The organism is Lacisediminihabitans changchengi (genome assembly GCF_016634425.1).
Lineage (GTDB): Bacteria > Actinomycetota > Actinomycetes > Actinomycetales > Microbacteriaceae > Lacisediminihabitans > Lacisediminihabitans changchengi.
Map to the genome: position 1 here is coordinate 457334 of NZ_JAEPES010000002.1, position 57671 is coordinate 515004.

A 57671-nucleotide genomic window follows, 5' to 3' on the forward strand; every position below is an offset into this window, starting at 1 on the left:
CCGTGACCGAAGTAGGCCGCAGCAGCGCGGAACTCGCGCTGACACTTCCAGGTCGCGATGGGCCAGGGGTCCGATTGGCGTGGGCCGCCGCAACGGATGTCGGCCTCAGACGCAAACTCAATGAAGACAGTTACATCGCCGAATCGCCTATCTTCGCGGTCGCGGACGGCATGGGCGGGCATTCCGCCGGGGACGTCGCCAGCGCCGCGGTGGTCAATCGGCTCGCTCTGGCTCTCGGCGCAGACTTCATCGAGCCCGCCGCGATAGAGCTCGCCCTTCACGACGCGACCGAAGACATCGCCCGCGCGGCGGAAGACCTGCCGCTCGGCGTCGGAACTACGGTGACCGGGGCTGCGTTGACCCTGCACGAGGGGGAGCCGTACTGGGTGGTGTTCAACGTCGGTGACTCGCGGGTCTACGCCATCGAGCTCGACAGCGGCGAGCGACCCGGCACCCTCGGCGCCCTGGTGCAGGTCACCGTCGATCACTCGGTGGTGCAGGAGCTCGTCGCCGCGGGCCTGATCCGCCCGGAGGACGCCGAGTCGCACCCGGAGAGCAACGTCATCACGCGTGCCGTCGGGTTCAATGCCGAACCGAGGATCGATTTCTGGGCGGTCCCGGCGCGCACCGGACTGCGCCTGCTGCTCTGCTCCGACGGGCTGAGTAAAGAGCTCGACGATCCGCAGATCTCCGGCCTGCTCACGCATGGTCTCAACCCGGCAGATACCGCTGCCGCGCTGGTCGCCGCCGCACTCGACAGTGGCGGCCGCGACAACGTGACCGCCGTGGTCGTCGACGTGGTCGCGAGCGATGGCGACTTCGAACTCGACGACACGACTCCACGCGCCGGTAGACGTCGCAGCGAGTAACCGCCCGAATACCCCCCCCCCAAACGGGGGATGCGAAACGGCGCGCTCATCAGCACTTTGGTCGCGGGCTCCTGGCGGTGGCGTGCCTACAATAGACAACGGGCGGGGCGCCGTCCGTGCTGGGCGCAACCGTGCCGGAGCGACAGTGCCCCGATGGCACGCCCTTCGCGGGGAGCTCGCAGCTGAACGCAGGGAAGGGGAGAGCCGTGGCCCGCCGTCTTCCCTCGCAACCGCCCATCCTTCCCGGCTTCGCGCACATCCACGTTCTCGGCTCGGGCGGTTTCGCCGACGTCTTCCTGTACGAGCAGAACATGCCGCGTCGTCAGGTCGCCGTCAAGGTGATGCTGAGCGAGGTGGTCAACGACCAGGTGCGCCAGATGTTTCAGGCCGAGGCCAACCTGATGGCCCAGCTGAGCTCGCATCCGTCGATCCTCACGGTCTACCAGGCGAGTGTTTCTGCCGACGGCCGACCGTACCTGGTGATGGAGCTCTGCTCCTCGGCGTTGAGCGAGCGATACCGCCGAGAGCGCATTCCGGTGCCGGAGGTGCTGCAGATCGCCGTGAAGATCGGCAGCGCGATCGAGACCGCTCACCGCGCCGGGGTGCTGCACCGTGACATCAAGCCGTCGAACATCCTGCTGACGGCGTACGGACACCCGGTGCTCTCCGACTTCGGTATCGCGTCGACGCTGACCGAGTTCGAGGCGACCGAGTCGGTGGGAATGTCGATCCCGTGGTCGGCGCCCGAAGTGCTCATGGATGAAACTCCAGGCAGCATCGGGTCGGAGGTCTGGGCCTTCGCCGCCACGGTGTACTCGCTGCTGGCCGGACGCTCGCCGTTCGAGGTACCGGGGGAGTCGAACAAGTCAGCCGATCTCATCGGTCGGATCAATCGGGCCAAGGCGCAGCCGATCGGGCGTTCCGATGTGCCACGCAGCCTCGAACAGCTGCTGCAGCGGGGGATGTCGCGCAAGCCGGACGCGCGCCCCACGAGCGTGATCGAAATGGTGCGCGAGTTGCAGGCGATCGAGACCGAACTCGGCGTGCCGCAGACCGCCATCGAGGTCGAAATGGACGATTGGGCACTTGCCACCGTCTCCGACGTCGAGGACCGTACCCGCGTTCGCGCGCTGGCGGGCGTCGAGCCGCCGCGTGCCGGCCGCCGCCGCCGCCGAGCACCCGTCGCGGTGGGCTACTCCGGGGTGGGCACTATCCTCAAGCAGTCGAACCGCCAGAACACCGGACGTGGCCAGAGCGCTGCGGCTTCCGGTAGTGCGAGACAGAACAGCCAGCGCGGCAGTTCCGTTACCGAAGCGGCGACCACGAGCAGGAGAGTGCGCGCGTTCGTCTGGAGCCTGATCGCTGCCGCCGTGCTGGTGCTCGGGCTTGGCACGATCGCCACCGTCGTGCTGGTGCAGGCTAATTCGACCGACATCCCGAAGGTGGCGGACATCTCCGATCGGTCCAACTCCGACTCGGTGCAGTTCACCTGGGTCGATCCTGGAGTCAAGTCTGGGGACCAGTACGAGGTGTCGACCCGCGACGGCCAATCGAGCCTGCAGACCACGCGCACCTATTCGGTAGACGCGTCACAGGGCCAGCGGGTCTGCATCACCGTCGCGGTCAATCGCGAGGGCAAGACCGGTCCGGCGAGCACCGAGAAGTGCGTGGATTTCTCCGGGTGACGAACTCGTGACTCGTAAGCTGAGGCTCTCATGCTGAAGAAGTGGCTCGCAGCCCACCGTCCCCTGGTGATCAGTGCGGTGAGCGGAGCGGCGATCGCCAGCCTGGTGATCACGCTGGCGGTGGTCTCCAGCGGCTACGCCGCACAGAAGGTCACTCTCGACGACGGTTCGGTCTGGGTATCGAACGGCACGTCCCAGGTGATCGGACGTGCCAACCCGCAGGTGCTCGCGCTCAACACCGTGGTCACCAGCACCGGAACGGACATCCAGGTGGTCCAGCACGGCGCGACCGTTCTGCTGTTCGACCGCACCGACGCCAAGGTCGACATCGTCGATGCCGCGACCTCGAGCGTGCTCGACAGCGCCCCGCTGCCTCCCCAACAGCCCGAACTGTTCATCGCCGGAGACAACGTCGTCGTCGGCTCGGCAACAACCGGCCAGTTCTGGATCGTGGCGCTCGCCGACCTCGCGCACTTCGACGCACAGTCGCAACCGACCTTGAGCCTCGGTGCAGACTCCGTAGCCAGTGTGAGTCCCGACGGCGTGCTCTGGGTCTACTCGCACGCGGCTCACCAGGTCTATCGGGTCGATGCGGCGAACTCCGCCACCGTCGACCGCACCTCCGGCGTCCGCTTCGGCGGTGATGTGGCGGATGTCTCCATCAGCTCGGTCGGCGAGAGCTGGGTGCTGCTCGATCGGGCCTCTCGCACACTGCGCACCGCGGGCGGCACCATCGATCTCGGCTCGCGAATCCCCGCCGACGGCGCCCCGGTACTGCAGCAGGCGAGTGCCGCGGGGGACACGGTGCTCGTGGGGTACTCGGGCGGTCTGCTCTCGGTGCCGATCGCCGGTGGCACCTCGACCGTGCTCGCGAGCGGTCACTCCGGCACCGCCGTCGCGCCGGCGATCGTGAACGGCTGCAGCTACGCGGCGTGGTCTGACGGCACGGCGGACCGGCGCTGTGGCAGCAGCGGAAGCGTGCAACTGCACCTTCCCTCGCTGCCGGGCGGGGCATCCCGACTCGCCTTCGTCGTCAACGGTGACACGGTCGTGCTCAACGATCCGCGCGGCGGCGGAACCTGGGCGGTGCAGCAGAACGGCCAGTACATCGGCAACTGGTCAGAGCTGATCACCGTGCGCCAAGACCAGCAGCAGGTGCAGGATGACAGCGAAGACACCCCGCCGGAATACGACAAGACCCAGACCCCTCCGGTGGCGGTCGATGATTCACTCGGCGCCCGCCCGGGTCGGTCGAGCGTGCTGCCGGTGCTACTCAACGACTACGACCCCAACGGCGACGTGCTTGTCATCACCGACTTCACCCCGATCGAGGAGAGCATCGGTCATCTCGACCTGATCAACAACGCCCAACAGCTGCAGCTCACCCTGCTCCCCACCGCGAGCGGTTCGGTCGGCTTCGACTACACCATCAGCGACGGGCGGGGCGGCACGGCGAGCGCCCACGTCACGGTGGGCGTGCGGCAGCCCTCCGAGGATTCTCCGCCGGTGCAGGTGCGGCTGAGCAAGGCCCTGGTGGTCGAGGGCGGGAGGGTGACGACATCCGTTCTCGGGGACTGGGTCGACCCGGATGGCGACGCCTTCTATCTCGCCGGCGCATCGACCGCGGAACCCGACGGCGTCAGCTATAAGCCCGAGGGGAGTCTCGCCTTCGCCGAGGGGGGAGCAACGGGTGGCCTGCGATCGGTCACCCTGATCGTCTCGGATGGTCGAGCGGATGGCACCGGCACGCTGAGCGTGACGGTCAAGGCCCCCGGGCAGCTGCCGATCATCACGGATCCGTTCCCGGTCTCGACCTACGCCGACCAGGAGATCACCATCTCGCCGCTCGAGCACGTGCGCGGCGGGACGGGTGTGCTCCATCTCTCGAGCGTTCCGGCCAAGAGCGGATCGACGATCGTGGCGAGCCTGGAGGCGGGGACATTCCGGTTCAGCAGCAGCCAGGTCGGCACGCACTACCTCGAATACGTGGTCAACGACGGCGATCAGACGGTCACCGGCGAGATCCGGGTGGATGTCGCGGCCCCGCCGGACGCGAACACCAAGCCGATCACGATCCCCAAGACGATCTTCGTGCAGACGCTGAGCAGCCAGACGGTCGATGTCGCCTCGACCGATATCGACCCGGCCGGGGGCGTGCTGCTGGTCACTGGCGTCTACAACGTGGCGCAGAACTCCGGCGTCCGTGCCGACGTCATCGAGCAGCGGGCGATCCGGGTCACGCTCACCGCGCCGCTCGACGATGGGCCGGTCGGCTTCAACTACCGCATCACCAACGGGCTTTCCGAAGCCGAGGGCGTGGTGACGGTGGTGCAGATCCCGGTACCGGCGAGGCTCCAGCCGCCAGTGGCGAACGACGATTCGGTGACCGTGCGTGTCGGTGACGCCATCGATATCCCCGTTCTCGCCAACGACGTGCAGCCTGATGGCGAGGAGCTCACCCTCAATCCGCTGCTCTCGATCGGTTTGAAAGGTGATTCGGGCCTGTTGTTCGCCTCCGGCGACAAGCTCCGCTATCTCGCCCCGCAGAAGACCGGCGACTTCTCCGCCGTCTACGAGATCTCCGGCCCCGACGGTCAGGTCGCTCAGGCTCAGGTCAAGATCGCTGTGCGAGAACCGGTCGCGTCGACGAACAACCCGCCGGTTCCGGCGACGGTGGTCGGCCGTGTGCTGGCGGGGCAGAAGGTGCGCGTCTCGATCCCGCTGACCGGGATCGACCCCGACGGCGACTCGGTGCAGCTGCTCGGGCAGGAGACGAACCCCGACAAGGGCTCGGTCACCCTCACCGGTCCCGACTTCTTCGACTACCAGGCGGGTGACTATTCCGCCGGAACCGACACCTTCACCTACACCGTCATCGACGCGCTCGGCGCGCGCGCGACCGGCACCGTGCGCATCGGAATCAGTCCGAAATCGGAGGGTGCGCGCAATCCGGTCGCCGTCGAGGACGAGGTGACGGCGCGGCCGGGCGCCACCGTCTCGGTTCAGGTGCTCGCCAACGATTCCGATCCGGATGGCGGCACGCTGAAGATCGTCAAGGTCGAGCCGAACAGCAAAGACATCAAGACCAAAGTGGTCGGCGACATCGTCCAGATCACCCCGCCCAAGAAGACCGGCACCTACGGCGTGATCTATACGATCGAGAACGATTTCGGCGGCCAGAGCAAGAATTTCGTGACGGTGGCGGTGACACCGAATGCCCCGCGCGCGTATCCGGTGGTCGACGACACGGTGCTCAGCCTCACCGACATCCTGAATCGTGACTCGATCAACGTGAACGTGTTGCGCAACACCTTCTTCGCCGATGGTCCGGCGAGCAGGCTGAAGGTGTCGTTGCTCCCGGGGTACTCCAAGGAGACGACGGTGACGCCCGGAAAGCGCATCCACGTCACCGTGCAGAACAAGAGCCAGATCATCCCCTTCGTCGTCGCGAACCCGGATGACCCCAAGATCGTGTCGTACGCCTTCGTCTGGGTACCGGGGCTCGACGACGCCCTGCCGCAGCTCAATCGCAAGGCTCCGGTGCTCACGGTGGCCAGCGAGGCGGAGCTGCGGATCGACCTCAACGACTACGTGCTCGCCATCGGCGGCAAGAAGGTGCAGCTGACCGGCACGGCAACGGTGCAGGCGACGCATGCCAACGGCGACAGTCTGGTGGTGAACGACCACACCCTGCGCTTCACCTCGGCCGACCGCTATTTCGGGCCGGCATCCATCTCGTTCGAGGTGACCGATGGCAGCTCGGCCACCGATCCGGTCGGTCACGTGGCCACGCTGGTGCTGCCGATCACCGTCACCCCGCGGCAGAACCAGCCGCCGGTCTTCATCGGCGGCATGATCGACTTCGAGCCGGGCTCATCGCGCGACATCGATCTGTCGAAGCTGACCAACTACCCCCACCCGAAGGATGCCCCGGAGCTCGCCTACACGGTGCTCAGCCCGTTGCCGTCCGGCTTCAGCTACACGCTGACCGGCCAGACGCTGTCGCTGAAGGCGAACGAGGGAACGCCAAAGGGCAGTTCCACCGCAATCCTCCTGGCCGTGCGGGATGCCCTGGCCACCGGCCAATCTGGCCGCATCCAACTTAACGTGGTCGCCTCCAGTCGCCCGCTCCCGGTGCCCGTGCCCGACTCCGTCGCGGTCGCGCGCGGGCAGACCACCTCGGTCGACGTGCTCGGCAATGACGCCGCGACCAACCCGTTTCCGGGCAAGCCGCTGAAGGTGGTCGCTATCCGTGGCCTCGAGGGCAATGCGCTGCCGGCCGGAGTGTCGATCACCCCCAACGCCGACAATTCGCGGCTGAGCATCACGGTCTCGAACTCCGCCCAACCGGGGAATACGACCCTGCAGTACGAGGTGGCCGATGCGACCGGCGACCCGGACCGCATGGTGTGGGGAACGGTGACGATCTCCGTTCAAGACAAGCCGGATGCGGTGACCGGGCTCACGGCGACCTCATTCGGCGACCGGCGCATCACCCTCAAGTGGGCCCCGGGCTCCGACAACAATTCGCCGATCACCGGCTACGAGGTGACGATGTCGGCCGGAACAGACGATTCCGGCGTCACGACGGCCTGCGCGATCACCGTGTGCGACATCACCACGCCGGGCAACGGTCCGAGCAACGCGGTACGACTCCGGGTGGTGGCGAAGAACGCCCTCGGCGCATCGGCCGCGGTCGCCCTCGGCTCGCCCATCTGGTCGGACATCGTGCCGCCGGCCCCGTCGGTGGTGAACACCAGCCCGCTCGACGGCGGTCTGCGCATCAGCTGGCCTGTCGTCGCCGCCCCCGCGGGCGGCAGTGCGGTGACGAAGTATGTCGTCAACGCCGGCGGCGTCTCCGCCGACATCACCGCCTCGGCCTGCGGCAACTCCACCTGCGAGACCGACGCATACGGCCTCAGCAATGGGCAGCAGGTGACCGTGACGGTGAGCCCGCGCAACGGTTCATTCTCGAGTCTGACGAGTTGGAACACCGCCACCGGGGCGGGGGTGCCGGCCGGCAAGCCCCTGGCCACCGGAACCCCGGGTGCGGCCGTGAACGACAACACGATCACCGTGAACTGGGCCGGGGTGTTCTCCGGCAACGGCCGCGACATCACCGGCTACACGGCCGTCGCCTATACCGGAAACGCGCCGACCTGCGGCACGATGCAGCCGAGCGGAGCCCAGGCGCAGTCTGTCGGACTCGCCACCACCGCGGCATTCGGCGGCCTGTCCAGCGAGCAGCGCTACTCGGTGGTGGTGTTCGCCACCAACGAGATCGGCTGCACCGCGACCTCGCCGGTCGCCGCCCGCATCGGCCCGGGCGTGATCACCGGCGCGAGCTTCGGAGGCCCGAGCCGCAATGGCACGGCCTGGGATGACGTGCTCAGCTCGGCGCAGATCGGCGGCGCGAATCTCACCGGCGATTACCAGCTCTACTACCGGGTCAACGGCGGGAATCGGCAGGGACCGATCTCGGTCGGAGACTTCATCAACGGTGCGACATATGGCACGGACGGCAACACGGTGGCGTTGCGTGCCTGCCGCAGCTTCGACGGGGGCGCGGCCCTCTGCCAGAACGCCTGGTCGCAGCCGTTCAGCATGAGCCCGGTCCCGGTCGATCCCAGCATCGGTCGGCCCACCTTCACATCCAATGGCGTGTTGGACGACAGCGGGGGGGTGTTCTCCTGGTTGAGTCGACCCAGCGGAGCGAACTATGACGCCGTGGAATACTCCTGCGGTGCCGACGTCGAGTTTCACGCCATGGACCAGACCGGCGGGAACTGTGACACGGGCACCATTGGTGTCGGACCGGCAGAGCTCCGCATCCGGGTCACCGCCAACGACCAGACCTATCAACTCACGTATGACAGCAACGGCACTGCGCACTGACCTCAGCACCGCTTTCTGTTGCACCAACTGTTTCGGCACGAATGAAAGGCACGAACCATGACGATGACCCAAGAGCAGGCCACGTGGTTCTCCGACATCTTCAACCGGCTGGTGGCGAATGTCGATCAGGTTCTGCTCGGCAAGACCTTCGTCGTTCGGCTCTCCTTCACCGCGCTGCTCAGTGACGGGCATCTGCTGCTCGAAGACTTCCCCGGTACCGGCAAGACCTCGCTGGCGCGAGCAATGGCCCAGAGTGTGAAGGGGTCGACCAACCGCATCCAGTTCACCCCCGACCTGCTGCCCGGCGACATCACCGGCGTCAGTATCTACGACCAGGGTTCGGGCGACTTCGAGTTCCACCGTGGACCGATCTTCGCCAACATCGTGCTGGCGGATGAAATCAACCGAGCGAGCCCGAAGACTCAGGCAGCACTGCTCGAGGTGATGGAAGAGAACCAGGTCACCGTGGACGGCGTGACGCACGCGGTCGGCGCTCCCTTCATGGTGATCGCCACGCAGAACCCGATCGAGCAAGCAGGCACCTATCGTCTGCCCGAGGCCCAGCTCGACCGCTTCATCATGAAGACGTCGATCGGCTACCCCGACCACGCCTCCACCGTGCGCATCCTCGAGGGTGCTGGGGTGCGCGCGCACGACACGATCGTCCCCTCGATCGCCAGCGATGAGGTCATCGTCGAGATGGCCAAGCTCGCCCGCACCGTGCACGTCGACTCGTCGATCAACGACTACGTCTCTCGCCTGGTCGAAGCCACCCGGGCCACTCCGGAGGTGCGCCTCGGGGCCAGCGTCCGCGGCGCACTCGCCCTGATCCGCACCGCCAAGACCCTGGCCGCCGCGAACGGCCGGCACTATGTCATCCCCGACGACGTGAAGGCGCTCGCGGAACCGGTACTCGCCCACCGTCTGGTGCTCGACCCCGAAGCGGAATTCGACGGGGTCACCACCTCCAGTATTGTCAGTCAGCTGCTCATCGAGACTCCGCCCCCGAGCGATCGGCAAGCGGTGTGACGCCCAGACGCAACGCGGCCTCTGCCCGCACGGCATCGCCGGGCTCCGCGCGCGACCGGTCGGCAGCCAAGGGAACGACCGGCAAGATGACATCGGTCCGATCGTCCTCAGCGCGGTCGGGTACAGCGCGGTCGGGTACAGCGCGGTCGAGTACAGCGCGGTCGGCAAGCGGCTCCGCCACGATCACCTCTGCCGAGGGGCTCACCAACGCCCGTACCCGCATCGTCGGAAACCGCACCGGCCCGATCGCGGACTTCGTCATCACCCTGGTGCGCGTCGGACGGGCGCTCGGCCTCGCGATAGCGGGCGGGCTGCGTCGGGCATCCGCCGTCGTCACTCCGCTCGGCTGGGTGATGCTCGCGGCGGTGCCTCTCGCGCTGGGGTTCGGGTACGCCGTGGCCTGGATCGAGCTCGTCGTGGTCGGCTGGACCATCCTGGTGTTGCTCGCCGTGGCCAGCCTTTATCTGATTGGTCGCAGCGCCTTCCTGATCGCCCTCGACGTTCCGCACAGCCGGGTAGTCGTGGGGGAGCCGGCCACCGGACTCATCTCCGTCACCAACCCGACCCGACGTCGCCTGCTCGGTGTTAAGGTCGAGATTCCGGTCGGGCCGGGTCTCGCAGAGTTGGCGCTGCCGAGCCTCGCCAAGGGTGCCGCGTTCGACCACGAATTCGTGGTGCCCACCGCACGCCGCGGCGTGCTCGCCATCGGCCCGGTGCGCACCGTACGCGCCGACCCGATCGGGCTGGTGCGCCGGGAACTCGTCTGGACGGAGTCGACCGAGCTGTTCATCCACCCGCGCACCATCGGCATCCCGTCGACCAGCACCGGATTCATCCGGGATCTCGAGGGCAATCCGACCAGGGACCTCACCAACAGCGATGTCTCGTTTCACGCCCTGCGCGAGTACACCCCCGGTGACGAGCGCCGCTACATCCACTGGAAATCGACGGCGAAGACCGGCACGTACATGGTGCGTCAGTTCGAGGAGACGCGCCGCAGCCACCTCGTGATCGCCCTGAGCCTCGCGACCCCGAATTACGCCACCGAGGAGGAGTTCGAGATGGCGGTCAGCGTCGCGGGGAGCCTCGGCGCCCGCGCCATCCGCGACGCTCGCACCGTGTCGGTGGTCGTCAGCGAGCGCACGCCAGAGTTCGCCAAACAGAAGGTGCTGGCGGTGCGGCAGCTCAACACCCTCACGCGCACCCGCCTGCTCGACGACCTGGCCGTGGTCGAGAACTCGGCCTCGGCCATCGGCATCACGGATGTCGCGCGGGTCACCGCGGACGACATCAGCGGCATCTCCGTCGCGTTCCTGGTGTGCGGCTCGCTCACCACCAACGCGGAGTTGCGCGCCGCATCGACCAGCTTCCCCTCCGGCGTCGAGGTGGTCGCCGTGGTCTGCGACCCGGACACCGTGCCGGGACTCCGCCGCGTCGCCGGGTTGAGCGTGCTGACGATCGGGTATCTCGAAGACCTGCAGAAGTCTCTGGCGAAATCGGCTGCGGCATGACATCCGTTTCTTCCCGCACCTCCGTCGGCTCTGGACTGCGCCCGCGACGACGCGTGCTCTCCCTGGGATTCACCCTGGTCAATACCGCGATGCTCTGGGTTACGACGGGAATAGCCGCCACCGCCCTCTGGGCCACATATCGCAGCCCTCAGGTGGTGATCCTCATCGTGGTCGCCACGCTCGTGGGGTCGGCGATCGCCATCGGCGGTGCCCGTTTCCGTTGGTCGAGTCCGCTCGTGCTCGGCGCCACCGTTGGTGCCTACGCGGTGCTCGGCGTGCCGCTCGCGGTGCCGACACGTGCGCTCTACGGGGTGCTGCCGACGGGGCAGGGGCTTCTCGAACTGTTCCGCGGTACCGCGCTGAGCTGGAAGCAGTTGCTCACCATCACCCTGCCGGTCGGCAGCTATCAAACGCTCTTGATCCCCGCCCTTGTGCTGGTGCTCGGTACGGTGGTGATCGGCCTGACGGTCGCCCTGCGGTCTCGTTACGGCGAGCTCGGCGCCGTGGCTCCGGTCGTACTCTTCGTGGTCGCGACCATGTTCGGCCCCGGCTTCGCCAGCTGGCCGCTGGCGCAGGCGCTCGGGCTGCTCGCCGCAGTGCTGCTCTGGATGATCTGGTGGCGCTGGTACCGGCGCCGCGAGTCGATCCGCCGCCTGGCCCGCGCTCTCGACGCCGCGGGGCGCCCGCTCGAGACCGTGGCCGATCGTGGTTTCGTCGGGCCCCGCACCCTCCTCGGTGCCGCCTTGCTCATCGCCGTCGCCGCCGCGGCCGGTATCGGGGCGACCACCCTGCTGCCGCCGACCGGCCAACGCCAGGTGCTGCGCAGCGCGGTGGAGCAGCCGTTCAACCCGCGTGACTACGTCAGCCCGCTCAGTGGATTCCGACACTACGAGCTGCCCGCGACGGCAGACAGCACCGTTCTCACGGTGCGCGGTCTGCCCGCCGATGGTCGCATCCGCATCGCCACCCTCGACAGCTATGACGGAATCGTCTATGCCGTGGGCAGCGCGGCGGTCACCAGCGACTCCGGATCGTTCACGCGGGTGCCGTCGACATTCGACCAATCAACGATGTCGGGTACCGCCGTGCATCTCGACGTCACGATCGGCGACTACCGGGGCGTCTGGGTGCCCACGATCGGTAAGTTCGAGAGCATCGAGTTCACCGGACGAGGCGCCACCTCGCTGCGCGACGCTTTTTACTACAACAACACCAGCGGCACTGCGGCGGTGCTCACCCCGCTGCGGTCCGGCGACGCCTATTCGCTCGACGCTATCGAACCCGTGCAGCCCGCCGCCGACGACCTCGGCGCGCTGCGCCCCGGCACGGCGACAGTTCCCAAGATCGGCACCCTTCCCGACAACGTGGCGTCGACCCTGGATGACTGGGTACGCGGCACCACCGGTGCGGGAAATCAACTGGCTGAGATGATCAGTCAGTTGAAGAAGAACGGCTACGTCAGCCATGGCGTCGACCCTAATCAGCCCGGCAGCCGCTCCGGTCACGCCGCCGACCGCATCACCGAGCTGCTCACCGATCAGCGGATGATCGGCGACCAGGAGCAGTACGCGGTCACCGCGGCCCTGATGGCGCGCCAACTCGGATTCCCGGCGCGGGTGGTCTTCGGCTTCGCGCCGACGAACATCGACCCGGCCGGAGTCACCACGGTTCGGGGGTCGGATGTCTCCGCCTGGATCGAGGTGAACAGCGCGCGTTACGGCTGGGTCACCATCGATCCGACTCCCGCCATCCGTCCGATTCCGGAGGAATTGCCGCAGGAGCCGACGAGGATCGCCCGGCCGCAGTCGCCGGTTCAGCCGCCCCCAGACGATCAGCAGACTCGCAACACGCAGTCGCCGCCCGACACCACTCAGGATCAGACCGAGCCGCTCGAGCCCTGGCTGGTCATCCTGTTCGCGGTACTCACGGTGCTGGGCTGGGTAGTGCTGGGCGCGGCGATCGTGCTGGCCCCGTTCCTTGCCGTGATCGTCGCCAAGGTGCGTCGTCGCCGCAAGAGGAGGCGCGAGGGAACGCCGCTCGAGCGCATCAGCGGCGGCTGGCGCGAGTACGAGGACTCGGTCATCGACCGTGGCTTCGATCCGCCGATCGGGGCAACGCGCACCGAGGTCGCCTCGGCGATCGGGGGGATGCGCCCGCTGGTGCTCGCCGCCATCACCGATCGCGCGGTCTTCTCGCCGACCGAGCCGGACGATGACGATGCGGAGAACGTGTGGCGCTCCGTGCGCGAACTCGTTGCAACCCTCGACGACGACCGCACGCGCTGGCAACGGATCAGGGCGGCCGTCTCACTCAAATCGCTCGGTGGATATAGTGTCAAGAAGTTCTTCACGCGATAGGGGATCGCTCGTGCCGTGTACGTTTTGTGGATCAGCGCTGCCGGGGGGCGCTCTGTTCTGTGGCGAATGTGGTCGTGCAGTGGCCGCCGCTGAGAGCGTCGCTACGGCCGTCGTGGCGCCCATCGCCCAGCCGCCTGCACCGCCCGCTCTGGTTTCTCCGCCACCCGTCGCACAGCCCGAGCCGCACGAGCGCCCATGGAGCGAATCGACGGATGCGCGGTGCCAGCAGTGTGGAACGGCGATGGGCCCGCAAGAGATCTTCTGCAGCGAATGCGGAGCCGTCTCGCCGCTCGCCGCCCGCTCGTTCAGCCAGCCGCGCGACACTGTGGTGATCGAGAGGATCGCCGCCGCAACCACGCCGCCGGTCGCACGGTCGGCGACTCCCGTGCCGTCATCCGAGCGCCCGGCCGTCTCTCGTCCCCTCCCGCCCGCGCCGCTCACCCTGCCCGACCTGCCCGCCTTCCTCTCGGGCGTTGGGGAGCCTGACGTCGAGGAGCCGGTTGTCGAGAAGCCCGTGGCACCGGTGCGCCCGGCGGTCTCGGTCAGTCCCGCTCGCGACAGAGTGGCGCCGAGCGCCGACGAGGAGATCGCCGACCTCGAGGCGACCCGCATCGTGAAACCGAAGCGCGCCGGCGGGGAGCGATTCATCCTGCAGTTCAGCACGGGCGAAAGTTCGACCGTGCAGGGAACCGGACTGATCGGGCGTAACCCCATCCCCGAGCCAGGGGAGTACTTCGATCAGCTGGTGCGGGTGATCGACCCGAGCCGCTCGGTCTCCAAGACCCACCTCGAGTTCGGGCAAGATGCTGGCAGTTTCTGGATCCTCGACCGCTTCTCCGGCAACGGCACCATCGTGCGCGAGCCTGATACCGCGGCGGTACGGTGCCAGCCCGACAAGAGATACCGGCTCGTGCGGGGAACACGCGTGGAGATCGGCGAACAGTTCTTCATCGTGAGCTGACCGCGGTCACGTATCGCTGATTGAGTAGCGCCCGAGCGTCCGCGCGAGGACGCGTATCGAAATCCACTCCCACACACCCCTCGAAGCCGCCGCTCCGCCCACAGATCACCACAATCGCGCCGTTCCCGGGGTGCCGATCCTCATGATTGACGCATGACCTCACCGCCAGATACTCGCGCCGGTGACACCGTGCGGCTGCGCCTGCCACGGCCGCCTGACCCGCCGCCGCGGCATCCGTTTCCGCTTCTGGCGAGCCTCGCTCCCGTCGTCGGGTCGGTGGTCATCTGGGCGATTACCTCCTCGCCCTTCGCTCTCGTCTTTGCGCTATTGGGGCCGCTGATCGCCGTGGCGAGTTTTGCGGATGCTCGAGTGAACGGGCGTCGAACCGCGCGGCTCGAACGCGAGCGGTTCGCCGCCGACCTCGCCGACCTGTACGACGCGGTGCTGCGCGAACACGATCGGGAACGCGAGAGATTGCACCGGCGCAATCCGGGACCAATGGCGCTGCTCGACATCCCCGAACGCGACCCCGAACGGTGGCACGGCAACCTGCAGCAGCCGACCCCTGTCGTGATCGGCTATGGGGAAATCGCTTCCGGAATAGTGATCGACGGCGAGGACTCGACGAACGACGGGGATGTCTCCGCGGTGCGAGATCGGGCAGCCACCGTCGACGCTGCGCCGGTCGTCGTCGATGCTCGGCTCGGCATCGGAGTCTGCGGGCCGCCGGAGCTCGCGACCTCCGTGGCACGCGGCCTCATTCTGCAGCTGGCGAATGCCCTTGCGCCCGAGACCACGGTGGTCGGGGCGGAGTCGGCTGAGGAGTGGGTGACGATGTTGCCGCACGGCCTCCCGGGGGCGCGGGCCATCGCTCCAGGAGCGGCGAGCAGCACAGAGTCGACAGGCACGACGCTGATCACCTTCGCGGAGTTGCCAGATGAGACCTCACTGCGGCGCGCGACGCCCGTCGGAGAGGCAATGGTGGCCGTGGGGCGAACGCCCCGCGAGCTGCCACACCGCTGTCGGGTGGTTCTCCGGGTGGGAGGTGCTGGGCGCGCGGCGGTCGTCGGACACCCCGACTCGGCGATGCTCGGCCCTCTCGGTGTGGTGTACCTGTCGGCGGAACAGGCGGCGGAGAGCGCCGAGCTGTTGGCCCGCGCAGCGCGCACCCGGCGAGGCACGATCAACGAGTTGCCGAGCCGACTGCAGTTCTCGGCAATCCCGGGGGCGTTGCGCGGGCTTGAGAGTGATCTCGAGCGTGCACGGACCACTCTGTCGGCGACCTTCCTGAGCCTCGAAACGGGGCCGGTCGCGGTGGATCTGGTGCGTCACGGTCCGCACGCCGTCGTCGGCGGGATGACGGGAAGCGGCAAGAGCGAACTGCTGCTCAGCTGGCTGCTGGCTCTTGCTGCCGCGCATTCGCCGAGTCAGGTCACCTTCCTGCTCGTGGACTTCAAGGGCGGTTCCGCTTTCTCACCGATCACGGCGCTCCCGCATGTCGTGGGCCTGGTCACCGACCTGGACGAGCGCACCGCTCGCCGGGCGCTACACAGCCTGCGGGCGGAGGTTCGACACCGTGAGCAGGTGCTCGCCGACGCGCAGGCGCGGTCGATCGAGGACATGCCACCGACCATCGAGTTGGCGCGGCTGGTGATCGTGGTCGACGAGTTCGCCGCGCTGGTTGGTGACTTCGCCGAACTGCACACGCTGTTCGCCGATCTGGCCGCGCGCGGGCGTTCCCTCGGTATCCATCTCATCCTGTGCACGCAACGGCCGGCCGGGGTGGTGCGCGACTCGGTGCTCGCCAACGTACCGCTGCGGCTATCCCTCCGAGTGAACAACCGGGCGGATAGCAGCGCCGTGGTGGGAACGGATGCCGCGGCCAGGCTCCCGGTGAATCCCCCGGGTCGCGCCATACTGGCGCTCGCCGGGGCCGACCCCGCGGTCGTGCAGGTGGCGATCGTCGAACTGAGTGACATCGCGGCAGTGACCGAGCGCTGGAACGGATCCGCGCCGGGGCGCAGACCGTGGTGCCCGCAACTGGCAACCGTCATCTCGACCGAATCGATCACGCGCAGGCCGAGCGAGGGGAGATCCGGGATCGCCTTCGGGGTGGTCGACCTCCCCGATCTTCAGCGGCAGGAGCCCGCCGTCTGGAACCCGGCCGCCGACGGGTCCATCCTGGTGCTCGGGGGCGGCGGAGCGGGCAAGTCCGAGCTGGTGCGCACCCTCGCGGCGGCGTCCGGGGGCCGGGTGATTCCCCCGTTGCCGGAGGAAGCCTGGGATGCCGTGGCGGCCGTCGTCGATGACCTCCGGCGAGGGCGTTCACTCCCCGAAGTCCTGCTCATCGACGATCTCGACGTGCTCATGACCCGATTCGGGGATGAGCATCGCGATGCCTTCGCGGCGATGCTGCACGAGATCCTGCGCACCGGCGGCGGCGCGGAACTCTGGCTGGTGCTCGCCGCGCGGCGGCTGCCGGGCGGGCTGCAGTCCGTTGTGGCGGGATGCGAGAGCCGGGTCATCCTGCGACACTCCGACCGTCAGGAACATCTGATCGCTGGCGGAACGGCGGAGCTGTACAGTTCGGACGCACCGCCCGGGCGCGGGGAGTGGCGCGGAGCGGAGGTACAGGTCGCTCTCGAGGAGACGCCAGAGCAGAAGGTGCCAGATCGGACGGTGCCAGATCGGACAGTGCCAGATCGGACGGTGCCAGAGCCACCGGTGACCGCGACGGCGATCGACCCAGGCGAAACCGGGCTGATCGTGGTCACCGGCCGCCCGGCCGAACTCACCCGGCGATTCCCCCGAGCCGTTGACCTGACCAGTCCCGCCACCGGGCAGCTGACGCTCGATCCTGCCGAGCCGCGGGTCTGGGTCGCCGACCCGCAGACCTGGCAGGCCCGCTGGTCCCAGTTCGCGATTCTCCGCCACGCTGTGCTGGTGCTCATCGACCGGTGCACCCTCACCGAACTGCGGGCGATCACGGGGCAGCGCGTGCTCCCGCCTCCGCTCGACTCAGCTCGGGAGACCGCGTGGCTGCTGCATCCCGATGGAACGCTGGAAAGAGTGCTCGCATCACACCGGTGCGAGTGATTCCGTGCTCATAACGGCGAAATTGTGCTGATCTCGTGAAGATTGTGTTTCAAAATCGCCGATTTGCCCCTCGACCCCTCGCCCCGCGGGACACGCTGTGTCAGTATCGAGCCACGACGACGTACCAGTGCCCGTGCCGTCGGTTTCCGTCAAAGGAGTCGCTCATCATGACTAGGCCCACGCCAGAAGACCCGATGTTCCAGCGCCTGCTCGGTCAAGCGAAAAGGCTCGATCTCTCCCGCCGCTCCATGCTCACCGGTCTCGGCGTCAGCGCCGCGACCCTCGCGCTGGCCGCCTGCAGCACCGGCGGGGCATCCGCGCGGAAAGCAGCGACCGACGTGTCGTCGAAAGACAAGACGCTCACCTGGGCCAACTGGTCGTACTACCTCGATGAAGACGACAACGGGAAGTACCCCACCCTGATCGCGTTCGAGAAGAAGAGCGGCATTCAGGTCAAATACGACGTCGCGGTGGATGACAACAACACCTACTACGCCAAGGTGAAAGACCAGCTCGCCCTCGGCCAAGACATCGGTGCCGACACCGTCTGCCTCACCGACTGGATGGTGAGCCGCCTGATCGGCCTCGGCTACGTGCAGAAGCTCGACCATGGCAAGATCCCGAATATCTCCAACCTCGTATCGAACCTGCAGAACCCCGACTTCGACAAGGGTCGGGTGTATTCGCTGCCCTGGCAGAGCGGATTTGCGGGCCTGGCCTGGAACAAGGAGAAACTGCCGAACGGTCTCACCACCATCTCGGAGCTCTGGGACCCCTCGCTCAAGGGCAAGGTCGGAGTGCTCTCCGAGATGCGCGACACCATCGGGCTCATCATGATGGAGCAGGGAGTCGATATCGCCAGCAAGAGCTGGGGCGACGAGGAGTTCTCCAAGGCGGTCTCGGAATTCCGCAAGCAGGTCAAGTCGGGCCAGATCCGCAACATCAAGGGCAACTCGTACGCCGACGACCTGAAGAGCGGCGACACGCTCGCTGCCATCGTCTGGTCGGGCGACGTCACCTCCATCAACGCGGAGGTCGGCGGCGACAAGTTCGGCTTCGCCATCCCCGACTCCGGGGGCACGCTGTGGAGCGACAACTTCGTCGTTCCGATCGGTTCGCCGCGCAAGGGGAACGCCGAAAAGCTCATGAACTACTACTACGAGCCCGAGGTGGCCGCCACCGTCGCCGCGTACGTGAACTACATCACCCCGGTGCAGGGGGCGAAGGAGGCGATGGAGAAGATCGATCCGAGCTACGTCGACAACCAGCTGATCTTCCCCGACAAGGCAACCCTCGATAAGGTCAAGATCTTCCGCACCCTCACCCCGCAAGAACAGTCGAAATACACCGTGGAGTTCGAGTCCGTGGGGCTCGGCGCCTGATGGCCGCCTCCGCGTCTGCATCCGCGGCAGGGTCGTCCTCCGCATCATCCTTCGCGGATGCCGGAGCCGACCTTCAGCTGGTCGGCATCAGCAAGAGGTTTCCCGGTTTCACCGCGATTCAAGACCTGGATCTCACCATCCCGGCCGGATCGTTCTTCGCGCTCCTCGGGCCCTCGGGGTGCGGTAAGACGACGACGCTCCGCCTCGTCGCGGGCCTCGAAGAGCCGACCAGCGGGCAGATCCTGATCGGCGGCAAGGACGTGACCGCCACCAAACCGTTCCAGCGCCCGGTCAATACCGTCTTCCAGAGCTACGCGCTCTTCCCGCACATGACAGTGCTCGAGAACGTCGCCTTCGGCCTCCGCCGCCGGCGCATCGCCGACCCGGTCGGCAAGGCGCACGAGGCCCTCCGACTGGTTGAACTCGACCATCTCGCGGCTCGCCGGCCGACGCAGCTCTCCGGTGGTCAGCAACAGCGGGTGGCGCTCGCCCGGGCAGTGGTGAATCGGCCCGCATTGCTCCTGCTCGACGAACCTCTCGGCGCGCTCGACCTCAAGCTTCGCCGCCAGATGCAGCTCGAGCTCAAGAAGATCCAGATGGAGGTCGGTCTCACCTTCGTGCACGTCACGCACGACCAGGAGGAGGCCATGACCATGGCCGACACCGTCGCGGTGATGAACAAGGGTCAAATCGAGCAGATGGGAGCCCCGGAAGAGCTGTACGAACTGCCGCGCACCGCCTTCGTCGCCAACTTCCTCGGCCAGTCCAATCTCTTCACCGGAGAGGTCGTCGAGAGCACCGCGACCACCGTCGCCGTCGACATCGCGGGTAATCGCATCGTGGTCCCGACCGCGCGGGCGGCTCGGCACCGAGGAACAGTCACGGTCGGGGTACGTCCGGAGAAGGTCATCCTGCAGACTTCTCAGCCCGAGATCGTCGCCGGCCAAAACGTCATCGGTGCCGGTCGAGTCACCGACGTGTCGTTCAGCGGCGTGAGCACGCAGTACATCGTCGAGGTTCCGCGGCTCGGACCGGTGGTCGTCTTCGCCCAGAACATGGTGTTCGGCCCGGTGGTCGATGTCGGTGCCGAGGTCTGGCTCAGCTGGTCGTTCGACCACGGATTCGGCCTCGCCGACGATCCATCCGACGCACCCCGTTTCGCTGCAGACACCGACACGGTGGCGATCGCAACCCAGCGCCGCACGGCGTTGGCCGCCGAACTCGAGGGCTGAGCCGATGGCGATCACCGCGTTCACCGCAGCCAGCAATGCGGTGGATGCGCCGAAGCGCCGCAGCAGGATCGCCCTGGTGCTGCTGCTCCCGGGGCTTCTCTACCTCGCCCTGTTCTTCCTCGTGCCGCTGGTCTCGCTGATCATCACCTCGCTGCAGGTTCCAGACCCGGTGGTCTTCGGCAAGTACACGACGGCGTTCAACATCCAGACCTATGGCGCGGTGATCGGGGAGTACGGCACCCAGATCATCCGTTCCTTCTTCTATGCGCTGCTCGCCACGATCTTCGCGCTGCTGTTCAGCTACCCGCTGGCCTATTTCATCGGTGTGAAGGCACGTCGCTGGCCGATCCTGCAGGGTCTGATGATCGTGCTCGTGATTGCACCGTTCTTCATCAGCTTCCTGCTGCGCACCCTGGCCTGGAAGGCGATCCTCTCCGACGACGGCGTGGTGGTGACTGCTCTGCAGGGCCTCTCGCTACTCGGTCCTCAAGACCACCTCACCGGCACCCCGGCGGCAGTGGTGTTCGGCCTCACCTACAACTTCATCCCGTTCATGTGCCTTCCGCTGTACACGACGCTCGAACGTCTCGACGTGCGATATCTCGAGGCGGGCTCCGACCTGTACGCCGGGCCGTTCCACACTTTCCGCACGGTGACGCTGCCGCTGTCGCTGCCCGGAATCGTCTCGGGAACGCTGCTCACCTTCATCCCGGCGACCGGCGACTACGTGAACGCGTCGAGCCAGTTTCTCGGTGGGGCGAGTTCGACAATGATCGGCAACGTCATCCAGAGCAACTTCCTGGTGCAACTGAACTATCCGGCGGCGGCGGCGCTGTCGATCATCCTGATGGCGATCATCCTGATCATCGTCAGCATCTATGTGAAGCGCAGTGGAACGGATGACCTGGTATGAGCACACAGGAAGCCTTCGCGCTCGGGCGCACGATCGCCACCTCGCCCGCCCCGCGTCCGCAAGCGGGACGGTTCAGCCTGGGGCGCGTGGTGCTACCCGTGTACAGCGCGCTCGCCCTGATCTTCCTGCTGATCCCGATCGTCTACACGATCGTCTTCTCGTTCAACAATGCGGTGAAGACCAATGTCTCCTGGCGAGGGTTCACGCTGAACAACTGGCTGCGGGTCTGTGATGCGCCCGGCGTGTGTCAGGCCTTCGGCAACAGCATCCTCATCGGTGTGACCGCCACCCTCATCGCCACCGTGCTCGGCACGATGATCGCCATCGCCCTGGCGCGGTACCGGTTCCGCTTCCGCGCGGCCACCAACCTGCTGATCTTCCTCCCCATGGCGACGCCCGAGGTCGTGCTCGGCGCTGGTCTCGCCGCCCAGTTTCTCACCGCGGGCATCCCCAAGGGCCTCGGCACCATAATCGTCGCCCACGCGATGTTCTGTCTGAGCTTCGTGGTGGTCACGGTCAAGGCGCGCGTCGCCGGTCTCGACCCGGCACTCGAGGAAGCCGGGCGCGATCTCTACGGCTCGCCGGCCCAGGTCTTCGTGCGGGTGACGTTGCCGCTGCTGCTGCCGGGCATTCTGGCAGCGGCGCTGCTGTCGTTCAGCCTGAGCTTCGACGACTTCATCATCACCTACTTCAATTCGGGGTCGCTGCAGACCTTCCCGACCTACATCTATACGGCCGCCACCCGCGGCATCCCCCCGCAGGCCAACGTGATTGCCTCGGCGGTGTTCATCCTGGCCATCGTGATCGTCATCACCACGCAGGTCGCGGGGGAGAACCGCCGCAAGCGCCTGATGAAGCAGTCCGCCGGCCTGTAGTCGCCCTGAGGTACGTCACACCGCGCGCTGCGAACCGCGACACGCAGACGACGGCGAGTCCACTTTCCGAAATGAAGGAAATTCTCGCCGCCACGCCGTGCGGCCGCGCCGAACTGCGGCGTGTCCGCGAATATCTCCTTCATTTCGGAAGAGGTATGGCGTCGGAAGAGGTACTGAGTTCGAAGAGGTACTGAGTTCGAAGAGGTGCTGCGTTCGAAGAGGTGCTGCGTTCGAAGAGGTGCTGCGTTCGAAGAGGTATGGCGTCGGAAGAGGCGTTCGTGCTCGAAAAACCGTTCGCTGCTCAGCTGTCAGCGCGGGAACGTGGCGCGGATGTCCCCGACCCGAGCACCCCCGCCGAGAACCCTCTCCGTGGTGAGGTCGGCTACCCGGTCGGCCTCCGCCTGCGAGATCGCACCGACCGAGGCGAGTAGCTGCAGCGCGACCAGGGTCGTCGCGCGCGGGCTGCCGTCGATCATCTTCAGCGCGACCGCCGTTCCTTCGGGCGTCGCCATGACGATGACCCCCTCCGCTCCGCCCTTCGCCAGCAGACCGAGCTGCTCCATGACGACGGTGTTCTGCCGACCATGGCCGTCGAGTGCCCACGGTTCGGCGAGAATCGCCGCGGCGAGGCGGGCACCGTCGGGGTCACGCGAGACGCGACCGACGGCGGTGGCGAGACCGCGGAGGGTCACGGCGAAGACGGGCGCCCCGCATCCGTCGATGCCGACGTGTCCCACACTCTCGGCGGTGAACTCCTCGACCGTCGCCCGGATGCGCTGCTGCAGCGGGTGCTCCTGGTCGAGGTAGTCGTGGGTCGACCAGCCGTTGTCGACACAGGCCAGAAGGAACGCGGCGTGCTTGCCGGAGCAGTTCATGTAGACCCGCGACGGATGCTGCGCCGCACTGCGGGAGGCGCTGTCGGTCGGCCAGTCGATCGGGCACTGGAGGTCGTCCTCGGCGAGTCCGGCCCGGTCGAGCAGTTGCCGCACGACAGCGACGTGCGCAGGAGTGCCGGCGTGGCTCGCGCTGGCCAGCACGAGCTGCGCTCCCTCGAGCGAGACGCCGGACCGCAGCACGGTGATCGCCTGGAAGAACTTGAGCGAGGAGCGCCCGTAGACGAGAGCGTCGACGTCGCCGTGAGCGGCGAGAAGCGAACCGTCGGGCGCGACGACAGCGGCCGCGCCCAGGTGCCGCGACTCGTCGAGGCCGGAGCGGGAGAGCACCGCGAGTTCGACGATTCCCGACGCGTCTAAAGGATGAGTCACAGCGCGGCCAGAGCGACGTCGATCACTGTGACCGCGTCGAGCAACTGGGCGTCGGTGATGGCCAGGCTCGGCAGAAAACGGATGACGTTGCCATACGTGCCCGCGCTGAGCAGCAGCACCCCGTTCTGGGCGGCGGCCGCGGTCACCGCGGAGACGGCTGCGGCGAGCGGCGCGTGCGATGACGGATCCACCAGTTCGATCGCGAGCATCGCGCCGATTCCGCGCACGTCTCCGATGATCGGGTAGCGCGACTGCAGCTCGACCAGGGCGGGCTTCAGCATCGCCTCGATCCGGGCGCCCTCGGCCAGCAGGTCGCGCGACTCGATCGAGTCGAAGACGGCGATCGCCGCCGCCGCGGCAACCGGATTGCCGGCGAACGTGCCGCCGAGTCCGCCGGGGTGGGAGGAGTCCATGATCTCGGCGCGGCCGGTGACCGCGGCGAGCGGCAGACCGCCGGCGATCCCCTTGGCGCTGAGCACGACATCCGGAATCAGACCGAAGTGCTCGCTGGCGAAGTAGCGGCCGGTGCGCGCCATGCCGCTCTGGATTTCGTCGGCGATGAAGACGATGCCGTTGGCGTTGCACCACTCCTGCAGGGCGGGGAGGTAGCCATCGGCCGGGACGACGAATCCGCCCTCACCCTGGATCGGCTCCACGACGAGGCAGGCGAGGTCGGCGGCTCCCACGGATTTCTCGAGGTAGGCGATGGTGCGCGCCGCGGCATCCGTTCCGCTGAGTCCGTCGTGGAAGGGGTATGAGCCCGGCGCGTGGTGGATCGACCCGGCGAAGGGACCGAAGCCCGCCTTGTACGGCATGGCCTTGAACGTCATCGCCATGGTGAGGTTGGTGCGGCCGTGGTATGCGTGCTCGAGCACGGCGACGCCGCTGCGGCCGGTGTGCTTGCGAGCGATTTTGACGGCGTTCTCCACGGCTTCGGCGCCGGAGTTGAGCAGCACCGTCTTCTTCGCGAAGTCGCCGGGGGTGTGCTTGGCGAGCAGCTCGGCGACGCGCACGTAGCCCTCGTAGCCGGTGATGGTGAACATGCCATGCGTCAGTTCCTGGAGCTGAGCGGATGCGGCGGCGACGACCGCGGCATCGGTGTGTCCGATGGTGGTGACGCCGATGCCCGAGCCCAGGTCGATGAAACGGTTGCCGTCGACGTCTTCGACGATCGCGCCGTGCGCGCGGGCGAGATAGAACGGGAGGGACGAGGCGACCCCGACCGGCACGACCGCGCGGCGGCGGACATCCAGCTCCTGCGATTTCGGACCGGGGACCGTGGTGACGATTCTCCGCTCGGTGAGGGCATCGGTGTTGAGCAGGTCGTCCGCGGAGGGATCGAGGGTGTGCATCGCCATGGGCCCAATCCTATTTGGGGCCGTGCTCACCGGAAGGGCCAGTAGCCTGGAGATCGTGAAAACCGACCACGACTTCGCCGTCTCCCTCGAGTGGACGGGCGACCGCGGCAGCGGCACCAGCGGCTACAAGGCCTACGGCCGTGACCACGTGCTGCGGGCAGAGGGCAAGCACGAGATCTCGGGTTCGAGCGATCGGGTGTTCCACGGCGACGTCGATCGCTGGAACCCCGAGGAGATGCTGATCGCCGCCCTCAGCCAGTGCCACCTGCTCAGCTATCTGCATGTGGCGGCGAGCAACGGCGTCGTGGTCGTCGGATACACGGATGCCGCCACCGGCGTCATGACGACGACCGCCGACGGCGGCGGACACTTCACCTCGGTGACGCTCCGCCCCACGGTGACGATCGCCGGCGGCGACGCGGATCTCGCGCTCGCGCTTCACCACGAGGCGAGCACCAAGTGCTTCATCGCGAGCTCCGTGAACTTCCCGGTCGGTCACGAGCCGACCATCCTGCTGCAGGCCTAGTTCTTCCAGCCGCAGTAGCGCGCGAACCAGTCGTAGAACTCGGCCTTCACGGCGGGGGAGACCGCGACGGTGAATAGGGCATTGCTGAACGACCCGGCATCCGCGCGGATCGGCACCTGCGTGCCGACCTTGTCCTCGGCCACGACGTGCTGCTCGCAGCGTGATGGCACGTAGTCGAGGGTGAGCACGGTGGGCGCGCTCGCCGCGGAGAAGGTCAGGTCGACTGTGCGCAGTTGCCCCTCGCGCTGAGCGAGCAGGGTGGTGTCTTCGGTGCTGCGCAGGATCACGCTCCCCGCAGCCCCCGTGGGTGCGAATGTCAGGTCCAGCAGCGCGATCGGTCTTCCGTCGACCTCCTCGTACCGCAGCGCGGTGGCCGGGGTGATCGTCGCGACCGTCTCGAAAGCGACCTTCGCGCAGTCGCTGGCATGAACCGTTCCCAGAGAGTCGAAGGGGATGCTCGGGGTCGCCGTCACCTCGCCGCGCGCACCGTTCTTCGTCCGATACTCGACGGTCACGCGGGGAACTGCCGTCGCCGCCGTGCAGAGCGGTGCCCCCAGCACCACGGGGAAGTCGGTGGTCGCGCCGGCGAGCACCGTTGCCGGCGCGGATGCCGAGGAGGCGTCGCCGTCGAACCAGGTCGAGGAGAAACGTGCGCTGGTCACGGTGATGTCGTGTGGCGAGCGGTTGTGGATCTCGATCTGGGCCTGGCGGGGTGCGTAGTCCGAGCGGAGCTGGAACACGGAGAGGTCGAGCGTGATGTGTGGGGTGACAAGCGGGGCGGCCTCGGAGCACGCAGTGATCAGGCCAACACCGGCCAGCACGACGACCGCGAGGGCCAGGACCGCTCTGCTGCGCATGCTCCATTGTGGGGCCGCGTAGGCTTGGCCAGGCACGGGTCGTTCAGGCTTCGATCAGGTGTCGCAAAGGTCCATCCCCGAGACTGGGCCGAATCCTCCTCTCGCTTTCAGAAAGCAGTTCTGTGTCGAAATTCTCCGCGTCGAAAATCCTGAGTGTGATCGCCGTTGCTGGCGCACTCTCCCTATCCCTCGCCGCGTGCAGCTCTTCGAGCAGCGATTCCGCCGCGAGCTGCACCCCCACCAAGGCGGGCGCGAGCTCCGAGAAGGTCAAGGTCAGCGGCAAATTCGGCGCAGAGCCCAAGGTGACCTTCGCCAAGGGCCTCACCGCGACGACCACCCAGCGCACCGTGAGCATCGAGGGCGACGGCAAGCCCGCAGCATCCGGAACCAGCGTCTCGGTCAACTACACGGCCTTCAACGGCACCACCGGAAAGACCATCGACACCACCGGCTTCACCAAGGCGAAGGCCGTGCCGTTCACGGTAAACACCAAGAGCGAGCTGCCCGGCCTCTACAAGACCATGCACTGTGCCACCGCCGGCAGCCGTGTCGTCTCGGTGATCCCCCCGAAGGATGCCTTCGGCACCACCGGCCAGAGCGAGCTCGGCGTCGGCGCCAAGGATTCCCTCGTCTTCGTGATGGACATCAGAACGGTGACAACGTCGCTGAAGAAGGCCAACGGAAAGCCGCAGAGCGCCCCGAAGGGGTATCCGACCGTGAAGCTCGCCGCCAATGGCGAGCCCACCATCACCGTTCCGAAGACCACCGCACCGACCACCCTCGAGATCGCCGATCTCAAGAAGGGCACCGGAGCCACCGTCAAGAGCGGCGCGAGCGTCACCGTCCAGTACACCGGCGTGGTCTGGGAATCCGGCAAGGTGTTCGACTCGAGCTGGACCCGCGGCGAACCGGCCACTTTCTCGACAACGGGTGTCATCCCCGGCTTCTCGAAGGCCCTCGTGGGGCAGAAGGTCGGCTCCCAGGTCATCGCGGTCATCCCGCCGGCTGACGGCTACGGCGCCACCCCGCCCGCCGGCCAGACGGACATCACCGCCACCAGCACCCTCGTGTTCGTGGTAGATATCCTGGCGACCAACTAGCCGGTTACCCTGGCACCATGCGACGCGTCATCATCCTCGGCTCCACCGGATCGATCGGGGTGCAGGCGCTCGATGTGATCGCGGCCAATCGCGATTCTTTCGAGATCGTGGGTCTCGCTGCAGGCACGAACCGTGAGGTTCTGCGGCAGCAGGCCCACGATTTCGGCGTGGAGCACACCGCTCTCGGCGAGATCGAGGCCGAGCAGTTGGTGCGGTCGGTGGGGGCGGATGTCGTGCTCAACGGCATCACCGGGTCCGTGGGTCTCGGGCCGACGTTGGCCGCGCTCGAAACCGGCACCACGCTGGCCCTCGCCAACAAGGAGAGCCTCATCGTCGGCGGCGACCTGGTGCGAGACGCCGCAGCGCCCGGTCAGATCGTGCCGGTCGACTCCGAGCATTCCGCCATAGCGCAGGCGCTGCGCTCCGGCACCCACGCCGAGGTGCGGCGGCTGGTGCTCACGGCATCGGGCGGCCCGTTCCGGGGGAGGACGCGGGAGTCGCTGGCATCCGTCACCCCGGCCGAAGCGCTCGCGCATCCCACCTGGGACATGGGGCTGGTCGTCACCACCAACTCCTCGACCCTGGTCAACAAGGGCCTGGAGGTGATCGAGGCGCACCTGCTGTTCAACGTGCCGTACGACCAGATCGATGTGACGGTGCATCCGCAGTCGATCGTGCACTCGATGGTCGAGTTTGTCGACGGGTCGACGATCGCCCAGTGCTCGCCGCCCGACATGCGCCTGCCGATCTCGCTCGGACTGGACTGGCCGAATCGGGTGCCGGGCGTCGGCGCTCCGCTCGACTGGACCACTGCCAGCCAGTGGACGTTCGAGCCGCTGGATGCCGAGGCCTTCCCCGCGGTCGAGCTCGCGAAGCGGGTGGGCCGGGCCGGTGGTACCTATCCCGCAGTCTTCAACGCCGCGAACGAGCAGGCGGTGGCGGCGTTCCACGCCGGCGGTATCGGATACCTCCAGATTCTCGAGGTGGTCGAGCGCGTGGTCGACCTTCACCTGCCGTTCTCCGGGCCGCTCACGCTCGAGTCGGTGCTCGACGCGGAGGGCTGGGCGCGCGGCGCAGCGGAGGACGTCATCGCCGACCTCGCGGTGTAACCGCCGGTTGAGTAGCGCCCGAGCGACGGGTTTCGCTGGTTGAGTAGCGCCCGAGCGTCCGCGCGAGGACGCGTATCGAAACCCACCCGGCCTCGATACGCGAACGCCGTAGACGGCGTGCGCTACTCGACCAACGACATCCAGCGGGCTCATAGTGGGCCGCCGCTACTCTGAGCACGTGGAAACCGTGCTCCTATACATCGTCGGAATCGTCATCGTCGTGATCGGCGTCGCGATCTCGATCGGCCTGCACGAGATCGGGCACCTCGTGCCGGCCAAGCTCTTCAAGGTGCGGGTCGGTCAGTACATGATCGGCTTCGGCCCAACATTGTTCTCGCGCACCAAGGGCGAGACCGAGTACGGCGTCAAGGCGATCCCGCTGGGCGGCTACATCTCGATGGCGGGCATGTACCCGCCCGCGCGCGCAGGCGAGCGTCCGCTCACCTCCGGCACCGACGCGTTCCCGGCCGAGCGCGAGTATGAGGCGGAGGAGTCCGGGCGAAAGCGCGGCGGCTTCCTCAAGGCCATGGTGCAGGATGCCCGCACCGCCAGCGCCGATGCCATCCCGGTGGGCGCGGAGGACCGGGTCTTCTACAAGCTCCCGATTTGGAAGCGCATCATCATCATGTTCGGCGGCCCGTTCATGAATCTGGTCATCGCCTTCGTGCTGTTCGGCATCATCCTGAGCGGCTTCGGGGTGCAGACCCTCAGCGTCGGCAGTGTCTCGCAGTGTGTCGTGGCGGCCCCCAGCACGCGTACCAGCTGCGAACCCACCGACCCGATCGCGCCGGCGGCCGCAGCGGGGCTCAAGCCCGGTGACCAGATCGTCAAGGTCGGCTCGCTCGACGCGCCCACCTGGGAGCAGGTGACCGCGCTCATCCGGAAGTCGTCCGGGAAGCCGCTCGACTTCACCGTCATTCGTAATGGCGAGACGAAGACCCTCGCGGTCACCCCGCTGCGCACCAGCCGTGAGACGGTCGATTCCGCCGGCAAGGTGGTCAAGGATTCCGCCGGAAACCCGGTGACGGTCAAGGTCGGCTTCATCGGCGTTGCCCCGAGCTACCCGCTGGTTAAGCAGCCCTTCGGCAATGCGCTGCCGACGCTCGGCAACAACATCGGCCACGACTTCCAGATCATCGGCACGCTCCCGCAGCGCCTGGTGCAGGTCGCGCAGGCGGCGTTCGGCACCGAGGCGAGAGACCCGAACGGCCCCGTCGGTGTCGTCGGCGTCGGACGGCTGGCCGGCGAGGTCACCGCCACCCAGGGCGTGCCGTGGGTCGACCGCATCTCCTTCCTCCTCGGTCTCATCGCCTCGCTCAACGTCGCGCTATTCGCGTTCAACATGATCCCGTTGCTTCCGCTCGACGGCGGACACATCATCGGGGCGATCTGGGAGGGACTGCGCAAGACCTTCAACAAGATCTTCCATCGCGCAGACCCGGGCCCGGTCGACATCGCGCGGCTGGTGCCGCTCACCTACGTGGTCGTGATCGTGCTCGGCGGCATGAGCCTGCTGCTGGTCTACGCCGACATCGTCAAGCCGATCCAGCTGCAGTAACACCGGCGCGGATCGGCCCGATTCAGCCGGTGTTCACCGCGCCCAAAGTAGAATCATGATCATGCCTGCAATAAACCTGGGGATGCCCAAGGCTCCCGAAACCCTTGCCCCGCGTCGCAAGACCCGGCAGATCCACGTCGGTAAGGTCGGAGTCGGCAGCGACTACCGCGTGAGCGTGCAGTCGATGACCACCACGCAGACCACCAACATCAATGCCACCCTGCAGCAGATCGCCGAGCTCACGGCATCCGGCTGCGACATCGTTCGCGTCGCAGTTCCCCATCAGGATGATGCCGACGCGCTGAAGATCATCGCGGCCAAGAGCCAGATCCCGGTGATCGCGGACATCCACTTCCAGCCGCGCTACGTGTTCGCCGCCATCGACGCCGGTGTCGGAGCCGTGCGCGTCAACCCGGGCAACATTCGCAAGTTCGACGACCAGGTCGGGCAGATCGCGGCGGCGGCGAAGGCGGCCGGCGTCAGCATCCGCATCGGCGTGAATGCGGGATCGCTCGAGCCGAACATCCTGCAGAAGTATGGAAAGGCCACCCCCGAGGCGCTCGTCGAAAGTGCCGTATGGGAGGCCTCGCTGTTCGAGGAGCACGACTTCCACGACTTCAAGATCTCGGTGAAGCACAACGACCCGGTCACCATGGTCAAGGCCTACCGACTCCTCGCCGAGCGCGGCGACTGGCCACTGCACCTCGGCGTTACCGAGGCCGGGCCCGAATTCCAGGGCACCATCAAGTCGGCCACGGCCTTCGGGCTGCTGCTGGGCGAGGGAATCGGCGACACCATCCGGGTCTCGCTCTCCGCGCCGCCCGCGCAGGAGGTCAAGGTTGGGCTGCAGATCCTGCAGTCCCTTGGCCTGCGCGAGAAGAAGCTCGAAATCGTCTCCTGCCCCAGCTGCGGCCGGGCCCAGGTGGATGTCTACCAGCTCGCCAACGACGTCACCGCGGGGCTCGAGAAGATGACCGTACCGCTGCGCGTCGCCGTCATGGGTTGCGTAGTCAACGGGCCGGGCGAGGCGCGCGAGGCCGACCTCGGCGTCGCGAGCGGCAACGGCCGTGGCCAGATCTTCGTCAAGGGCGAGGTCGTCAAGACCGTGCCGGAGGCCGACATCGTCGCCACGCTGATCGAGGAGGCCAACCGCCTCGCCGCCGAGATGCCCGTCGGCGCGACGGGTAGCCCGCAGGTGGTCACCGCGTAGTCAGTCGGCACACGCCTCCCGATAAACTCGGGGGGTGTCTACACGCCTTTCGCAACTCTTCGTCCGTACGCTCCGTGACGACCCGGCCGACGCCGAGGTCACCAGCCACCGCCTGTTGGTGCGGGCTGGCTACATCCGTCGTCAGGCTCCTGGCGTCTTCGCCTGGCTGCCGCTCGGGCTGAAGGTGCGCCGCAAGATCGAGGCCATCATCCGTCAGGAGATGGACAACATCGGCGGGCAGGAGGTGCACTTCCCGGCGCTGCTGCCGCGGGAACCGTACGAGGAAAGCGGTCGCTGGACCAAGTACGGCGACGGCATCTTCCGTCTGAAAGACCGCAAGGGCGCCGACTATCTGCTCGCGCCGACGCACGAGGAGGTCTTCACCCTGCTGGTGAAAGACCTGTACTCGAGCTACAAAGACCTGCCGCTGGCGATCTACCAGATTCAGGACAAGTACCGCGACGAGGCGCGCCCGCGGGCCGGCCTCCTGCGTGGCCGCGAGTTCACCATGAAAGACGCGTACTCGTTCGACTACACGGATGCCGGACTCGACGTCTCGTACCAGAAGCAGCGTGACGCCTACGAGCGAATCTTCCAGCGACTCGGTCTCGACTACGTGATCGTCAACGCTGACTCCGGTCTGATGGGTGGCGCCCGCAGCGAGGAATTCCTGCACCCCACCCCGGTCGGTGAGGACACCTTCGTGCGTAGTGCCGGCGGCTATGCGGCGAACGTCGAGGCGTTCCGCACCGAGGCGCCCGCGCCGCGCTCCTTCGAGCGGCTCACCCCGCCCGAGGTTCTGGAGACCCCCAACACACCCACGATCCAGACGCTGGTGGATGTCGCGAACGAGAAGCACCCGAGACCGGACGGGCGACTCTGGACCGCTGCCGACACCCTCAAGAACATCGTGCTGTCGCTCACCAGTCCCGAGGGTGAGAAAGAACTCGTCATAGTCGGCGTGCCCGGCGACCGCGAGGTCGACATGAAGCGCGCGGAGGTCGCGTTCTCGCCGAACGATGTGGCCGCGGCATCCGCTGAGGAGATTGCGAAGCATCCCAGACTGGTCAAGGGCTACATCGGCCCGTGGTCTGCCGACGGAGCGGTTCTCGGCGAGAAGTCGACCACGGGCATCCGTTTCGTCACCGACCCGCGGGTCAGCGAGGGCAGCGGCTGGATCACCGGCGCGAACATCGACGGCAAGCACGTCTTCGGCCTGGTGGCCGGGCGGGACTTCGTCTCCGACGGCACCGTCGAGGTGGCCGAGGTGCTCGCGGGCGACCCGGCTCCCGATGGCTCCGGCCCGGTCGAGCTCGCGCGTGGCATGGAGATCGGCCACGTCTTCCAGCTCGGCCGCTTCTTCGCGGATGCGCTCGGACTCAAGGTGCTCGATGAGAACGGCAAGCTCGTCACCGTCACCATGGGCTCATACGGCATCGGCGTCACGCGCATCATGGCCGTCATCGCCGAGAGCAACAACGACGAGCGCGGACTGATCTGGCCGCGCAACATCGCGCCGTTCGACATCCACGTCATCGCGGCCACCAAGGAGGCGGAGGTGCACGAGGCCGCCGGCGCCCTCGTCGACGACCTCGAGGAGCACGGCTACGACGTGCTGTTCGACGACCGCCCCAAGGTCTCGCCCGGGGTGAAGTTCGGTGACGCCGAGCTTATCGGCGTACCGATCATCGTCATCGTCGGCAAGGGTTTCGCCGAGGGCAACGTCGAGCTGTGGGACCGCCGCACGAACGAGCGCACCCCCGTCGCCATCGGCGACCTCGTGGAGCTGCTCCGCGAGCGCTACTAGCCCCCTGCGCAACAGCGCTGCAGTTTGTCATCAGCGCGCCGGTTACATTCGGCGCGGGAATGACAAACTGCAGCGCTGTCGTCGTCTCCGGGGAAGAGTGCACTGCCGCGGCCTGGTAACTTAGACGGATGCGCGGGGCAGCGCGCAGAGACGAAACGAACTGAATATCGAAAGGCACCCGATGGAAATCGATCTGAGTGTGCTGCGCCTTCTTGAGCGTGAGCGCGAAATCCCCTTCGAAGAACTCGTGGTGATCATCGAGCAGGCCATCTTCACGGCCTACCTGAAGCACATCTCGACTTCGGAGCTCCCCGTCCCCGCCGAGGGACATGACGGTGTGGCCCCGGCCCGCGTCGAGCTGGACCGCAAGACCGGCGCCGTGCACATCTTCGTGCCGGAGCGCGACGACGATGGCAACATCATCGGCGAGGCCGAAGACATCCCCGAAGACTTTGGCCGCATCGGCGCCTTTGCCGCCAAGCAGGTCATCAACCAGCGTCTGCGCGACATCGGCGACGACAAGGTGCTCGGCGAGTTCAAGGGCCGTGAGGGCGACATCATCGCCGGCGTCATCCAGCAGGGTCCGAACCCGCGGATGATCCACGTCGACCTCGGCACCATCGAGGCGATCCTGCCGCCAGAGGAGCAGGTTCCGGGCGAGGACTACTCGCACGGCTCCCGCATCCGCGTCTACGTGACCAGCGTGAGTAAGGGCACCAAGGGTCCCCAGATCACGGTGTCGCGCACGCATCCGTCGCTCGTTCGCAAACTCTTCGCCCTGGAGGTGCCGGAGATCGCCAGCGGCGCGGTCGAGATCGTGTCGCTTGCGCGCGAGGCCGGCCACCGCACCAAGATCGCGGTCAAAGCGAACGAGCCCGGCGTGAACGCCAAGGGCGCATGCATCGGCGAACTCGGCCAGCGCGTTCGGGCCGTCACCGCCGAGCTCAACAACGAGAAGATCGACATCGTCGACTACAGCCCCGACCTCGCGACCTTCGTGGCCAACGCGCTGTCGCCGGCCAAGGTCAGCTCGTCGTACGTGATCGACGCTGCCACCAAGGCGGTGCGCGCGCTCGTTCCCGACTACCAGCTGTCGCTGGCGATCGGCAAGGAGGGCCAGAACGCCCGCCTCGCCGCCAAGCTCACCGGCGCTCGCATCGACATCCAGCCCGACTCGATCCTCGAGCAGGACTAGTTTTTCACTCCGCTTCGACGGTCGTCGGGTCACCCCGACGGCCCCGAGGTGGAGAGGGGATACAATGGAACCCGTACGAACCTGTCTCGGCTGCCGCACGCGCGACACCACATCCGCTCTTCTGCGGGTGGTTGCGCGAAACGGCGAGGTGATCGCGGACCAGTCCGCAGTCCTTCCCGGCCGAGGCGCGTGGGTGCACCCCACCATCGAATGCGTCACCATCGCGACGACTCGCAAGGCTTTCGGCCGTGCGTTTCGAACCGAGGGATCGATGGATGTCGACAGCCTCCTGCAGGCGATCGACACCAGCATCACCAGCACCTAAAGCAACGCAACGCACACCCACCACCAGTCGGAGCACTCCGCGGTGTTTACTTCGGGGCCAGCATCCAGCACGGATGCAGTGCTCCTCGATGAACAGGCTGACAGTGAACTAATGAGCAACGACTAATGAGCGGCTCGAAATGAGTCCCATCACCATCTGAGGCTGTCTCCGTCGGAGTCAGCCCGACTAAGGAGAACAGTGGCTAAACCACGCGTGCACGAGATCGCAGCAGAGCTCGGCATTGACAGTAAGAAAGCCCTTGAGAAGCTCAAGGAAATGGGCGAGTTCGTCAAAGGACCGTCCTCCAGTATCGAACCGCCGGTAGCCCGCAAGCTCCGCGCCGCGCTCGAGGCAGACGGCATCAAGGCGCCGGAAAAGGTCGCCGAGGCGCCGAAGGCAGCAGCAGCCCCGGCCGCGCCTGCTCCCGCTGCGCCTGCTCCCGCTGCCCCTGCTCCCGCCGCCCCGGCGCCCACCCCCGCACCGGTCGCTGAGGCACCCGCTGCGCCGGCTCCCGCTGCCGCCGCCGCCCCGGCTACGCCGACGACGCCCGCCGCCCCGGCTCCTGCCGCGGCATCCGGTGACACCCCGTCGGCCATCCCGCGTCCGGGAGCCCGCCCGGGCAACAACCCGTTCGCGAGCACCCAGGGAATGCAGCGCCCCGGTGCTCCGCGCCCCGGCAATAACCCATACGCGAGCACCCAGGGCATGAACACCCGCCCGGCTGCGTCGCCCACGGGCATCCCGCGTCCGTCTGCTCCTCGCCCCGGCGCCCCGCGCCCTGGTGGTCCCGGCCAGGGCCAGCGCCCCGGTGGCTTCGGCCAGCGTCCGGCCGGTGCCGGTGGTGGCTTCCGCCCCGGTGGCCCGCGTCCCGCGGGTGCCGGTGGTGGCTTCCGCCCCGGTGGTGCGCCTGCCGGTGCACCCGGCTCGAACTTCGGCCCGAACCGCCCCGCAGGCGGCGGCGGTCGTGGCCGTGGTCCCGGCGGTGGTACCGCTGGTGCCTTCGGTCGCGGTGGCGGAAAGAGCAAGGCCCGCAAGTCGAAGCGCACGAAGAGAGCAGAATTCGAACTGCGCGAGGCTCCGTCGCTCGGTGGCGTCAGCGTTCCCCGTGGTGACGGCTCGACCGTCGTGCGGATGCGTCGTGGCGCGTCGATCACGGACTTCGCCGACAAGATCGATACGAGCCCCGGCAACCTGGTGACCGTGCTGTTCCACCTGGGACAGATGGCCACCGCTACCGAGTCGCTCGACGAGGCGACCTTCGAGATCCTGGGAGCCGAGCTCGGCTTCAAGATCGAGATGGTGTCGCCGGAGGATGAGGACCGCGAGCTGCTCGCCGGATTCGACCTCGACCTCGACCAGGAGCTCGAAGACGAGACCGACGAAGACCTCGTCGCCCGTCCGCCCGTGGTCACCGTCATGGGTCACGTCGACCACGGTAAGACGCGCCTTCTCGACGCGATCCGTAACGCCAACGTCGTCGCCGGCGAGGCCGGTGGCATCACCCAGCACATCGGTGCATACCAGGTGCTCACCGAGCACGAGGGCATCGAGCGCGCCATCACCTTCATCGACACCCCGGGTCACGAGGCGTTCACCGCCATGCGTGCTCGTGGTGCGCAGGTCACCGACATTGCGATCCTCGTGGTCGCGGCGGATGACGGCATCATGCCGCAGACCGTCGAGGCCTTGAACCACGCCCAGGCGGCCAACGTGCCGATCGTGGTCGCGGTCAACAAGATCGACAAGGAGGGGGCTAACCCCGCCAAGGTGCGCCAGCAACTCACCGAGTTCGGTCTGGTCGCGGAAGAGTACGGCGGAGACACGATGTTCATCGACGTCTCGGCGCTCAACAAGATCGGTATCCCCGAGCTTCTGGATGCCGTGCTGCTGACCGCAGACGCCGGCCTGGACATGCGCGCCAACCCGAACAAGGATGCCCGCGGCGTCGCCATCGAGGCCAAGCTCGACAAGGGACGTGGTGCGGTCGCGACCGTGCTCATCCAGTCGGGAACCCTCGAGGTCGGCAACGCGATCGTCGCCGGTACCGCTTACGGCCGCGTTCGTGCGATGTTCGACGAGAACGGCACCGCCGTCACCCAGGCGACGCCCGCCCGTCCGGTCTCCGTGCTCGGACTCACCTCGGTGCCTCGCGCCGGTGACACCTTCCTGGTCACCGACGACGATCGCACTGCCCGCCAGATCGCCGAGAAGCGCGAGGCAGTGGAGCGCAACGCCCTGCTGGCCCGTAGCCGCAAGCGCATCAGCCTCGAGGACTTCACCAAGGCCCTCGAAGACGGCAAGGTCGAGTCGCTCAACCTCATCATCAAGGGTGACGTCTCCGGTGCCGTCGAGGCGCTCGAGGAGTCGCTGCTCAAGATCGAGGTCGACGAGAGCGTGCAGCTGCGCATCATCCACCGCGGTGTCGGTGCTGTCACGGAGAGCGACGTCAACCTCGCCACCGTCGACAACGCGATCATCATCGGGTTCAACGTGCGCCCCGACCCGAAGGCCCGCGAGCGTGCGGCCCGCGAGGGTGTCGACGTGCGTTTCTACTCGGTTATCTACTCGGCGCTCGAGGACGTGGAGAACGCCCTCAAGGGAATGCTCAAGCCCGAGTTCGAAGAGGTGCAGTCCGGTGTGGCCGAGATCCGCGAGATCTTCCGTTCTTCCAAGTTCGGAAACATCGCCGGTGTCATCGTGCGCAGCGGAACGATCACGAGGAACGCGAAGGCACGCGTCATCCGCGATGGCGTCGTCGTCGGCGACAGCCTCGCGATCGAGTCGCTCCGTCGTTTCAAGGACGATGTCACCGAGGTTCGTACGGACTTCGAGGCCGGTATCGGTCTCGGCAAGTTCAACGACATCCAGATCGGCGACGAGATCGAGACGATCGAGCTCAAGGAAAAGCCGCGCGTCTAGTCTGAATCCAGGCGCCCGAGGCCTGCCGGAAAGCATTCCTGCTTTCCGGCAGGCCTCGCCGCATCTTTTTGCATGAAGGAGTAACACCATGGCCGACCCCGCTCGCGCCGCCAAGATGGCGGACCGCATCAAGGTCATCGTCGCCAAAACCCTCGAACGCGGCCTCAAAGACCCGCGCCTCGGTTTCGTGACGATCACGGATGTCCGCGTCACCGGAGATCTTCAGCACGCGTCGATCTTCTACACGGTCTACGGCACCGACGAGGAGCGAGCGGACTCCGCCGCTGCCCTCAAATCGGCCACCGGGATGCTCCGCAGCGAGGTCGGTAAGAACATCACGGCGCGGCTCACCCCGTCGCTCGAGTTCATCGCCGATGCCGTGCCGGAGAACGCCCAGCACATCGAGGCTCTGCTTGCCGAGGCAGCGAGTCGTGACAGCGAGATCGAGGGACTGAAGAGCACCGCGACCTACGCCGGCGATGCCGACCCGTATGTCAAGCCGCGGATCCTCGATGAGGACGACGAGGACTAGCAGCTCCGCTGGTCGAGTAACGCCCGCGCGAGGTTACCTTCGTTGGTCGAGTAGCGCCCGAGCGCCGCGCGAGGACGCGTATCGAGGCCGTCCCGTAGTGAGCCTGACGTCATGCGCGCATACTGTGCGCATGACCTCCCGTCTCTCTCTCGCGTCGCGTAACTCCCTCCTTTCCATCGGGTCGACCGAGTCGGTTCTCTCGATCGGGTCGACGGGCTCGTTCCTCTCGATCGGATCTGTCGGGTCATTCGCGTCGATCGGCTCCGCCTTCTCGGCGGCGTCCGTGCTGTCTGCCTGGTCCTGGCTCTCTCGCGGGTCGGCTTTGTCGTCGCAGGCGCGCAATTCGGTCATGGCCAGCCGGGCGACGGCCGCCGTGCCCTGGCAGCGTGAACACGGGCTGCAACTGAAGAGCCGCGCCCTCCCTGTCGCGATCGTCGGTGTAACCGTGCTCGCTGGCCTGATCTGGTGGGCGGCGGGTCGGCGGCGGTAGTGGCACGCCCTGCAGCCAACAGGATGGGGTGCTCGGCATTGCCGAATCTGTCCTGTTGACGGACGATTCGGCGATTGCATCCTGTTGACGGATCACGTGTTATCGGAGCAGCGCTTGACGGAGCCGCGGCTATCGGAGCAGCGTTTATCGGAGCAGCGACCCTCGGGTCGAGCGCTATTTCAGCAGTCGCGACAGCACCCGATCGGCGAGAGGCTTGCCACCGGTCTGACAGGTGGCGCAGTATTCGAGCGTCGAGTCGGCGAACTTCACCTGCCGCACGACGTCGCCGCACACCGGGCAGGCCTCCCCGGCGCGTCCGTGCACGCGCAGGTTGCTCTTCTTCTCCCGCTTGAGATCTGCGGCGGCGAGCCCGTCGGCCCGGGCGACGGCGTCGGCGAGGGTGACCTGCATGGCGTCGTACAGGGCCGCCACCCGCTGGGGCGGCATCGACGCCGGGGCGAAGGGCGACATCCGTGCCACGTGCAGGATCTCGTCGGAGTAGGCGTTACCGATGCCGGCGATCACCGACTGATTGCGCAGCACCCCCTTGATCTGCGCGCGACCCTGAGCCGACAGGATGTCCGCAAAAGCCGCCTCGTCGAAGGTCGCCCCGAGCGGGTCCGGGCCGAGTCGCGCGATCCCGGGCACCTCTCGCGGGTCTCGCACCAGCCAGATCGCCAGGCTCTTCTTCGTCCCAGCCTCGGTGATGTCGAGACCGGCGCCGTCTGTCAGGGTCTCATCGCCCGCCATCACGAGCCGCGCAGCCATCGGTCCCTTGCCCGTGCCTCTGAGTGGTGCGGGCGGGCCGTCCCGCCAGCGCACCCAGCCCGCGCGGGCCAGGTGCAGAACCACGTGCGCGTCGCCCACGCTGAGGTCGAGGAACTTGCCGTGCCGGTCGACCGCCGTGATGGTCTCGCCGGCGAGGGCGGAGACCGGCGGGTCGAAGGTCTTCAGCGCGGCGAACGACACGATATCGAGCCGCGCGACCCGGTGTCCGACCAACCGCGCGCGGAGGTCGCTGGCCAGGGCGTGGACTTCTGGCAGTTCGGGCATGGCATCAGTGTCCGCTCGACGGCACCCATCCGATAGCCCCGAGCTGCGGAACACCTAGAGCTGCGGAACAACTAGAGCTGCGGAACAACTAGCGTGACGGAACAACGGGCGCGGCGGAACGACCGGTCTGTCTTGGCACGCCCCAACCGCCGCACTACGCTGTGGGCACCCGACGGAAGGACCTCGCCGATGTTCATCGGTCTGCGACCTCTCGAGCCTCGCGACGACGCTGCTGTGCTGCGCATCCTCGAGGCGCGACCACAGTACCTGACACTCACGGCCGGAGCAGCGACTCCAGCGGCCGACGTTCGCAATCGGTTCTATTCCGTCCCGGACGGGGCGACCGAGGGGCAGAAGCGTCTCTTCGTGATCGAGTCCGATCATGAGGTGGCCGGCGTTCTCGACGCGGTTCTGGACTACCCCGAGCTCGGCGCGGCATCGATCGGGATGTTCGCGATCGACCCCACCTCGTCGCTGCGGGGGCACGGGGTGCCCGTCGCCGCCCTCGTGGTTGAGCGCGCGGTGGCCGAGGGGATCACGACCGTGCACGCCGGATGTCCGAGCGGCTGGTTACCGGGGGAGCGGCTGCTGTGGACGCTCGGCTTTGCACCCGTGGAGGGCGAGGGGGAGCCGAGCAACCCGGTGCTTCGGCCGCATGCTGGCGGCACGGGCATCCGTCGCTGGGTGGGCGAACTGACGCATCGGGTCACCGTCTGACCGGGCGATACGGCTAACTCGGCAGCTCGTATCCGTCGTCGGGGGTGCCGACCGCCAGCCCGTCGGCGAGCAGCCCGAGCAGGGCGCGGGCACGCTGCACGTCGTCGGGCCAGACGGCGTCGATCTCGCGCTGGCTCACCGGCACGTCGGATGCCCGAAGCTCGGCGAGGATGAGGCCGCGCACCTGCCGGTCGGAGCCCTCGAATTTCTTCTGCTTTGCCGCGCGCGGGCCCTCATAGTCCGGATAGCCCTCCGCCCGCCAGCGGCAGCGATCGCGAATCGGGCAGTCGTCGCAGCGCGGCGCGCGGGCCGTGCAGACGATGGCGCCGAGTTCCATGACGGCGGCGTTGGTGACCCTGGCCTCCGCGTCGTCGAGCGGGAGGAGATCATCCATCGCCGCGAGGTCCCGCGTGGTCGACGGCGGTCCGGGCTCGGCCTGCCCATCGACCGCGCGGGCGAGTACCCGCCGCACGTTGATGTCGACCACCGGATGCCGCTGGCCGTGTGCGAAGACCGCGACGGCGCGAGCGGTGTAGTCCCCGATCCCCGGTAGGGCCAGCAGGTCGCGGAGGTCGGTCGGCACCACGTTTCCGTGCACTTCGGCGATGGCGACGGCGGCCGCGTGCAGGTTGAGCGCGCGTCGGGGGTAGCCGAGCCGATTCCAGGCCCGCACCGCCTCGCCCGCTGGCACGGCGGCGAGGTCAGCGGGGGTGGGCCAGCGCTCCAGCCATTCGGCCAGGCGCGGGATGACCCTGGCCACCGGAGTCTGCTGCAGCATCACCTCGCTCACCAGCACCCCCCACGCGCCAAAACCGGGCCGCCGCCAGGGCAGGTCGCGACCGGTTGCCCGGAACCACTCGTTCACGGTCAGAGCGAGGGACTCATCGGGCGCTGGCACCCGAACAACTCTACGATCAGCGTGCGGGGTTACGCTGAGGCCATGGCACGCTGGCAACCCGCAAAGAAAGACGTCCTCGACGCACTCGCCCAGGAGATCCTGCACAACTATTCTTCCGGCCGGGTGATCATCGCCCTTGACGGCGATGTCTCCTCGGGCGCGGCAGGGCTGGCGGATGACCTGGCCTCCACCTTCACCGACGGCGGTCGTAAGGTCTTCCGGGCCTCCCTCGCGAACTTCCATCGGTCCCGTGCCGAGCGCGGAACGGAGACCGCTGCCGCCTACTACGAGGGTGCATACGACTACTCGTTGTTCCGTCGGGTGCTTATCGACCCGTTCCGCTCGGCCGGAAGCACCGGATTCGTACTCTCGGGCTACGACGAGGCGCGCGATACCGCCGTGCAGCCCAAATGGCAGAGCGCGGGGCCAGATGCAACGCTCATCGTCGACGGGCAGTTTCTCAACCGTCCCGAGCTCGCCGGGCTGTGGAACTACTCGATCTGGGTGGTGGGGGGTGAGTCTGCGTCGTCGTCCATCGCATCAGAGGCCGACGAACTGTACCTGCGTCAGGCCGCCCCGCGGGCCAAGGCCACCGGGATCATGGACTACCGCGACCCCGAGCGGCCCCGCCGCCAGTTCGCCGACTCCTGCTGACCCGCGCCGCAGACTCGACGCCGGGTGCGGTAGTTAGCGACTGATAACATCAAGCGTGAGCCAGCCGTATGTCGTGCGCCCGTTCGACATCGGTAGCGGCATCCTGCTCGTCGACAAGCCAGGCGGCATCACCAGCCACGACGCGGTGGCCCGCACCCGCAAGGCCGCTGGCACCCGCAAGGTCGGGCATGCTGGCACCCTCGACCCCATGGCAACGGGACTGCTGGTGCTCGGCATCAACTCCTCAACCCGGCTGCTGACCTTCGTGGTCGGTCTCGACAAGGAGTACCTGGCCACCATTCGCCTCGGCTCGTCGACGACGACGGATGACGCGGAAGGGTCACCGATCGAGGTCGCGTCCCCGGCAGCGGTCGCCGCCATCTCGCCCGAGATCGTCGCCACCGCGCTCGCCGACTTCCGCGGAACGATCAGCCAGGTACCGAGCTCCGTGAGCGCGATCAAGGTCGACGGGCAGCGCGCGTACACTCTGGCCCGGGCGGGCGAGACGGTCGAGCTGAAGGCGCGAACCGTCACGATCTCCGCTCTCGACCTGCTTGACCTGCGGGCGGGCGATGGCTATCTGGATCTCGACGTGCGCGTCGAGTGCTCATCGGGCACCTACATCCGCGCCATCGCCCGCGACCTCGGCGCCGCGCTCGGTATCGGCGGCCACCTCACGGCACTCCGCCGCACCCGCATCGGGCCGTTCTCGGTCGAGGCGGCCGTGAGCCTTCCCGAGCGGGGGAGCGCAGAGGTTCTCGATGTCGCGGCCGCCCTGCTTGCGCCTGCCGAGGTCGCCTCCCTGCTCTACCCGACCTGGACTCCCACCGCCCAGCAGACCGTCGACCTCTCGCACGGCAAGCGGGTGCCGCTTCCTGACGGTCTGGGGGATGGCCCGATCGCTGCCGTGACCGGCGACGGTCGTCTGGCCGGCCTGGTGGAGCGACGGGGGAGCGATGCCAAGGTGATCGTCAACTTCCCGACCGATGAATACGTAGGCAACCAGGGGGACAGCGAATGATCGAGTGGTTCACCTGGCTGCAGGTCGGAGTCGCTGTGGTCGCCGGCCTCCTCTGCGTGGTGCTCGGCTTTGCGGGCAAGCGCCCGAACGACATCACCCTCGGCGCGGCCGTGCTGGTGGAGCTCCTGCTGATCGCGCAACTGGTGGTCGCGATCATCGCCCCGGAGGTCGGCAACCCGCCCACCGGCAATCTCGCCGAGTTCTACGTGTATCTGATCTCCGCGATCATCCTGGTACCGGCCGCCATCTTCTGGGCGCTGATCGAGCGCAATCGCTGGAGCACCGTCGTGCTCGGGGTCGCCTGCCTTGCCATTGCCGTGATGGTCTATCGGATGTTCCAGATCTGGAGCGTGCAGACGGCCTGACCTGGGCCGGATGCAGCCTGCCGGTGGCCTAATCTAGAGGGCGATGGTCAACAATACTCCGGCGGCGACCGCCTCCTCACCCACACCGTCGCGCACCCCCGGCATCGGGCGTGTGCTCGTCGTGATCTACGGCATCCTGGCGCTCGCCGCGGTGGGGCGCTCGGTGTTCCAGATCATCGACCGGTTCGGCGAGGCACCGGTCGCGTTCTCGCTTTCCGCGCTGTCGGGCCTGGTCTATGTCGTGGCGACCGTCGCGCTGGTCGCCCGCGGCGCGGTCTGGTACCGGGTCGCCCTGATCACCATCAGCTTCGAGCTGGCCGGGGTGATCATCGTCGGTACCATCACGACCTTCGCGCCCTGGCTGATCGGGCTGGCCGACAACGACCCGTTCGGTCGCACGTCCACGGTCTGGTCGTCGTACGGGCTCGGGTATCTGCTGATCCCGCTTGTTCTTCCCGTGCTCGGCCTGCTCTACCTGCGTCGCCGTCGTCCCGCGGCGGTCTGAGGTGCAGTTCTTCGATTCCCTCGCTGCGGTCCCCGCCGACTTCGGCCCGTCGGCGGTCACCATCGGCAAGTTCGACGGGGTGCACATCGGTCATCGCCGGGTGCTGGCCGCGCTGCGTGATATCGCCGCCGAGCAGGGGCTGGTGTCGACGGCCGTGACCTTCGATCGGCATCCGCTTGCCCTGCTCCGACCGGACAGGTGCCCGGAATCCGTTTCGAGTAACGAACAGAAGCGGGAGCTGCTCGAATCCACCGGGGTGGATGCGACCGTGGTCATCCCGTTCACCCGCGAGTTCAGCGAGCTGTCGCCGGTGGAGTTCGTGCAACGGGTGCTGATCGACGCCCTGCATGCGCAGGTGGTATTCGTGGGCGCCGACTTCCGCTTCGGCCATGGCGGCAGCGGGGATGTCGCCCTGCTCACCCAACTCGGCGCGGAGCGAGGCTTCGAGGTGCGGTCGATCGACCAGGTGCTGGCCAGTGCTCATCCGGTGTCGTCGACGCTCGTGCGCGGACTGCTTGCCGACGGACGGGTGCGTGAGGCGGGGGAACTCCTCGGACGACTGCCCGCCGTGCGTGCCGAGGTCGTGCACGGGGAGCATCGCGGCCGTGAGCTCGGGTATCCCACGGCGAACCTGTCGCCCGACCACGAAGGGTTGATCCCCGCAGACGGCGTCTACGCCGCGTACCTGGTGTTGGACGGGGTGCGGATGCCCTCCGCCGTCTCCATCGGCAACAACCCGACTTTCGACGGTGTGCCAGCCAAACAGGTGGAGGCACACGTGCTCGACGCCGACCTCGACCTGTACGGCGACATCGTCGAGCTGCAGTTCGTCGACTACGTGCGCGGAATGGTCAAGTTCGACGGCGTGGATGCGCTGATCGTGCAGATGCACGACGACGAGCGTCGCGTGCGCGACATCCTGGGCCTGCCCGCGGCGTAGCCCGGCTCGGCCCCGTGCGGTCGCGTCAGGCGACGACGGCGGAGCGGTGGATGAGGGCAGCCGCCCCGATCAGCGGACCGTCGCTCGAGAGCCCGGTCGGCACGATCTTCACCTTCGTCACGAACGAGAAGTTGCGGCGACGGGCGACCGCCGCGCGCATGTGGTCGAACAGGTCGGGGGTGACGTGCGAGAACCCGCCGCCGATAGCGACGATGTCGAGGTCGACCAGTGACGTCGCCGAGGCGATCACCTGGCCGATGGCACGCCCGGCGTGCTCGACCGCCGCGATGGCGACCGGGTCGCCCGCGCGGTATGCCGCACCGAGCTCCTCGCCGGTGCTGCCCTGGAAGCCGTGCTCCCGTGCCCAGCGCACGGTGTTCGGCCCAGAGGCCACGGCCTCGACGCATCCAGCGCCACCGCACGGGCACGGGTCTTCCATTCCGGCGACCTCGACGTGTCCGATGTGGCCCGCGTTTCCGGTCGGGCCCGAGACCGTGACACCGCCCAGGATGAGGCCGCCGCCGATGCCGGTCGAGACGATCATCCCCATCACGTTGTTGTAGCCCTTGCCCGCGCCGACCCAGTGCTCGGCGAGGGTGATGCAGATGCCGTCCATGCGCAGGGTCACCGGGGTGCCGTCCGGAACGGATGCCACGACCTGATCGCGCAGCGGATACTCGCGCCATACCGGCAGGTTCAACGGCGAGACCTTGCCCTCGGCCTCGTTGATCGGGCCAGCCGAACCGATGCCGACGCCGAGCAGTTGTGCATCGGCCGGGAGCGCGGCTAGCGCGAGCGCGAGAACCTCATCGACGGCGAGCGCCAACTCGTCCGAGCTCTTCTGCGGTCCGGTAGCCGCACGGAAGCGGCTGGGGGCGTATACGGCACCGGTGGGATCGACGAGAGCGGCCTCGACCTTCGTTCCGCCCAGGTCGATTGCGAGGGCATACTGCTGCCCCGTCGAAATCGTCATGTCATCAGCCTATGGGAATCCGGCCGAGCTACAGTTGCGCCATGACCCGACCCGAGCCCTCCGCGCCTGCCCTGCCCCGGGTCACGATCCGACGCGATCTCGACCTGCCGCCCGGTGTGGTCTGGCCTGCCCTGGTCGATCCAGAACTGCTCGCCGGCTGGTTGGCCGAGACGTCCATCGACGATGAGATGCAGGTCGTTCTGCGACGGCAGGACGGCACCGAGATCCGGGGGACCATCACCGAGTTCGTGGAGGCCGAGGTGCTCTGCGTGGACAGCGAGCGTGGTTCCGTCGCCCTTCGACTCAAGGAGCACAGCGGGGGACTGCGCGGCAGCTGGACGGCTCTGACGGTGGAGGCCGCCGCATCCGTCGCCTCGATCGAGACCTGGAACGACGCGCTCGAGCGTCTCGAGCAACTGCTGCACGGTCGGCCGAGCGACGGCCAGAGCGATGGGCAGAGCGTCGGCCGGAACGATGGGCCGAGCGCCCGCCAGAACAATGGGCCGAGCGACAGCTCCGAGGCCGCGACGAGGGCGAGCAACTGATGGTGATCGGTTTCGTGATCGGCGGCGCGATGATGCTCATCGGCCTGGTCGGTGGCATCTACGGGCAGAAGCTGAGAAGACGCGGCAGAAAGCCGTTCGACCAGTAGAACCCGAGTACGTTTCGGCGCATGGGTCGAAATGCCACAGGGCGAAAAGTACTGGTGACCGGCGCAACGGGATACATCGGTGGACGACTGGTTCCTCGATTGCTCGACGCCGGCTACGACGTGCGCGTTTTGGTGCGCGATGCGGGAAGACTTGCCGACGTGCCGTGGGCGGCGGATGTCGAGGTCTCCGTGGGAGATCTGGACAGATTCGAGACCCTCGCCTCGGCGTTCGACGGCGTCGAGGTGCTTTACTACCTGGTGCACTCGATGGGCGCCAAGCACAGCTCCGGGCAGCTCGGGTTCGAGGCGACCGAGCGCCGCGCCGCGACGAACGTGGCGACGGCGGCGAAAGCGGCGAACATCCGTCGCATCGTGTACCTCGGCGGCCTTCACCCCGACGGTGAGCTCTCGCCGCACCTGCGCTCTCGGGCCGAGGTCGGGCGCATCCTGCTCGAATCCGGGGTACCGACGGTGGCGCTGCAGGCGGGCGTCGTGATCGGTTCCGGCTCCACCTCGTTCGAGATGGTGCGGCACCTCACTGACGTGCTGCCGTACATGCCGGCCCCGCGCTGGGTGCGCAACTTCATCCAGCCGATCGCCGTGCGCGACGTGCTCTATTACCTCGTCGCCTGCGCCGAGCTGCCCGACGAGGTGAATCGAACCTTCGACATCGGCGGTCCAGACGTGCTGCGCTACGGACAGATGATGAACGGATACGCGGTAGAGGCTGGTCTTCACCAGCGCCCGATCGCGCCGCTTCCGGTGCTTACCCCGTGGCTCGCATCGCAGTGGGTGAACCTGGTCACCCCCATTCCCCGAGCGCTCGCCGTGCCGATCATCGCCTCGCTGCAGTACGACTGCGTGGTGCACGAGCACGACATCGAGAAATACATCCCCGACCCCGATGGCGGGCTCACCGGCTACCGCCGCGCGGTGCGCCTGGCCCTCGACAAGATGAAGGCGGGCGAGGTCGAGACCAGCTGGCAGGATTCGGCCGTGCGCGGTGCCCCGAGCGATCCGCTCCCGAGCGACCCCAACTGGAGCGGCCACACCGTGTTCACCGATGTGCGGGAGCGGCACACATCCGCTGCCCCCGGCGACGTCTGGCGGGTGATCGAGGGCATCGGCGGGCAGAACGGCTGGTACTCCTTCCCGCTGGCCTGGGCGCTGCGCGGGTGGGCCGACAAGGTCGTTGGCGGGGTGGGGCTGCGCCGTGGCCGTCGCAACCCCGATCACCTCGCGGCGGGCGATGCGCTCGACTTCTGGCGGGTGGAGGACATCAACCGTGGCAGTTCGTTGCGGCTGCGCGCCGAGATGAAGGTTCCGGGCTCAGCGTGGCTCGAGATGAGCGTGACGCCGGACGGCGACGGCTCGCTCTACCGCCAGCGTGCGGTGTTCTTTCCGAAGGGCCTGAGCGGTCGACTGTACTGGTTCAGCATCCTGCCGTTCCACGGAATCATCTTCAACGGGATGGCCAACGAGATCACCGAGACCGCCGTCACCCAGGGCTCCACCCGACGTGAGCAAGCGGATGCTTCGGCAGCCGCCTGAGCGACGGTGGAGCCTCGTGCGGCTAGCGTTTATTCGCGAGGGCGACGATCATGGACACAGGACGCGATGCGTCCGAGACCTCGGGAGGTCACGTTTTGGCTGACAACACAGTGTTATTCCTCGGTGACAGCATCACCGCATCCGGCGACTGGGCGACCTGGTTTCCCGACGTCACCACCCTCAATTTCGGTGTCAGCGGTGCGACCTCCGACGATGTGCTCGCTCGGATCGACCAGATAGTCGCGGCCGACCCCGATGAGATCATCCTGCTGATCGGAACCAACGACTTCGGCATGCGTCAGAACGTCGAGCACCTGGTGCGCAATGTGCAGACCATCCTGGTCGAGTTGCGTCGACAGCTGCCGGGATCTCGGCTGCTGCTGCAGTCGGTAATGCCGCGCGGGAGGGAGTTCGCCGATCGCATTCAGGAGGCGAACATCCATCTCCGTCAGTTCTCGTCGACCGTTCACGCACAATATCTCGACCTCTGGCCGGCGCTCGCACTCGACGACGGCGAGCTGAATCCCCGCTTCTCGGAAGACCGCCTTCACCTCAACCACGAGGGCTACGAGGCCTGGCTGTCTGAGCTGCGCCCGGGTCTCGAGCGGCTGCGCGAGGAGCCGCCGATGAGCCGACCGATCACGATCATCCGTGTCGACGACTACGCCCGGCCAGAACGGTAGAGCAGGCGGTAGAGGTAGCGCTGACCGCTACCGTTCGGTGGCGAGTGACCGCACCAGGCGGGTGTAAAACTCGACGCCGCGCAGGAACGTCGCCACGTGCATCCGCTCGTTCATCGCGTGCAGAGTGCCGCGTTCCTGCGTGGACATGCGAAACGGGCTGAAGCGATAGACGTGGTCGCTGATGCGCGTGAAGTGCCGGGAATCGCTGGCGGCGAGCATCACGTACGGCGTCACGATCGTGCCGGGGTAGATCTCGACGATCGTGGATCGCAGTAGCTCCCAGGCGCTGCCGCTGGTCGGGGACACCGGTGATGGTTCGTTCGCCTGCGGAACCTCGATCGCGACGCGGGGGTCACGGATCGCCCGGCGCACATGCTCGACGGCCTCGGCCACTGACGATCCCGCGGCGACGCGGATGTTGACGGTCGCCACGGCCCGCTCCGCCAGCGCATTCGCCGCCTGGCTCCCACTCAGCTGCGTTACCGCCTGCGTCGTGCGGACCATCGCGGCGGTCTCGTCGCTCAGCCGAGCGAACACGCGAAGCAGCAGCGGCTTCGTGAGCCAGAGGTTGCCGAACGCCCAGCGCAGTGGGCCGGTGGCGTGGGCGCCGAGGGTCTCGATCATCTCGACGTTGGTGGCGGTGAAACCCGACGGGAACGGCCGTCGGTTCAACCGCACGATCGCCCGGGCCAACCGCGCCGTCGCGGACAGTTTCGGGGGAGTGGAGGCGTGACCGCCGTCCTGGTCGACGCGAAGGGAGAGCGTCACGATGCCTTTCTCACTCACCCCCACTACCGCGATCGGCTCGGAGACCCCGGGGAAGATACCCTCGACGACCGCGCCGCCCTCGTCCAGCACGAGCTCCGGACGGATGCCGCGGCTCGCCAACAGGTCGACGATCGCCTGTGCGCCGGTGCCGACCGTCTCCTCGTCGTGGCCGAAGCTCAGGTACAGATCTGCACGCGGAGTCAGCCCGGCCAGTACCGCGGCCTCGACCCCTTCGAGCGCCGCGACGAGGGAGCCCTTGTCGTCGAGCGTGCCCCTGCCCCAGACCAGCTGCTCGTCACCGTCGCCGCTCAATTCGGCGGCGAACGGCGGATGCTCCCAGCCCTCCTCGGTCGCCGGAACAACGTCATAGTGGGCCATCAACACCGTGGGAGACCCGTCACCCGATCCCGTCCAACGGTAGAGCAGCGAGTGACCGCCGACGATCTCGCGCTCGAGCGCCGCGTGCAGAGCCGGGTACAGCCGAGGCAGTGCATCGATGAACGCGTCGAACGGCGCCCAATCGGTCTCCTCGACCTCGGTGCGCGACATCGTGGGCAACCGCACCAGCTCGCGGAGGTGCTCGAGGGGGAGCAAGGGGAGGTGGGGTGTGTCGGCGGGCATGCTTCATCATGCCTGGCCGGGCGCGACAATAGTCACATGACCTCCTATCCCACCGCTGCCTTCCGCCGCCCCGCTCTCGCCCCCGGGCTGCTCGGCGCGATCGTGCTGCTGGCCGGGCTCGCGCTGCTCGACAATGAGACCTGGTTTCTGGTCATCCGATTTCTTGTGGCGATCCTGGCGCTGATTCTGGTGGTGTTCTCGTATCAGGCCAAGCACTGGTGGTGGATCCCGCTGCTTCTCGCGATGGCCGTGGTGTGGAACCCGGTCTTTCCGTTCCTGTTCCACGGGCAGATCTGGGTGGCCGCGCAACTGGTGGCCGCCCTGGCTTTCGTCGCGGTGGGGATTTTGGTGAAGGTGCTGAACCCCGACGACAAGAACGCGAAGAAGACTGTCGGTCGTCGCTGAGTCGCGGGTGAGCGCGCGCGCCGAAAGCAGGCCAGGCGGATGCCGAGCGCGACGAAACAGCGGAGAAACGAACGGCGGGTAAACTCTTGGTAGCTGGGGACCCGCGCTGACCATCGTCGGCGGCGGTCCGGCTCGAACGATTGGGCCTTTCCATGTCGCGTAGCGATTCGCTTTTCCCCTCCCGCCACGACCTTCCGACGGCGGTCGAAAACCCGCCGGTGGTGCACCGCGACGATGTGGTGCTGAGCAAGGGTCGGCTGGCTCTGGTGAATTCGCATCTCACTCCGCGGGAGGCCCAGGTCGCCGACCTGCTGTTCATCCGTCGTGCCTTCGACGAGGCAGCGATCGAGTACCTCCTGGTGCGCGGAAACGACGACCGACCGTTGCTGGTGGTTGACCGTTCGCAGCGTAAGCGGGTGCGGCAGGCGCTGACCCAGGCCAGCGCGGACGAGCCGTTCTACGCGAAACCCGCCGACGGGGTGCGACGGTCGGTCGCGCTTCTGGCCGACGGACACTTCGCCGACAAGTCGAGCCGCGCCATCATCCTGTTCCGTCCGCGGGTGACGCCACGAGGGGGGCTGCGCTACGGCGCCGCGAACGGCGTGCGTCTCGAGTTCTGGACGATCGGCGAGGACACCGTGCTGATTCCCGCACCGAACTCGCTCACCCGCACCACCGTGCCGGTCGGCGAGCTGGTGCGAACCACCGTGGAGCGCTACGGCGAGACCTGGCCCACCATCGAGGGCATGTTCGACAAGCACGCCAGCGACATCGACTTCGATATCGACATCGTCTTCTCCTGGGTCGACGGTGCCTCGATCGAGTGGCAGCGCGCGCGCGCACGGCGCATGAAGAGCTATGTGGTCGGCGAAGGCGACGACTCGCACGCCCGATTCCGCCAGCTGGACGAGCTGAAGTACGCGCTGCGCTCCGTCAACCTGTTCGCGCCGTGGATTCGCAACGTCTACATCGTCACCGACTCGCCGCGGCCGGAGTGGCTGGCGGAGCACCCGCGCGTCACCATCGTGCCGAGTGAGAAGTTCTTCGCCGATACCTCGGTGCTGCCGACGCACAACTCGCACGCGGTCGAGAGCCAGCTGCACAATATCGACGGGCTCGCGGAGCACTTCCTGTATTCCAATGACGACATGTTCTTCGGTCGTCCGGTCGGTCCGGAGGAGTTCTTCTCCCCGGGCGGTGTCTCCAAGTTCATCGAGGCGACGACACGAATCGGACTCGGTGGAAGCAACGTCGACCGCAGCGGTTTCGAGAACGCGGCTCGGGTCAACCGCGCCCTGCTCGCCGACCGGTTCGGGGCCGTCATCACCCGCCATCTCGAGCACACCCCGGCGCCGATGCGTAAGTCGGTGGTGCGCGAGCTCGAGGCGGAGTTTCCCGAGGAGTTCGCCCGCACCGCGGCGAGCCGCTTCCGCTCGGCGACCGATATCTCGGTGACGAATTCGCTGTACCACTACTACGCGCTGCTGACCGGTCGCGCCGTGACGGTGACGGATGTTCGCGCCCTCTACGTCGACACCACCGCCCGCGTCGGGCTGGTCGCGATGCGCAAGCTGCTTCGCCGCCGCGACGCCGATCTGTTCTGCCTGAACGACGGCAGCTTTCCCGAGATCAGCGACGAGGATCGCGCCGACGCCGTGCGCGACTTCCTCGAAGGGTATTTCCCGATCGTCGCCCCCTGGGAGCGGGCGGTCGGAGCGGACGGTGCGGATCTGAACGGTGCCGATCTGAACCGTGCGGATGTGAACGTGAACGGTGCCGTTCCCGAGGCATCGGGCGGATCAGGGCAACTCATCCACGGCTGAGCCGGGCCAGAAGCTCGATCCAGACGCTCGCAACAGACCCTCGGGTCAGACGATCGAGAACTCGCGGGTCGGCGGGTGCAGCTCTTCTGCGGCGAGCGAGTCCTCGGACGGCGCGGGCACCGTCGTGCTCGGCCGGATGGTCACCGCGTGATTTGCAAGCAGACGCGTGGTCTCCGCCGCCGAGGTGAACTTCAACGCGTCGCTCTGGCCGATCGGCACGACCGAGTGCAGCACGGTCTCCTCGTAGACGTGCACCAGGTTGTAGGCCTGGGCAGAGTCGCGCGGCTTGGTGCCCCGAACGCCGGCGGCGTCGGCGGGGACGTTCAGATCTTGGGTGTAGCACGTGGCCGAGGCAACAGAGACCGGCACTCCGGCGAACGTCGACGTGGTCGAGTAGTGGAGATGACCCGCGATGATGCTGCGAACGTCCGATCCGCGGATGACCTCGGCGAGGGCATCCTGATTGCGCAGTTCCACGAGAATCGCCAGGTCCTGAACGCTCGGGACCGGGGGATGGTGCATCGCGATGATGGTGCCGTGCGGTGCCGGGGAGGCGAGCTCTTCCGCGAGCCAATCGAGCTGGGCATCCGTCACCAGGCCGTGATGGCGTCCGGGAACGGACGAGTCGAGGGCAATGATGCGCAGGCCGTTCACGTCGTAGACGCGGTCGATCGGAGTGGTGAGTGGATGCTGGCCGAGCAGCCCTTCACGGAAGTTTCCCCGGTCATCGTGGTTGCCCATCACCCAGATCACCTGGGCGCCAAGGCGGGCTGCCGCCGGCTCGACGATCGCCCGCAGGGTCGCGTAGGCCTCGGGGTCGCCGTGATCGGCGAGGTCGCCGGTGAAAATGAGCGCTTCGGGCTTCGCGCCCGAGGATTCGAGCTCCGAGAAGAGCTCGCGCAGGTGCGCCTCGCTGTCTACGGTGCCGTACAGGGCGCGATCTCCGGCGACGAGGTGCGTGTCGCTCAGGTGCACGATGAAGTGATCAGGTCGCGGGAACTGGGCCACGTATTGCACGGGCGCTGCGTCGGGCATTACCCCATCGAAGCACGCTCTGCTGGACAACTGGTTAACGTGACACGGCGATCCGCCCCCAGTGCGGGGGCAGAATGTGGTCACCCTCGGGTGAAATCACGGTAAACTAAGTGTGCACCAGACGAACCCCCTCATCGTCTCGACCCCGGCACGCGATCCATCTGTGGCGAGTTGCTCGAGTTCAGGGACGCAGTGCCTCACTGGGGCACAGTGCCTCAGTGCTTTTACGGGCGCAGTGCTTCCATGGGTGAAGTGCTTCAAGGAGCGCAGTGCCGGGTGAGGCGCACGGCGCAGGGGTTCGTCGCTCTATCCGCATTCCGCAGGTGGCCCGGTCTGGGCGGCATTGCCGATGTGACACGACACGCCAGGAGAAGCATGGCTCGGTCCGCCAACGGACAATCCGCGCAGAGAAAGTCCAGCACCCGGGGTCGCTCCGGGGGAAATTCGTCGCGCCAGTCGCAGCAGCCCCGCCGCTCACGAGGAGCCGACGACGCCGGGGTGATCCCCGTGCTCGCGCGCGCGGTGCGCGAGGTGGAGGGTGCCGCCGAACGCGGCAAGGTCGGCCCGACCAACCGCACCAAGTTCCAGGTGATCGCACTGCTGATGCGCGAAGAGCGCGCCAAAGCCAAAGCCGACACCACGATCACGGATGCCGAGCGAGCCGAGATCCTCAAGCGACTCGACGGCGTCGCGACCATCCTCGCCAAAACCGCGGCTCGGGACACCTCGCTGATCCAGTTGCTCGCCGAGCAGACAGCGGTGACGGATGCCGCGCGCAAGCTCCGCCGCGACATGCTCATGGCATCCGGGGTCGAGCTCTCGCCCGACGAGCTGATCATCGTGAAGGATCCGGTGGCCGCCGCTCCCGTCGCCGAGCGACAGGTGGTGCCGCAGTCGGTCATCGCCCGCCAGCTCTCCAACCCCTTCCTCGCCCCCGACTTCAGCCAGCCGGTGCGCTCGAAGCCGGTCACGCACCGGCTCGCCAACTGGGAACTGCTCGACCCGCTGTTCCGGGCCTTCGAATACGGCTCCGGTGGCAACGTCGCCAGCATGGAGCTGCCAGAACCCAGCGCGGTCGACCGCCGGGTACCGGAAGGGCTGGAGCTGTTCCACCATCAGGCCGAGTTCGTCGCCAGTGCGCGCGACGGACACCGCACCTACCTGCTCGCCGACGAGCCAGGGCTCGGCAAGACCGCCCAGGCGCTGCTCGCCGCGCAGGTCACGAACTCCTACCCGCTTCTCGTGGTCGTTCCGAGCGTCGTGAAGATGAACTGGGCGCGGGAGGTGGAGCGCTGGACTCCGAAGCGCTCGGCCACGGTCATCCACGGTTCCGGAGAGAACCTCGACGCCTTCGCCGACGTGGTCATCGTCAACTACGACGTGCTCGACCGTCACATCGGCTGGCTGCGCACGCTCGGCTTCAAGGGCATGGTCGTGGATGAGGCGCACTTCATCAAGAATCGCGAGTCGCAGCGCTCCAAGTACGTGCTCGACCTCGCCAAGAGCATCCTCACCCGCAGTCCGCGCGCGTTGATGATCGCCCTCACCGGGACCCCACTGATCAACACCATCGAGGACTTCCGGGCGATCTGGCAGTTCCTCGGCTGGATCGACGGCGACAAGCCCACCTCGATGCTGATGGAGCGCCTGGAGGAGAACGGACTGACCCCGGCCGACTTCGGCTTCTTCGCGGAGGCTCGACAGACCGTGATCGACATGGGGATCGTGCGGCGAAAGAAGATCGACGTCGCCTCGAACCTGCCGTCCAAGCGCATCGCCGACATGCCGGTCGAGCTCGACGACGAGGTCGGACGCAGCATCCGCGAGGCCGAGACCGCGCTGCAGAAACGGCTGCTCGAGCGCTACCGTCGCGCCGTCTCGCTGTCGCGCACCGAGCACGAGCGGTCGGACCTGGTGCGAATGGTCGCCCACGCGGAGCTCGACGAGTCGAAGGCGTCGAAGACCGGAGACAACGTATTCACCATGGTGCGCAAGATCGGTCAGGCGAAGTCTGTGCTGGCCGCGGACTACACCGCGCAGCTGGCCCGCTCGGTGGGCAAGGTGGTGTTCTTCGCCAAGCACATCGACGTGATGGACACGGCAGAAGAGGTGCTCGCCAAGCGCGGTCTGAAGACCGTGTCGATTCGCGGCGACCAGACAGCAGACTTCCGCCAGTCGCAGGTGGATGCGTTCAACAACGACCCCGAGGTCTCGGTTGTGGTGGCATCGCTCACCGCCGCCGGCGTCGGCCTCAACCTGCAGGCGGCATCCAACGTCGTGCTCGCCGAGCTCAGTTGGACCAGCGCCGAGCAGACGCAGGCCATCGACCGCGTGCACCGCATCGGCCAGTCCGAGCCGGTGACCGCCTGGCGCATCATCGCCTCGCAGACCATCGACGCAAAGATCGCAGAACTCATCGACTCGAAGGCCGGCCTCGCGGCGCGCGCCCTCGACGGCGACGACTCCGAGGTGCAGGCCGAGGCGAGTGTGCAGCTCGAGGCGCTCATTCAGCTGCTCGAGGATGCTCTCGACGAGGAGTAGCCAGCAGGGGACTGCTAGCTGGCGCGCTGCGAGGAGCGGGTGACCAGACGGTCGACAGCGGCGGAGGGGATGCTCAGCCAGTTCGGACGGTTGCGAACCTCGTACAACGCCTCATAGACGGCCTTGTCGATCTCGAACGCGTCGAGGAGCGCTCGATGCTCGCGCAGGTCGCGTCCAGACCGTGCGATGTAGCCGTCGATGAAGGCGTTGCGGGCTGCGGAGGCCCATTCGGCGGCGCTCTGCCCGGGGTGGGCGAGGGCGTAGGATCCGGCGACGTAGTCGAACGATCGCAGCATTCCGGCGAGGTCTCGCAGCGGGCAATCCGGAGCGCTCCGCTCGCGCATGTCGCGCAGGGGTTCCCCTTCGAAGTCGAGCACCACCCAGCCGCGGTCGGGCACCGAAAGCACCTGGCCGAGGTGGAAGTCCCCATGGATGCGCTGGAGCGGCGGCCACGGGCTCGCCTGTGCGCGAGCGTAGACGGTGTTGAGACGCTCACGATAGACGCCAAGTGCCGGCACCTCGCTTGCCGCGAGCTCGAAGCGCGTTCGCATGGCCGTGACGACGGTGGCGATGTCGAAGGGGGTCGTGACGCGGGTGGGCAGAGCGCCCGCCAGCGTCTCGTGCATCTCCGCGGTCGCCTCGCCGAGGGCATAAGCCCGCTCGGCGAAGTCTTCACCCACCTCCACGGCGGCGAGGGCGACCTTCCAGGCATCCTGCACGCCCGGGAGGAACTCCTGGGCGAAGGCGAGGTGACCGGTGGCGACGCCGCCGAGCGCGGCGGTGTCTCGCCAGCGACCGGTGACATAGCCGACGGTGCGGGGGACCACGGCTGACCCGGCCGCACCGAGCGCGCCGGTGAGCACGACATCCGGATTCTCGCCGTCATGGAGAGCGCGGAAGAGCTTGCAGATGATCGGCATGGCGGGGCTGCCGTCGGCATCCGTCATCTCGTAGACGATCGAGGTGTTCGACTGTTCGCCGCTGAGCACCTTCGACGAGCGCACCTGAGGAAAACGGATGCCGTCCGGCTCCGCAAGGTCGCGGTGTCCGAAGGCCGCGGGTCCGCTGCCATCCTCCGCGAGTGCCTCGCCACCCTGCAGGACCATGCCGAGCAGCGCGGACGCGAAGGCCGGATCCCGAGGTCCGTCGTAGATGTAGAGCGGGCCGTCTGCATCGTTTTCGGTTGCGACCAGCGCTGCCTCGCCGCCCTGCAACGGGGTACGTCGCTCGGTGAGGGGTACCTGGTACAAGAGGGGATTGGAGGCCCGATCAAGCACCAGTCGCACCCGCACCCGCACGCTCTCGTCGTACCCCAGCGAGAATCCGCCGATCTCGAGCAGTTGGGGTGTGCGGCCTTTACCGGCGAACCACCGTTGGCGGGCCATCCAGGGTGCCAGGTAGTCGGGAACCTCGAGCACACATACCTCCGCTGGTGGAATTCTGCGCCAGCAGGCATAGTGCGGTGCTGACTACGCGTCACGATACGCATGGGATGCCGCCACCGGCACCCCTTGACGGCAAAAGCTTGGCGACACCCGATTCGGCACGGCCTACATTTGTCCCCCAATGTGCGGACGCTCGTTCGGGGGAACCCCGTAATGGGGGGAGCACTGATGGCGGGGTCTGTCTATCGTGGTGTCTGCATCACCGGGGGACAACCGGGTGGCGGCGACCTCAGCGAGGGTCTCCAGCGGAATACGGGGGTATCCCCGCTGGGTCAGAGCTTCGCACGAGCGAGGTCGCCGCCCCCGTGGTTCTGCCTCAGGGCAGGTGGTGTCCGACGGGTCGCATGAGGGCGAGTCGGATGAGGTGCGGCAACGACGTCGTGGTCCGGATCATCGGCCTGAGCCGTTGCCACCTCGGTGGGTGACGGATAATGAACCGATGATCTCGACCACACTCGCCCGCAGCCTCCAGGCCAATGGAATCGTCTGGCGTCCCGTTTCCGGTGACGCCTTCTCTATCGCCGGGGAGGGCTTCGACGGCGACGTGTTCATCGTCAGCGACATGACCGTCGAGGCGCACGAATTCGACACTGGCACCATCCTGGGTTTCAATGGCACGACCGAGTGGGCACTCGACTCCGTCGCGATCGAGCAGTCACTCTGGCTGCCCCGCGAGGATCAACTGCGCGGGTTGCTCGGGGGAGCGTTCCGTGCGCTTCGGGCGGTGGGCGAGGTGTTCGCGGTGGATGTCGAGCTGGCCGGGGCCGATCGCACCTTTACCGATACCGACGCGGCGGAGGCATACGGGTCAGCGCTGCTCGCCCTCACGGAGCTGTCCCGCTAGCCTGCCGCCACCGAGCAAGCCCTCGTCAGTCCGGTGAACCCGGCTGGGTCGGGATGCTCGAGGTCGTCGTGTACGAGGGCTCCCGGCGCGGGATGAAGAGGGCTGAGATGACACCGGCGAG

The 57671-nt window shown here is 67.3% G+C and carries 46 protein-coding genes (1 of these 46 cut by a window edge); 36 read left to right on the plus strand and 10 right to left on the minus strand.

Features of this window, described 5'->3' with window-relative positions; translation table 11 throughout:
- Positions 1 to 74 precede the first annotated feature (74 nt).
- The 12 genes from IV501_RS07695 (at position 75) to IV501_RS07750 (ending at position 21805) form a co-directional block, all read left to right on the plus strand.
- Positions 75 to 869, plus strand: coding sequence for a PP2C family protein-serine/threonine phosphatase (locus tag IV501_RS07695; RefSeq protein WP_234698354.1), 795 nt, complete (start codon positions 75 to 77; stop codon positions 867 to 869).
- A 206-nt stretch (positions 870 to 1075) separates the two neighbouring features.
- Entirely contained in the window at positions 1076 to 2554 is a 1479-nt protein-coding gene (locus IV501_RS07700) for a serine/threonine-protein kinase (RefSeq protein WP_200555864.1), read from the plus strand.
- 30 nt (positions 2555 to 2584) lie between these two features.
- The gene (locus IV501_RS07705; RefSeq protein WP_200555866.1) at positions 2585 to 8449 is read left to right on the plus strand and encodes an Ig-like domain-containing protein; all 5865 of its coding nucleotides are present in this window, start codon (positions 2585 to 2587) and stop codon (positions 8447 to 8449) included.
- 57 nt (positions 8450 to 8506) lie between these two features.
- Positions 8507 to 9478: an AAA family ATPase gene (locus IV501_RS07710; protein ID WP_200555868.1), complete on the plus strand. Its 972-nt coding sequence runs from the start codon at positions 8507 to 8509 to the stop codon at positions 9476 to 9478.
- Positions 9475 to 10989 carry a DUF58 domain-containing protein gene (locus IV501_RS07715; RefSeq protein ID WP_307812229.1) on the plus strand — a complete coding sequence of 505 codons (1515 nt, stop codon included), beginning with the start codon at positions 9475 to 9477 and terminating at the stop codon, positions 10987 to 10989. The genes IV501_RS07710 and IV501_RS07715 overlap by 4 nt, the downstream gene beginning before the upstream one ends.
- A complete protein-coding gene (locus IV501_RS07720) occupies positions 10986 to 13346 on the plus strand; it encodes a transglutaminase-like domain-containing protein (protein WP_200555870.1) in 2361 nt (786 codons plus the stop codon). Before IV501_RS07715 ends, IV501_RS07720 begins: the two co-directional genes overlap by 4 nt.
- Positions 13347 to 13356: 10 nt before the next feature.
- Entirely contained in the window at positions 13357 to 14307 is a 951-nt protein-coding gene (locus IV501_RS07725; RefSeq protein WP_200555872.1) for a double zinc ribbon domain-containing protein, read from the plus strand.
- 153 nt (positions 14308 to 14460) lie between these two features.
- Positions 14461 to 17403, plus strand: a complete 2943-nt coding sequence (locus IV501_RS07730; RefSeq protein WP_200555874.1) for an FtsK/SpoIIIE domain-containing protein — start codon at positions 14461 to 14463, stop codon at positions 17401 to 17403.
- Between the two features lie 167 nt (positions 17404 to 17570).
- A complete protein-coding gene (locus IV501_RS07735; protein ID WP_200555876.1) occupies positions 17571 to 18785 on the plus strand; it encodes an ABC transporter substrate-binding protein in 1215 nt (404 codons plus the stop codon).
- Complete coding sequence (locus tag IV501_RS07740; RefSeq protein WP_200555878.1) at positions 18785 to 20017, plus strand: ABC transporter ATP-binding protein; 1233 nt, start codon at positions 18785 to 18787, stop codon at positions 20015 to 20017. Before IV501_RS07735 ends, IV501_RS07740 begins: the two co-directional genes overlap by 1 nt.
- A 4-nt stretch (positions 20018 to 20021) precedes the next feature.
- Complete coding sequence (locus IV501_RS07745; protein WP_200555880.1) at positions 20022 to 20930, plus strand: ABC transporter permease; 909 nt, start codon at positions 20022 to 20024, stop codon at positions 20928 to 20930.
- Positions 20927 to 21805 (plus strand): ABC transporter permease, encoded by an 879-nt coding sequence (locus IV501_RS07750; RefSeq protein ID WP_200555882.1) that lies wholly within the window; start codon positions 20927 to 20929, stop codon positions 21803 to 21805. The genes IV501_RS07745 and IV501_RS07750 overlap by 4 nt, the downstream gene beginning before the upstream one ends.
- Positions 21806 to 22113: 308 nt before the next feature.
- Here IV501_RS07750 and IV501_RS07755 read toward each other — a convergent pair whose 3' ends face one another.
- Together IV501_RS07755 and gabT are read right to left on the minus strand one after the other, a co-directional pair.
- Complete coding sequence (locus IV501_RS07755; RefSeq protein ID WP_200555884.1) at positions 22114 to 23070, minus strand: asparaginase; 957 nt, start codon at positions 23068 to 23070, stop codon at positions 22114 to 22116.
- Positions 23067 to 24428 (minus strand): 4-aminobutyrate--2-oxoglutarate transaminase, encoded by a 1362-nt coding sequence (gene gabT, locus IV501_RS07760; RefSeq protein WP_234698356.1) that lies wholly within the window; start codon positions 24426 to 24428, stop codon positions 23067 to 23069. Before gabT ends, IV501_RS07755 begins: the two co-directional genes overlap by 4 nt.
- A 55-nt stretch (positions 24429 to 24483) precedes the next feature.
- Between gabT and IV501_RS07765 the strand changes: the two genes are divergently transcribed.
- The gene (locus IV501_RS07765; protein WP_200555886.1) at positions 24484 to 24954 is read left to right on the plus strand and encodes an OsmC family protein; all 471 of its coding nucleotides are present in this window, start codon (positions 24484 to 24486) and stop codon (positions 24952 to 24954) included.
- On the opposite strand, the gene IV501_RS07770 is transcribed toward IV501_RS07765, so the two are convergent.
- Positions 24951 to 25811, minus strand: a complete 861-nt coding sequence (locus tag IV501_RS07770; protein WP_200555888.1) for a hypothetical protein — start codon at positions 25809 to 25811, stop codon at positions 24951 to 24953. The two genes, IV501_RS07765 and IV501_RS07770, sit on opposite strands and share 4 nt — an antisense overlap.
- Positions 25812 to 25933: 122 nt before the next feature.
- Between IV501_RS07770 and IV501_RS07775 the strand changes: the two genes are divergently transcribed.
- The 10 genes from IV501_RS07775 (at position 25934) to IV501_RS07820 (ending at position 38056) form a co-directional block, all read left to right on the plus strand.
- Positions 25934 to 26911: an FKBP-type peptidyl-prolyl cis-trans isomerase gene (locus tag IV501_RS07775; protein WP_307812230.1), complete on the plus strand. Its 978-nt coding sequence runs from the start codon at positions 25934 to 25936 to the stop codon at positions 26909 to 26911.
- A gap of 17 nt (positions 26912 to 26928) precedes the next feature.
- The gene (dxr, locus tag IV501_RS07780; RefSeq protein WP_200555890.1) at positions 26929 to 28020 is read left to right on the plus strand and encodes a 1-deoxy-D-xylulose-5-phosphate reductoisomerase; all 1092 of its coding nucleotides are present in this window, start codon (positions 26929 to 26931) and stop codon (positions 28018 to 28020) included.
- A gap of 178 nt (positions 28021 to 28198) precedes the next feature.
- Positions 28199 to 29578 carry a M50 family metallopeptidase gene (locus IV501_RS07785; protein ID WP_307812231.1) on the plus strand — a complete coding sequence of 460 codons (1380 nt, stop codon included), beginning with the start codon at positions 28199 to 28201 and terminating at the stop codon, positions 29576 to 29578.
- Positions 29579 to 29639: 61 nt separating this feature from the next.
- Positions 29640 to 30788: a flavodoxin-dependent (E)-4-hydroxy-3-methylbut-2-enyl-diphosphate synthase gene (ispG, locus tag IV501_RS07790; protein ID WP_200555891.1), complete on the plus strand. Its 1149-nt coding sequence runs from the start codon at positions 29640 to 29642 to the stop codon at positions 30786 to 30788.
- A 34-nt stretch (positions 30789 to 30822) separates the two neighbouring features.
- The gene (locus IV501_RS07795) at positions 30823 to 32595 is read left to right on the plus strand and encodes a proline--tRNA ligase (RefSeq protein WP_200555893.1); all 1773 of its coding nucleotides are present in this window, start codon (positions 30823 to 30825) and stop codon (positions 32593 to 32595) included.
- Positions 32596 to 32776: 181 nt separating this feature from the next.
- The gene (gene nusA / locus IV501_RS07800) at positions 32777 to 33790 is read left to right on the plus strand and encodes a transcription termination factor NusA (protein ID WP_200555895.1); all 1014 of its coding nucleotides are present in this window, start codon (positions 32777 to 32779) and stop codon (positions 33788 to 33790) included.
- A 64-nt stretch (positions 33791 to 33854) separates the two neighbouring features.
- Positions 33855 to 34115, plus strand: coding sequence for a YlxR family protein (locus IV501_RS07805; RefSeq protein ID WP_200555897.1), 261 nt, complete (start codon positions 33855 to 33857; stop codon positions 34113 to 34115).
- 198 nt (positions 34116 to 34313) lie between these two features.
- Positions 34314 to 37034, plus strand: coding sequence for a translation initiation factor IF-2 (infB, locus tag IV501_RS07810; protein ID WP_200555899.1), 2721 nt, complete (start codon positions 34314 to 34316; stop codon positions 37032 to 37034).
- A gap of 88 nt (positions 37035 to 37122) precedes the next feature.
- Entirely contained in the window at positions 37123 to 37566 is a 444-nt protein-coding gene (gene rbfA / locus IV501_RS07815) for a 30S ribosome-binding factor RbfA (RefSeq protein WP_200555901.1), read from the plus strand.
- 130 nt (positions 37567 to 37696) lie between these two features.
- A complete protein-coding gene (locus IV501_RS07820; protein ID WP_200555903.1) occupies positions 37697 to 38056 on the plus strand; it encodes a hypothetical protein in 360 nt (119 codons plus the stop codon).
- A gap of 174 nt (positions 38057 to 38230) precedes the next feature.
- Here the strand turns inward: IV501_RS07820 and IV501_RS07825 are convergent, their stop codons facing one another.
- A complete protein-coding gene (locus IV501_RS07825) occupies positions 38231 to 39109 on the minus strand; it encodes an Fpg/Nei family DNA glycosylase (RefSeq protein ID WP_200555905.1) in 879 nt (292 codons plus the stop codon).
- Between the two features lie 189 nt (positions 39110 to 39298).
- Here IV501_RS07825 and IV501_RS07830 point away from each other — a divergent pair, with 189 nt between their 5' ends.
- A complete protein-coding gene (locus IV501_RS07830) occupies positions 39299 to 39826 on the plus strand; it encodes a GNAT family N-acetyltransferase (RefSeq protein ID WP_200555907.1) in 528 nt (175 codons plus the stop codon).
- A 13-nt stretch (positions 39827 to 39839) separates the two neighbouring features.
- Here IV501_RS07830 and IV501_RS07835 read toward each other — a convergent pair whose 3' ends face one another.
- On the minus strand, positions 39840 to 40724 hold the full coding sequence (locus IV501_RS07835; protein WP_307812232.1) for an iron-sulfur binding domain-containing protein: 885 nt from the start codon (positions 40722 to 40724) through the stop codon (positions 39840 to 39842).
- A gap of 42 nt (positions 40725 to 40766) precedes the next feature.
- Between IV501_RS07835 and IV501_RS16125 the strand changes: the two genes are divergently transcribed.
- Genes IV501_RS16125 through IV501_RS07860 form a run of 5 tightly spaced genes read left to right on the plus strand, consistent with a single transcriptional unit; the run spans position 40767 to position 44209 of the window.
- Positions 40767 to 41378: a nucleoside/nucleotide kinase family protein gene (locus tag IV501_RS16125; protein ID WP_234698358.1), complete on the plus strand. Its 612-nt coding sequence runs from the start codon at positions 40767 to 40769 to the stop codon at positions 41376 to 41378.
- A gap of 55 nt (positions 41379 to 41433) precedes the next feature.
- On the plus strand, positions 41434 to 42399 hold the full coding sequence (truB, locus tag IV501_RS07845; RefSeq protein ID WP_307812233.1) for a tRNA pseudouridine(55) synthase TruB: 966 nt from the start codon (positions 41434 to 41436) through the stop codon (positions 42397 to 42399).
- A complete protein-coding gene (locus IV501_RS07850) occupies positions 42396 to 42764 on the plus strand; it encodes a hypothetical protein (RefSeq protein ID WP_200555913.1) in 369 nt (122 codons plus the stop codon). Before truB ends, IV501_RS07850 begins: the two co-directional genes overlap by 4 nt.
- Before the next feature lie 43 nt (positions 42765 to 42807).
- Complete coding sequence (locus IV501_RS07855) at positions 42808 to 43269, plus strand: hypothetical protein (RefSeq protein ID WP_200555915.1); 462 nt, start codon at positions 42808 to 42810, stop codon at positions 43267 to 43269.
- Position 43270: 1 nt separating this feature from the next.
- Positions 43271 to 44209 (plus strand): bifunctional riboflavin kinase/FAD synthetase, encoded by a 939-nt coding sequence (locus tag IV501_RS07860; RefSeq protein ID WP_200555917.1) that lies wholly within the window; start codon positions 43271 to 43273, stop codon positions 44207 to 44209.
- Between the two features lie 25 nt (positions 44210 to 44234).
- On the opposite strand, the gene IV501_RS07865 is transcribed toward IV501_RS07860, so the two are convergent.
- Positions 44235 to 45182, minus strand: a complete 948-nt coding sequence (locus IV501_RS07865; protein ID WP_200555918.1) for an ROK family protein — start codon at positions 45180 to 45182, stop codon at positions 44235 to 44237.
- Between the two features lie 41 nt (positions 45183 to 45223).
- On the opposite strand from IV501_RS07865, the gene IV501_RS07870 reads away from it, so the two are divergent.
- From IV501_RS07870 to IV501_RS07880, 3 genes are all read left to right on the plus strand, one after another.
- Positions 45224 to 45727 carry an SRPBCC domain-containing protein gene (locus IV501_RS07870; protein ID WP_200555920.1) on the plus strand — a complete coding sequence of 168 codons (504 nt, stop codon included), beginning with the start codon at positions 45224 to 45226 and terminating at the stop codon, positions 45725 to 45727.
- 161 nt (positions 45728 to 45888) lie between these two features.
- Complete coding sequence (locus tag IV501_RS07875) at positions 45889 to 47385, plus strand: SDR family oxidoreductase (RefSeq protein ID WP_372430745.1); 1497 nt, start codon at positions 45889 to 45891, stop codon at positions 47383 to 47385.
- Between the two features lie 50 nt (positions 47386 to 47435).
- Entirely contained in the window at positions 47436 to 48068 is a 633-nt protein-coding gene (locus IV501_RS07880; RefSeq protein WP_200555923.1) for a GDSL-type esterase/lipase family protein, read from the plus strand.
- A gap of 27 nt (positions 48069 to 48095) precedes the next feature.
- Here IV501_RS07880 and IV501_RS07885 read toward each other — a convergent pair whose 3' ends face one another.
- Entirely contained in the window at positions 48096 to 49457 is a 1362-nt protein-coding gene (locus tag IV501_RS07885) for a M20/M25/M40 family metallo-hydrolase (protein ID WP_200555924.1), read from the minus strand.
- A gap of 36 nt (positions 49458 to 49493) precedes the next feature.
- Here IV501_RS07885 and IV501_RS07890 point away from each other — a divergent pair, with 36 nt between their 5' ends.
- Both IV501_RS07890 and IV501_RS07895 read left to right on the plus strand, forming a co-directional pair.
- Entirely contained in the window at positions 49494 to 49862 is a 369-nt protein-coding gene (locus IV501_RS07890; RefSeq protein WP_200555926.1) for a DUF6804 family protein, read from the plus strand.
- Positions 49863 to 50014: 152 nt separating this feature from the next.
- On the plus strand, positions 50015 to 51685 hold the full coding sequence (locus tag IV501_RS07895; RefSeq protein WP_200555928.1) for a stealth family protein: 1671 nt from the start codon (positions 50015 to 50017) through the stop codon (positions 51683 to 51685).
- 45 nt (positions 51686 to 51730) lie between these two features.
- Here the strand turns inward: IV501_RS07895 and IV501_RS07900 are convergent, their stop codons facing one another.
- A complete protein-coding gene (locus IV501_RS07900; RefSeq protein ID WP_200555930.1) occupies positions 51731 to 52720 on the minus strand; it encodes a phosphodiesterase in 990 nt (329 codons plus the stop codon).
- Between the two features lie 375 nt (positions 52721 to 53095).
- Here IV501_RS07900 and IV501_RS07905 point away from each other — a divergent pair, with 375 nt between their 5' ends.
- Complete coding sequence (locus IV501_RS07905; RefSeq protein WP_200555932.1) at positions 53096 to 55261, plus strand: DEAD/DEAH box helicase; 2166 nt, start codon at positions 53096 to 53098, stop codon at positions 55259 to 55261.
- 14 nt (positions 55262 to 55275) lie between these two features.
- Here the strand turns inward: IV501_RS07905 and IV501_RS07910 are convergent, their stop codons facing one another.
- Complete coding sequence (locus IV501_RS07910; protein WP_200555934.1) at positions 55276 to 56679, minus strand: maltokinase N-terminal cap-like domain-containing protein; 1404 nt, start codon at positions 56677 to 56679, stop codon at positions 55276 to 55278.
- A 466-nt stretch (positions 56680 to 57145) separates the two neighbouring features.
- Between IV501_RS07910 and IV501_RS07915 the strand changes: the two genes are divergently transcribed.
- On the plus strand, positions 57146 to 57550 hold the full coding sequence (locus tag IV501_RS07915) for a pilus assembly protein CpaE (protein ID WP_200555936.1): 405 nt from the start codon (positions 57146 to 57148) through the stop codon (positions 57548 to 57550).
- Between the two features lie 25 nt (positions 57551 to 57575).
- On the opposite strand, the gene IV501_RS07920 is transcribed toward IV501_RS07915, so the two are convergent.
- Positions 57576 to 57671, minus strand: the 3' portion of a protein-coding gene (locus IV501_RS07920) for an MFS transporter (protein ID WP_307812234.1). It continues 1413 nt past the right edge of the window; only the last 96 of its 1509 coding nucleotides appear in the window; the start codon falls outside the window, past its right edge — the gene reads right to left on this strand; its stop codon occupies positions 57576 to 57578.

Excerpts from the sequence above, each read along its gene's own strand:
- IV501_RS07750 (WP_200555882.1), top strand. The coding sequence starts at position 20,927 with ATGAGCACACAGGAAGCCTTCGCGCTCGGGCGCACGATCGCCACCTCG.
- IV501_RS07905 (WP_200555932.1), top strand. The coding sequence starts at position 53,096 with ATGGCTCGGTCCGCCAACGGACAATCCGCGCAGAGAAAGTCCAGCACC.
- IV501_RS07850 (WP_200555913.1), top strand. The coding sequence starts at position 42,396 with ATGATCGAGTGGTTCACCTGGCTGCAGGTCGGAGTCGCTGTGGTCGCC.
- IV501_RS07770 (WP_200555888.1), bottom strand. The coding sequence starts at position 25,811 with ATGCGCAGCAGAGCGGTCCTGGCCCTCGCGGTCGTCGTGCTGGCCGGT.
- IV501_RS07720 (WP_200555870.1), top strand. The coding sequence starts at position 10,986 with ATGACATCCGTTTCTTCCCGCACCTCCGTCGGCTCTGGACTGCGCCCG.
- IV501_RS07825 (WP_200555905.1), bottom strand. The coding sequence starts at position 39,109 with ATGCCCGAACTGCCAGAAGTCCACGCCCTGGCCAGCGACCTCCGCGCG.
- IV501_RS07870 (WP_200555920.1), top strand. The coding sequence starts at position 45,224 with ATGACCCGACCCGAGCCCTCCGCGCCTGCCCTGCCCCGGGTCACGATC.
- IV501_RS07820 (WP_200555903.1), top strand. The coding sequence starts at position 37,697 with ATGACCTCCCGTCTCTCTCTCGCGTCGCGTAACTCCCTCCTTTCCATC.
- gabT (WP_234698356.1), bottom strand. The coding sequence starts at position 24,428 with ATGGCGATGCACACCCTCGATCCCTCCGCGGACGACCTGCTCAACACC.
- IV501_RS07865 (WP_200555918.1), bottom strand. The coding sequence starts at position 45,182 with ATGACGATTTCGACGGGGCAGCAGTATGCCCTCGCAATCGACCTGGGC.
- IV501_RS07880 (WP_200555923.1), top strand. The coding sequence starts at position 47,436 with ATGGACACAGGACGCGATGCGTCCGAGACCTCGGGAGGTCACGTTTTG.
- IV501_RS07900 (WP_200555930.1), bottom strand. The coding sequence starts at position 52,720 with ATGCCCGACGCAGCGCCCGTGCAATACGTGGCCCAGTTCCCGCGACCT.
- IV501_RS07710 (WP_200555868.1), top strand. The coding sequence starts at position 8,507 with ATGACGATGACCCAAGAGCAGGCCACGTGGTTCTCCGACATCTTCAAC.
- IV501_RS07890 (WP_200555926.1), top strand. The coding sequence starts at position 49,494 with ATGACCTCCTATCCCACCGCTGCCTTCCGCCGCCCCGCTCTCGCCCCC.
- dxr (WP_200555890.1), top strand. The coding sequence starts at position 26,929 with ATGCGACGCGTCATCATCCTCGGCTCCACCGGATCGATCGGGGTGCAG.
- rbfA (WP_200555901.1), top strand. The coding sequence starts at position 37,123 with ATGGCCGACCCCGCTCGCGCCGCCAAGATGGCGGACCGCATCAAGGTC.
- IV501_RS07855 (WP_200555915.1), top strand. The coding sequence starts at position 42,808 with ATGGTCAACAATACTCCGGCGGCGACCGCCTCCTCACCCACACCGTCG.
- IV501_RS07735 (WP_200555876.1), top strand. The coding sequence starts at position 17,571 with ATGACTAGGCCCACGCCAGAAGACCCGATGTTCCAGCGCCTGCTCGGT.
- IV501_RS07745 (WP_200555880.1), top strand. The coding sequence starts at position 20,022 with ATGGCGATCACCGCGTTCACCGCAGCCAGCAATGCGGTGGATGCGCCG.
- nusA (WP_200555895.1), top strand. The coding sequence starts at position 32,777 with ATGGAAATCGATCTGAGTGTGCTGCGCCTTCTTGAGCGTGAGCGCGAA.
- IV501_RS07885 (WP_200555924.1), bottom strand. The coding sequence starts at position 49,457 with ATGCCCGCCGACACACCCCACCTCCCCTTGCTCCCCCTCGAGCACCTC.
- IV501_RS07895 (WP_200555928.1), top strand. The coding sequence starts at position 50,015 with ATGTCGCGTAGCGATTCGCTTTTCCCCTCCCGCCACGACCTTCCGACG.
- IV501_RS07830 (WP_200555907.1), top strand. The coding sequence starts at position 39,299 with ATGTTCATCGGTCTGCGACCTCTCGAGCCTCGCGACGACGCTGCTGTG.
- IV501_RS07740 (WP_200555878.1), top strand. The coding sequence starts at position 18,785 with ATGGCCGCCTCCGCGTCTGCATCCGCGGCAGGGTCGTCCTCCGCATCA.
- IV501_RS07915 (WP_200555936.1), top strand. The coding sequence starts at position 57,146 with ATGATCTCGACCACACTCGCCCGCAGCCTCCAGGCCAATGGAATCGTC.
- IV501_RS07705 (WP_200555866.1), top strand. The coding sequence starts at position 2,585 with ATGCTGAAGAAGTGGCTCGCAGCCCACCGTCCCCTGGTGATCAGTGCG.
- ispG (WP_200555891.1), top strand. The coding sequence starts at position 29,640 with ATGCCTGCAATAAACCTGGGGATGCCCAAGGCTCCCGAAACCCTTGCC.
- IV501_RS16125 (WP_234698358.1), top strand. The coding sequence starts at position 40,767 with ATGGCACGCTGGCAACCCGCAAAGAAAGACGTCCTCGACGCACTCGCC.
- IV501_RS07730 (WP_200555874.1), top strand. The coding sequence starts at position 14,461 with ATGACCTCACCGCCAGATACTCGCGCCGGTGACACCGTGCGGCTGCGC.
- IV501_RS07805 (WP_200555897.1), top strand. The coding sequence starts at position 33,855 with ATGGAACCCGTACGAACCTGTCTCGGCTGCCGCACGCGCGACACCACA.